The sequence below is a fragment of the Arthrobacter sp. P1_B11 genome (assembly GCF_056406715.1).
This window is the reverse complement of the sequence record NZ_JBFTZQ010000002.1, coordinates 230,687-271,547: the sequence shown is the minus strand read 5'-3', so window position 1 is coordinate 271,547 and position 40,861 is coordinate 230,687. Positions and strand designations below refer to the sequence as shown.

General features: G+C 65.8%; 38 protein-coding genes, 1 pseudogene and 1 riboswitch (1 of these 40 only partly in view). Of the genes and pseudogenes, 19 read left to right on the top strand and 20 right to left on the bottom strand.

Going from position 1 to position 40,861, the window contains the following annotated elements; translation table 11 throughout:
* The 9 genes and pseudogenes from AC1D14_RS03375 to AC1D14_RS03335 form a co-directional block, all read right to left on the bottom strand.
* Nucleotides 1–474 (bottom strand): annotated as a pseudogene (locus AC1D14_RS03375) (hypothetical protein); the annotation flags it as partial.
* 89 nt (nt 475–563) lie between these two features.
* Nucleotides 564–1,646, bottom strand: a complete 1,083-nt coding sequence (locus tag AC1D14_RS03370; protein ID WP_476968052.1) for a hypothetical protein — start codon at nt 1,644–1,646, stop codon at nt 564–566.
* 135 nt (nt 1,647–1,781) lie between these two features.
* The gene (locus AC1D14_RS03365) at nt 1,782–2,852 is read right to left on the bottom strand and encodes a Gfo/Idh/MocA family protein (RefSeq protein ID WP_476968051.1); all 1,071 of its coding nucleotides are present in this window, start codon (nt 2,850–2,852) and stop codon (nt 1,782–1,784) included.
* A 211-nt stretch (nt 2,853–3,063) separates the two neighbouring features.
* Nucleotides 3,064–3,771, bottom strand: a complete 708-nt coding sequence (locus AC1D14_RS03360; protein WP_476880980.1) for an ABC transporter ATP-binding protein — start codon at nt 3,769–3,771, stop codon at nt 3,064–3,066.
* A gap of 2 nt (nt 3,772–3,773) precedes the next feature.
* The gene (locus tag AC1D14_RS03355; RefSeq protein WP_230117094.1) at nt 3,774–5,216 is read right to left on the bottom strand and encodes an ABC transporter permease; all 1,443 of its coding nucleotides are present in this window, start codon (nt 5,214–5,216) and stop codon (nt 3,774–3,776) included.
* A gap of 294 nt (nt 5,217–5,510) precedes the next feature.
* Nucleotides 5,511–6,611, bottom strand: coding sequence for a substrate-binding domain-containing protein (locus AC1D14_RS03350; RefSeq protein ID WP_230117095.1), 1,101 nt, complete (start codon nt 6,609–6,611; stop codon nt 5,511–5,513).
* 52 nt (nt 6,612–6,663) lie between these two features.
* A complete protein-coding gene (gene mmsB / locus AC1D14_RS03345) occupies nt 6,664–7,941 on the bottom strand; it encodes a multiple monosaccharide ABC transporter permease (protein WP_230117096.1) in 1,278 nt (425 codons plus the stop codon).
* 44 nt (nt 7,942–7,985) lie between these two features.
* Complete coding sequence (gene mmsA, locus AC1D14_RS03340; RefSeq protein WP_230117097.1) at nt 7,986–9,542, bottom strand: multiple monosaccharide ABC transporter ATP-binding protein; 1,557 nt, start codon at nt 9,540–9,542, stop codon at nt 7,986–7,988.
* A 130-nt stretch (nt 9,543–9,672) separates the two neighbouring features.
* On the bottom strand, nt 9,673–10,863 hold the full coding sequence (locus AC1D14_RS03335; RefSeq protein WP_230117098.1) for an ROK family transcriptional regulator: 1,191 nt from the start codon (nt 10,861–10,863) through the stop codon (nt 9,673–9,675).
* 209 nt (nt 10,864–11,072) lie between these two features.
* Between AC1D14_RS03335 and AC1D14_RS03330 the strand changes: the two genes are divergently transcribed.
* Nucleotides 11,073–11,894, top strand: coding sequence for a nitrilase-related carbon-nitrogen hydrolase (locus AC1D14_RS03330; protein ID WP_230117186.1), 822 nt, complete (start codon nt 11,073–11,075; stop codon nt 11,892–11,894).
* On the opposite strand, the gene AC1D14_RS03325 is transcribed toward AC1D14_RS03330, so the two are convergent.
* On the bottom strand, nt 11,895–13,586 hold the full coding sequence (locus AC1D14_RS03325; protein WP_476968050.1) for a PucR family transcriptional regulator: 1,692 nt from the start codon (nt 13,584–13,586) through the stop codon (nt 11,895–11,897).
* Nucleotides 13,576–14,826: an alanine racemase gene (alr, locus tag AC1D14_RS03320; RefSeq protein WP_230117100.1), complete on the bottom strand. Its 1,251-nt coding sequence runs from the start codon at nt 14,824–14,826 to the stop codon at nt 13,576–13,578. Before alr ends, AC1D14_RS03325 begins: the two co-directional genes overlap by 11 nt.
* A 101-nt stretch (nt 14,827–14,927) precedes the next feature.
* On the opposite strand from alr, the gene AC1D14_RS03315 reads away from it, so the two are divergent.
* Together AC1D14_RS03315 and AC1D14_RS03310 are read left to right on the top strand one after the other, a co-directional pair.
* Nucleotides 14,928–16,469 carry an amino acid permease gene (locus AC1D14_RS03315; protein ID WP_230117101.1) on the top strand — a complete coding sequence of 514 codons (1,542 nt, stop codon included), beginning with the start codon at nt 14,928–14,930 and terminating at the stop codon, nt 16,467–16,469.
* Nucleotides 16,466–18,214 carry a flavin monoamine oxidase family protein gene (locus AC1D14_RS03310; RefSeq protein WP_230117102.1) on the top strand — a complete coding sequence of 583 codons (1,749 nt, stop codon included), beginning with the start codon at nt 16,466–16,468 and terminating at the stop codon, nt 18,212–18,214. Before AC1D14_RS03315 ends, AC1D14_RS03310 begins: the two co-directional genes overlap by 4 nt.
* Before the next feature lie 53 nt (nt 18,215–18,267).
* Here AC1D14_RS03310 and AC1D14_RS03305 read toward each other — a convergent pair whose 3' ends face one another.
* The 4 genes from AC1D14_RS03305 to purU form a co-directional block, all read right to left on the bottom strand.
* Nucleotides 18,268–18,789, bottom strand: coding sequence for a gamma carbonic anhydrase family protein (locus AC1D14_RS03305; RefSeq protein WP_230117103.1), 522 nt, complete (start codon nt 18,787–18,789; stop codon nt 18,268–18,270).
* Nucleotides 18,790–18,922: 133 nt separating this feature from the next.
* Nucleotides 18,923–19,750 carry a DUF1206 domain-containing protein gene (locus AC1D14_RS03300; RefSeq protein ID WP_230117104.1) on the bottom strand — a complete coding sequence of 276 codons (828 nt, stop codon included), beginning with the start codon at nt 19,748–19,750 and terminating at the stop codon, nt 18,923–18,925.
* A 94-nt stretch (nt 19,751–19,844) separates the two neighbouring features.
* A complete protein-coding gene (locus tag AC1D14_RS03295) occupies nt 19,845–20,204 on the bottom strand; it encodes a class I SAM-dependent methyltransferase (protein WP_230117105.1) in 360 nt (119 codons plus the stop codon).
* Nucleotides 20,205–20,277: 73 nt separating this feature from the next.
* A complete protein-coding gene (gene purU / locus AC1D14_RS03290; protein WP_476880978.1) occupies nt 20,278–21,138 on the bottom strand; it encodes a formyltetrahydrofolate deformylase in 861 nt (286 codons plus the stop codon).
* Between the two features lie 42 nt (nt 21,139–21,180).
* Nucleotides 21,181–21,266, top strand: a riboswitch (ZMP/ZTP riboswitch).
* Between the two features lie 173 nt (nt 21,267–21,439).
* Between purU and glyA the strand changes: the two genes are divergently transcribed.
* From glyA to AC1D14_RS03225, 13 genes are all read left to right on the top strand, one after another.
* Entirely contained in the window at nt 21,440–22,747 is a 1,308-nt protein-coding gene (gene glyA, locus AC1D14_RS03285) for a serine hydroxymethyltransferase (protein WP_476968049.1), read from the top strand.
* Between the two features lie 8 nt (nt 22,748–22,755).
* The gene (locus AC1D14_RS03280) at nt 22,756–23,667 is read left to right on the top strand and encodes a bifunctional methylenetetrahydrofolate dehydrogenase/methenyltetrahydrofolate cyclohydrolase (RefSeq protein ID WP_230117108.1); all 912 of its coding nucleotides are present in this window, start codon (nt 22,756–22,758) and stop codon (nt 23,665–23,667) included.
* Between the two features lie 106 nt (nt 23,668–23,773).
* Nucleotides 23,774–25,021: a sensor histidine kinase gene (locus AC1D14_RS03275; RefSeq protein ID WP_476968048.1), complete on the top strand. Its 1,248-nt coding sequence runs from the start codon at nt 23,774–23,776 to the stop codon at nt 25,019–25,021.
* Complete coding sequence (locus tag AC1D14_RS03270; protein ID WP_476968047.1) at nt 25,018–25,683, top strand: response regulator; 666 nt, start codon at nt 25,018–25,020, stop codon at nt 25,681–25,683. The genes AC1D14_RS03275 and AC1D14_RS03270 overlap by 4 nt, the downstream gene beginning before the upstream one ends.
* A 189-nt stretch (nt 25,684–25,872) precedes the next feature.
* Nucleotides 25,873–26,187, top strand: coding sequence for an SHOCT domain-containing protein (locus AC1D14_RS03265; RefSeq protein ID WP_230117111.1), 315 nt, complete (start codon nt 25,873–25,875; stop codon nt 26,185–26,187).
* 163 nt (nt 26,188–26,350) lie between these two features.
* Entirely contained in the window at nt 26,351–27,322 is a 972-nt protein-coding gene (locus AC1D14_RS03260; RefSeq protein WP_230117187.1) for an ABC transporter ATP-binding protein, read from the top strand.
* On the top strand, nt 27,315–28,190 hold the full coding sequence (locus AC1D14_RS03255) for an ABC transporter permease (RefSeq protein WP_230117112.1): 876 nt from the start codon (nt 27,315–27,317) through the stop codon (nt 28,188–28,190). The genes AC1D14_RS03260 and AC1D14_RS03255 overlap by 8 nt, the downstream gene beginning before the upstream one ends.
* Nucleotides 28,187–29,020 carry an ABC transporter permease gene (locus tag AC1D14_RS03250; RefSeq protein ID WP_230117113.1) on the top strand — a complete coding sequence of 278 codons (834 nt, stop codon included), beginning with the start codon at nt 28,187–28,189 and terminating at the stop codon, nt 29,018–29,020. Before AC1D14_RS03255 ends, AC1D14_RS03250 begins: the two co-directional genes overlap by 4 nt.
* An 85-nt stretch (nt 29,021–29,105) precedes the next feature.
* On the top strand, nt 29,106–29,669 hold the full coding sequence (locus AC1D14_RS03245) for a hypothetical protein (RefSeq protein ID WP_230117114.1): 564 nt from the start codon (nt 29,106–29,108) through the stop codon (nt 29,667–29,669).
* A 10-nt stretch (nt 29,670–29,679) separates the two neighbouring features.
* Nucleotides 29,680–30,513 carry an exodeoxyribonuclease III gene (locus AC1D14_RS03240; RefSeq protein WP_230117115.1) on the top strand — a complete coding sequence of 278 codons (834 nt, stop codon included), beginning with the start codon at nt 29,680–29,682 and terminating at the stop codon, nt 30,511–30,513.
* 18 nt (nt 30,514–30,531) lie between these two features.
* The gene (trpS, locus tag AC1D14_RS03235; protein ID WP_290369702.1) at nt 30,532–31,641 is read left to right on the top strand and encodes a tryptophan--tRNA ligase; all 1,110 of its coding nucleotides are present in this window, start codon (nt 30,532–30,534) and stop codon (nt 31,639–31,641) included.
* A gap of 4 nt (nt 31,642–31,645) precedes the next feature.
* Nucleotides 31,646–32,242 (top strand): 2'-5' RNA ligase family protein, encoded by a 597-nt coding sequence (locus AC1D14_RS03230; protein ID WP_230117116.1) that lies wholly within the window; start codon nt 31,646–31,648, stop codon nt 32,240–32,242.
* Nucleotides 32,169–33,344 carry a YihY/virulence factor BrkB family protein gene (locus tag AC1D14_RS03225; protein WP_476875025.1) on the top strand — a complete coding sequence of 392 codons (1,176 nt, stop codon included), beginning with the start codon at nt 32,169–32,171 and terminating at the stop codon, nt 33,342–33,344. The genes AC1D14_RS03230 and AC1D14_RS03225 overlap by 74 nt, the downstream gene beginning before the upstream one ends.
* Here AC1D14_RS03225 and AC1D14_RS03220 read toward each other — a convergent pair.
* From AC1D14_RS03220 to sdhC, 5 genes are all read right to left on the bottom strand, one after another.
* Nucleotides 33,301–34,071, bottom strand: coding sequence for an alpha/beta hydrolase family protein (locus AC1D14_RS03220; RefSeq protein WP_476874985.1), 771 nt, complete (start codon nt 34,069–34,071; stop codon nt 33,301–33,303). The genes AC1D14_RS03225 and AC1D14_RS03220 overlap by 44 nt on opposite strands.
* A gap of 116 nt (nt 34,072–34,187) precedes the next feature.
* Nucleotides 34,188–34,970 carry a succinate dehydrogenase iron-sulfur subunit gene (locus AC1D14_RS03215; protein WP_205654223.1) on the bottom strand — a complete coding sequence of 261 codons (783 nt, stop codon included), beginning with the start codon at nt 34,968–34,970 and terminating at the stop codon, nt 34,188–34,190.
* A gap of 1 nt (nt 34,971) precedes the next feature.
* The gene (gene sdhA, locus AC1D14_RS03210; protein WP_230117118.1) at nt 34,972–36,771 is read right to left on the bottom strand and encodes a succinate dehydrogenase flavoprotein subunit; all 1,800 of its coding nucleotides are present in this window, start codon (nt 36,769–36,771) and stop codon (nt 34,972–34,974) included.
* A 102-nt stretch (nt 36,772–36,873) separates the two neighbouring features.
* The gene (locus tag AC1D14_RS03205) at nt 36,874–37,365 is read right to left on the bottom strand and encodes a succinate dehydrogenase hydrophobic membrane anchor subunit (RefSeq protein WP_476968046.1); all 492 of its coding nucleotides are present in this window, start codon (nt 37,363–37,365) and stop codon (nt 36,874–36,876) included.
* 3 nt (nt 37,366–37,368) lie between these two features.
* The gene (sdhC, locus tag AC1D14_RS03200) at nt 37,369–37,749 is read right to left on the bottom strand and encodes a succinate dehydrogenase, cytochrome b556 subunit (protein WP_214973516.1); all 381 of its coding nucleotides are present in this window, start codon (nt 37,747–37,749) and stop codon (nt 37,369–37,371) included.
* Nucleotides 37,750–38,007: 258 nt separating this feature from the next.
* Between sdhC and AC1D14_RS03195 the strand changes: the two genes are divergently transcribed.
* The 3 genes from AC1D14_RS03195 to AC1D14_RS03185 all read left to right on the top strand — a co-directional run.
* The gene (locus tag AC1D14_RS03195) at nt 38,008–39,141 is read left to right on the top strand and encodes a mannose-1-phosphate guanylyltransferase (protein WP_230117120.1); all 1,134 of its coding nucleotides are present in this window, start codon (nt 38,008–38,010) and stop codon (nt 39,139–39,141) included.
* Between the two features lie 113 nt (nt 39,142–39,254).
* A complete protein-coding gene (locus tag AC1D14_RS03190) occupies nt 39,255–40,454 on the top strand; it encodes an amidohydrolase (protein ID WP_230117121.1) in 1,200 nt (399 codons plus the stop codon).
* 121 nt (nt 40,455–40,575) lie between these two features.
* Nucleotides 40,576–40,861, top strand: partial view of a MarR family winged helix-turn-helix transcriptional regulator gene (locus AC1D14_RS03185; protein WP_230117122.1) — the 5' portion only. It continues 149 nt past the right edge of the window; only the first 286 of its 435 coding nucleotides appear in the window; the start codon lies at nt 40,576–40,578; its stop codon lies beyond the right edge, outside the window.

Genomic DNA, 40,861 nt, shown 5'->3' with positions numbered 1-40,861 from the left:
GTCGACGAGGGCGTCCGCTGCSGGGATGGTTTCGGTGCCTGCGCCGGTGGTGTTGCCGAGGTTGACGTCGACGRKGGCGTYSGCTGCSGGGATGGTTTCGGTGCCTGCGCCGGTGGTGTTGCCGAGGTTGACGTCGACGGKGGCGTTSGCTGCSGGGATGGTTTCGGTGCCTGCGCCGGTGGTGTTGCCGAGGTTCACGTCCACCACGGCCGTGGCTTCGGTAGCCGGCGCCGTGTTGCTGCCAGTGATGAGGTCGATGTCAGCAGCTACAGCGACTTGAGGAGTATCCGACGGCGTTGGGCCACCCAGCAGACCCAACGACGTCGAAGCAGTGAGGTCCGCTGACGCGGATGCGGGCGCAACAGTAACAGTTCCTGTGGCCGTGGTATCCGCGTTAGCCGCGGTGGCGCCGAGGGCTAAGAGGCCGCCGGCAAAGAGGGTGCCCAGTAGGCCCCTGCGAATTTTCTGGTGCATTTTGATGTCTCCTGAAGAGTTGTTGACAGGCGCACAGAGGCAGCCCGATTGGCCGGATTTCTGCCCAAGGAAAGGCAGGAAAGGCCCAACTAGTCAGGAGAGGAGCCGGGGTCAATAGCCACCGGCGAAGGGACATGCTGAAGTGGACCGCTGGCCGGGACGATGCCGGTAAGCGGAAGGTATTCAAAGGGACTGGTCAGCCACGCGGCGGAGGTTGACGGGCCGCCCGAGGACTGGCCACTGCCCGACCCCGACGGCGTAGACGGCAGCAGGGCATCCGGGGACCGCGTGCTGTCGCCGCCGGGTGTTCCTCCGCCGGAGGGAAGTGCAGGCGACGAGCCCGAAGCGTTCTTGTGACCCGCATGGCCGGCACCGCCCAGGTGACTGGGCGCAATTCCGCTGGAGGCCACAGCGGTCACCAGGGAGGCATATCCCGGGCGGACTTGCGCGGAAAGGTCTGCGCCGTCAGTCCTGTCAGTGGCAACAGACGTAGCAACAGACGTGGCAGCAGGCGTGAGCGGGGGACCGGTGGAGGATTCGGGAACGGTGACGAGGTCCTTCACGGCCTCAACAACTGGCGTGCCCACAGGAGCATTGAGGGCCGGGGCATCAGGATGCAGATCGGGAACTTGGCCGATCACCTGGTCCACCGGGACCGTCTCGGTCACGGGCTGCACAACTGTCTCCACCACACCGCTAACCGCGGCATCCACCTGTGAGGCGACCGGCGCAACGGCCTCGGCGGGCAGTACTTCTGCCGCAGGCAGGATGCCTACCACCGTCTCCAACGGGATCGCGATCTCGTCCACGACGGGAGCGACGACGGCCGGTAGCACCGCCGTCTCGGGAGCGGGCGTTTGCGGATCGGGTTGGGGCAGCGGAGCGGCCGGCGCAGGCTCCGGAATGACAACCGCAGCAGGGTCCGGCAGCGTCTCGCCTACCGGATCGGCAACGTTCTGTGCATGGTGGATGACGTCAACAGCGTTATCGACGCCAGTGCTTAGCGACGAAACCGTCGCGGTGATTTCGCCAAGAGGAGACTCGGAGGTGGACGAGTTGGATGCGTCTGCACCCGGGGCTGAAAAGGAGAGCCAGGCCACAGCGACAGCTCCGGCGATAAGCACCGGGCGCAGGGGGCGGAGCGCGGACCATGGCAATCCGGCACCAGCCATGCGCAACACCCCCCCAAGTCACCGAATAATCGACGATCTTCTACAGCCTAAGCCCGCTTCAAAGTGAGAGTCCAGACCCGGCAGACAATATTATTTGGATTTCTGCGAAGCAAGTGCCTGCACAGGACCAGCCTGTCAGTGGGCGTCGTTCGGATAGCTGACCCCAAGCTGTGCCCGGACTCCGTCGAAAAGCCGCATGGTGTTCAGGGAATCCTCGAGCGGCATGACAGGGCTTTCCGTCAGGCGTTGCTGGATGCACCGGGTCACCTCGCGAAGCTCATAGGTGTAGCCCTGGCCCGCAACGTGGAAATGTTCCGTGCGAAGCGGTTCGCGCCCGATGCCGATGACTAGCTGCTTGGGGTTGTTGATCGAGCCGAGTGCCTGAAGATAGCCCAGGCTTCCGGCAACTGTGGCGGCCCGCGGGCCGTGGGCCAGCAGCGACGAGGTCAGCTGCGCCTGTGCTCCGTGGTGGTAACCCAGCGTCAGCGCATTCTGGGCGTCGACGCCGTCATCATTAAGGAAGCCCGTGGCGCTGACCGCCTGCGGGAATCCTAAGGTGCCCAGCGCCCACAGCAGCGGGTACACCGTCAGGTCGAGGAGCGCACCGCCGCCGTCCTTGACCGCCCACAGCCGTGCTGTGGGCGAATAGGGTGCGGGGAAGCCCAGATCCGCGGTGACCCATTGCACCGTTCCTAGTTCGCCGGAGGCGGCGATTTCGAATGCCCGCTGAATGCTGGGAAGGAAGCGGCTCCACACCGCTTCCATCAGGAACAGCTGCTTTTCGCGGGCCACGGCGATCAGCTCGGTGGCCTCGCGGGCGTTGATCGTGAAGGCTTTTTCGCACAGCACATGTTTGCCGGCATTCAGGGCGGCCAGCACCATCTGGTGGTGCTGGGCGTGAGGCGTGGCCACGTACACGACGTCGACCGAGTCGTCGGCGAGAAGGCGCTCATACCCAGGCGTCCCGCCGTCGCCACCGTACGCCCTTGAGAAGCCGAATTCGGCGGCGAAGGTGTCCGCCGCCTCCTGCCGGCGTGAACTGACCGCGTACAGCTCAGCATCTTCGAGCAGGGCCAGATCCCGGGAGACCAGCGAGGCGATCCGCCCGGTGGCGATGACACCCCACCGAATCGGAGCGCCGGTGGCGGCGAGGGGATCCTGGTTGGACTGGCTGAAAAGCCACGGCGTGGCGATGGGTGACGTCATGACGCCATCCTCTCATCCGGGTGAGAGAGCGTTGGGTCGAACGCTGCAGGAAGTGAGAGAGCGTTCGAAGATTTCCGACAGCAACTGAGAGAGCGTTCGAAGATTTCCGACGGGAAGTGAGAGAGCGTTGTGTTGAACGCTGCGGGAGCTGAGAGAGGGTTGAAACCAGCCCTCCCTCAGTTCCCCGCTGTGCCCGCACCCCTAGGGGACGTTACCCCGCCGCCGCCGCGCCCACCCGGCTGCGGGCGGGTTCCTCCGTCAGTTTGCCCTGCTGCAGCCGGAAGCGCCGGTCGGTCTTGTTGGCGAGCTGGCGGTCGTGCGTCACCACGAGGATGGTGGTGTTGTGGTCCCGGCTGAGCGAACTGAGGAGTTCGATGATGTGCTCGCCCGTCTGCTCGTCCAGGTTGCCCGTGGGCTCGTCGGCCAGGATCAGTTTGGGCTCGTTCGCCAGCGCCCGGGCGATGGCAACGCGCTGCTGCTCGCCGCCAGAGAGCCGGTTGATCCGGCGCGCGTGCTTCTCCGAGTCGAGCTGTACCTGCTCGAGCAGCTCGCGCGCCCGCTGTACCCGCCCTGACTTCCGTACGCCGGCGAACTCCATCGGAAGCATCACATTGTCCAGCGCGGACAGGTTGGGGATCAGGTTGAACTGCTGGAACACAAAGCCGATGTCCCGGCGCCGGTACTCCGTCAGCTTGCCGTCGGGCATGCTCGCCAGGCTCACGCCGTTCACGACGACGTCCCCGCTCGTGGGCTTGTCCAGCGCACCGAGGAGGGACAACAGCGTGCTCTTGCCGCTGCCGCTCTTCCCGACAATGGACGCCAGTGTGCCCTGTTCCAGCTCGAAGCTGACATCATTGACCGGCTTGATGGTCCGGTCGCCGGTCTTGAAGGTGCGGACGAGGTTCTTGACTTCAATCATGGCTATTCTCCTCGGAGGACTTCGATGGGACGGATGCGGGCCGTGAGCAGGGCGGGGACCAGCGCACCGATGATGGCGACCCCGAAGACCGCGCCGATGCCGGCGGCGATCACGCCGGGGGAGGCACTCGCGGTGACCGAGGTCAGCAGCTGCGACGCCCCGCCGAACGGACCGCCGGGAAGACCGGCCCCGCCGCCGGGGAAGCCCGCGCCGCCCGGGACGCCGGCACCGCGCCGGGCAGCCGCCGTCGTGCTCGTGCCAGAGCTGACCAGCGCACTGGCGATGCCGCCGCTGGCGAAGGACGCGATGGCGGCACCCACCACGCTTCCCAGGGCCACCAGCACCAGGGCCTCGAGCACGAACTGGAGGCCGATGGTGCCGTTGCGTGCGCCGATGGCCTTCAGGACACCGATCTCGCGGCGGCGCTCCCGGACCAGCATCACCATGATCAGCAGAATGATCAGGCCGGCGGTTCCGAGCGCGGCCAGGAAGGCCACCAGGGAGATGTTCTTGACGCTGTCCAGCGAGCTGACGGCGGTTTCCAGGTTGCGCTGGCCCTGCGTGACGTCCGCCTTGTCCGACCCGATGGCGGCCTGCAGGGCCGTCTTGGTGGAGTCCACGTTCTCCATGCTGTTGACCGTGACGATCATTGTGGAGAGTTCACCGGGCAGTTCCGCCAGCGTCTGCGCCGCCGGCAGCGTCACGTACAGGGCGTTGTTGCCGAAGGCAGTGCCGGCGTCGAACAACCCCGCGACGGTGAATTTGGTGCTGTTGATGGTGAACGTGGAGCCCACCTTGAGGTTGTTCTTCTCGGCGAGGGTGGTGCCCAGCAGCGCCTTGGTGGAGGCCGCGGTGTAATTGCCCAAACCGGCGCCTTCGGTCAGTTCAAGCGCCTTTCCGGCGCTGTCCACCTCGGCGCCGATGCCGGTGGCAGTGATAGGAAGAGTCCGCGCCGGCTGTGTGGCGGCGCCGGTGGTGCCAGTGGTTCCCGAGCTGGCCTGGTTCCGGGTGCCGAGCGTTCCGGCGTCCACCGCCGCGGTGAGGCTGGTGGTCAGCGTGGTGGTCTGTCCGCCGGGGCCCCCTTGGCCGCCGCCCGGACCTGCCTGGGTCCCGGCCGCCGCCTGCGCGGCAGCTTCCGTGGCGTTGCGCAGCCGCAGCGTTTTGGTTCCGACGACGGCGGTCACGTTGGGGACGCCGGCCGCCGTCACCGCCTGTGCCGAGGTCAGCGGCTCGCCGCCGCCCTCGAATCCCTGGCCGCCGGCCGGATTGACCGTGAGCACCGTCCCCACCGAAGCGTTCAGCTCCTGGACTTTCGCCGCCACAGCCTGGTTGGCCACGAGCATGGCCAGGGCCAGTCCGATTGCTACGGCAAGAACGGCCACAACGGCAGCCGTCCTGACCTTGTTTCTGAAGGCATTGCCTACACTGCGGGCGAGGACGCTCACGGTACTCCTTGGGATCACGTGCCGGCGGAATGGCCGGCTTCGGATCCCACACTGGCGCCCGCGGCTGTGCAGAGTCGGAGCCAAAGCTATGCGTTTGCTGTGACTGTTTCCCAGCGCCCTCCGGGAGGTGCAGGAGGGTTGAGAGTTTTGTTGCGAAAGGTGCAGGAGGGTTGAGAGTTTTGTTGCGAAAGGTGCAGGAGGGTTGGGGAGGAAAGCGACGAGCCCCGGCCCTCCCTTGCGGGGGAGCCGGGGCTCGGCGGTGCCAGTGTCTGGAACGCTGGGACGCCTGTGACCTTACTTCGTGATCGGTCCGAGTACCGGATCGCCCACGTAGGCCGTCTTGACGTTCTCCTTGGTCACGATGACCGGCTCCAGCAGGTACGCAGGAACGGTCTTGACCTTGTTGTTGTAGGACTTGTCGTCGTTGATTTCAGGCTTCTTGCCGGCCTGGATGTCCTTGACCATGACGATCGCGTGCTCAACGAGCTTGCGGGTGTCCTTGTTGATGGTGGAGTACTGCTCGCCGGCCATGATGGACTTGACGGACTCAACCTCGGAGTCCTGGCCGGTGACAACCGGAAGCGGCTTGCCGGCGGCCTTGACTGACGTCAGTACTGCACGGGCCAGGGTGTCGTTCGGGGACAGGACGCCGTCCAGCGAAGCGGAGGAGTAGCTGCCGGTCAGCAGCGTGTCGGCACGGCGCTGGGCATTTTCTGCCTTCCAGCCCTGGGTGACGGCCTGTTCGAACGACTTCTGGCCGGAAACCACCTTGAGGGTGCCGTCGTCGATCTTCGGCTGGAGCACCTTCATCGCGCCGTCGAAGAAGACCTTCGCATTGGCGTCGTCGGGGGATCCGGCAAAGAGCTCGATGTTGTACGGTCCCTGGGCCTTCTTCTTCGCCATGCCCTCGAGGAGTGCCTGGCCCTGCAGCTCGCCGACCTTGAAGTTGTCGTAGGCCACATAGTAGTCCACGTTCTCGGTGTTCAGCAGCAGACGGTCGTAGGCGATGATGGTCGCGCCGGCGTCCTTGGCCTGCTTGAGCTGGGTGCCAAGCTGGGCGCCGTCGATGGCGCCAACGATGATGACCTTGGCGCCCTTGGTGATCATGGCGCTGATCTGGTTCTGCTGTTCCGAGACGCCGCCGTTGGCGAACTGGACGTCTGCTTTGAAGCCGGCGCCGGTGAGTCCGTCGTTGAACAGCTTTTCCGCCAGGACCCAGTTCTCACTGGTCTTCTGGGGGAGCGCGACGCCAATCGAGGAGTTCTGGGGGAAAGCCTCGCCGCCAGCTGTGCCACCGCCCGTTGTACCGGAGTCGGAACGGCCGCAGGCTGTCAGCGCCAGTGCCGCAATGGCAGCGATCGCTGCCGCCTTTCCTGCTTTACCAATCATTCGCATTGTTGGTTCACTTTCTATAGGGGTGGGAAATGCTTCCGGGGAGTGGCGGTGCTCAGGCTTCCCGGGAGATGGTTTCTTTGGTGGAAGTTGTCTCGTCCGGCTGGAGCGACGTTCCGCCGCTGGGGCGGTTGAAGCTCTGGGTCAGCATGCCGATGATGGACCTCTTTCCCTGGCTCTTGTTGTAGACGTCGAACGCCACGGCGATCAGCAGGACCAGGCCCTTGATGATCTGGGTGAGGTCGGCGCCGACGCCGAGGAGCTGCAGGCCGTTGTTCAGCACTGCCATCACAAGGCCACCGACGATCGAGCCGATCACGGTGCCGACACCGCCGGTCACGGCGGCGCCGCCGATGAACACGGCCGCGATGGCGTCTAGTTCCCAGCCGACGCCGTCGAACGGTCCAGAGGCGGTGGACCGGCCCACGAAGATCATGCCGGCTAGGCCGGCCAGGATGGACATGTTCATCATGACCAGGAAGTTGACCTTCTTGGACTGGACGCCGGAGAGCTCGGCTGCATGCCGGTTGCCGCCCACCGCGTACACGTGGCGGCCGACGACGGTCTTGGCGGAGATGAACCCGTAGATCAGGACCAGGACGGCGAGGATGAGCCCGGGGATGGGGAACGAGGTGCCCGGGCGGCCCGTGGCGAACAGGTACGTGGCGTACAGGATGGCACCGCAGATCAGCACGAGCTTGGTGATGACCACCCAGGCCTCGGGGACCTCGGCGCCGAGTGCCTTGGCGGTGCGGCGGGAGCGGATTTCACTGAAGATCACGAATGCGACGCCCAGCAGGCCGAGCAGCAGGGTGAGGTTGTTGAAACCCGTGTTCGGGCCGACCTCGGGAAGGTAGCCGGAGCCGATGTACTGGAAGTCGGCGGGGACCGGGATGGTGTTGGACTTGCCGACGAACTGGTTGAAGCCGCGGAACAGCAGCATGCCGGCCAGCGTGACGATGAAGGCGGGAATCCCCACGTAGGCCGTCCAGAACCCTTGCCAGGCGCCGATCAGGGCTCCGAGCGCGAGCCCGAGGAGGATGCCCAGGTACCAGGGGATTCCCCAGTCCCTGATGGCAAGGGCCACGGTGACGCCGACAAACGCTGCCACAGAGCCGACCGACAGATCGATGTGGCCGGCGATGATGACCAGCACCATGCCGATGGCCAGGATCAGGATGTAGGAGTTGCCGTTGAAGAGATTGATGACGTTGCCGGGGGTGAGCGTGCGGCCTTCAGTGGCGAATTGGAAGAAGACGATCAGGGCAACCAGGGCGAAGATCATGCCGAATTGGCGGGTGTTGCCGCCAAAGAGCTTCTTGAGCGCGTTCATTGTGTCAGTCCTTGTTCTGGAAGGTTCTGGAGGATTCCAGAGGGTCAGGCGGTTTTTCTGGCGGAAGTCATAAGTTTCATGAGGCTTTCCTGGCTGGCTTCGTCTTTGTCCACGACGCCGGTGATGGCGCCTTCGAAGATCGTGTAAATGCGGTCGGAGAGGCCGAGCAGTTCAGGCAGTTCGGAGGAGATGACGATGACTCCCTTGCCCTGGTTGGCCAGCTGCTGGATGATGCCGTATATCTCGTACTTGGCGCCGACGTCGATGCCGCGGGTGGGCTCGTCCAGGATCAGCAGGTCGGGATCGGTAAACATCCACTTCGCAAGGACCACCTTCTGCTGGTTGCCGCCGGAGAGCTTGGCCACGCCTTCCTCCACGGATGGCGTCTTGGTGCGCAGCGATTTGCGGTATTGCTCGGCCACCGTGAACTCCTTGTTGACGTCCACCACGAAGTGCTTGCTGATCTTGTGCAGCGCCGCCGAGACGGTGGTGGTCTTGATGTCATCCAGGAGGTTCAGGCCCAGGGACTTCCGGTCCTCGGTGACGTAGCCGAGGCCGGCGTCGATGGCCTGTTTGACGTTCTTGAGGTGGAGTTCCTTGCCGTCCTTGTAGATGCTGCCGGTGATGTAGCGGCCATAGGAACGGCCGAACACCGACCGTGCCAGTTCGGTGCGGCCGGCTCCCATGAGGCCGGCGAAGCCGACGATCTCGCCCCGGCGGACGAAGAAGTTAGAGCCTTTGCAGACAATGCGGTCCTGGACCTGCGGGTGCCCGACGGTCCAGTTCTTGACCTCGAACAGGACCTCGCCGATCTTGGGCACGTGGTCCGGGAACCGGGACTCCAGCGTGCGGCCGACCATGCCCTTGATGATCCGGTCCTCGTCGACGCCGTCGGCCTTCACGTCCAGGGTCTCGATGGACTTCCCGTCGCGGATGATGGTGATGGAATCCGCGATCTGCTCGATCTCGTTGAGCTTATGGGAAATGATGATGGACGTGATGCCGCGGCCTTTCAGGCCCAGGATCAGGTCCAGCAGGTGCTGGGAATCGGATTCGTTCAGCGCCGCGGTGGGCTCGTCGAGGATGAGCAGCTTCACGGACTTGTTCAGCGCCTTGGCGATCTCCACAAGCTGCTGTTTCCCGACGCCGATTTCCTTGACAGGAGTATCCGGGTCCTCCCGCAATCCCACCCGTGCGAGCAACTCGCGGGTCCGGGTGCGGGCCTCGGCCCAGTCGATAACGCCGCGCTTGACGGGCTCGTTGCCCAGGAAGATGTTCTCCGCGATGGAGAGCTCCGGGATCAGCGCGAGCTCCTGGTGGATGATCACGATTCCGGCGTGCTCGCTGGCACGGATGTCCTTGAACTGCTGGACCTGTGCCTGGTAAACGATGTCGCCGGTATACGTGCCGTGGGGGTACACCCCCGAGAGGACCTTCATCAGCGTGGACTTGCCGGCGCCGTTCTCACCGCAGATCGCGTGGATCTCTCCGGCCTTCACCAACAGGCTTACCTCGGCCAAAGCTTTAACGCCGGGGAATTCCTTGGTGATGGAGCGCATCTCGAGGATTACGGGATCGCTATGCGTGTCGAGGGACGTCATTTGCCCTTACGCCTCCAATGCGTGACTTCGTTGTCCGCCCTGCAAAACGCAGGGCCGTCTGATGAAAAAGTAAACTGGATCACAACCCTTGTCGTCAAGTCTTTAACGCAACGGGCAGGTAACGAAAACCTTACGAACGCCGGATTCCGGCGTGTTGGAAGACCAGGGCCGCCGCGCCCAGAGCCTCGGCGCGGTCGCCCAAAGAGGACATTGTCAGGGTCGTCGTTTCTCCGATAACAGGGACTGCGTGCCGCACCAGACCCCTGCGGACGGGGTCCAGCAGGAGCTCGCCGAGCCCGGCCAGCGGGCCGCCCACCACTATCACCTCCGGGTTGATCAGGTTGGCCACGTTGCCCAGCGCACGCCCGACTGCCAAGCCGGCGTCGTCCACCACGCGAAGGGTGGCCGAGTCCCTTGCCAGCGCTTTGCGGACAATGTCCTCGGGTGTCAGCGGCTTTTCCTCCCCCCGGCTCAGCAGCTCGATCATGGTGGTGGTGGAGGCGATGGTCTCGAGGCAGCCCCTGTTGCCGCACCGGCAGATCAGTCCGTGTTCGTGGATCGTGGCATGGCCGATTTCACCCGTGATGCCTACGTTGCCGTAGTACGGGTTGCCGTTGAGAATCAGCCCGGCGCCAATGCCCGAACCGATCTTCATAAACATGAGGTTGCTGATGCCGCTGTGCGGTCCCCACGTGACCTCGGACAATGCCCCAAGATTGGCGTCGTTGTCGATGAATATGGGGAACTGCAGGGTGTTTTCGAGGTGTTCCAGGATGTTGATACCCACCCATTCGGGGAGGATGGCGCCTTGGGCCACCGTGCCCGTCCGGCGGTCTATGGGGCCGGGGATGCCGACGCCGGCACCCACTATGGCGCTGCGCTCCACTCCGCTGTCGGTGAGCAATTTGGACAGCAGCGTGACGGCGGCCAGGATGCCCTGATCGGCGTGGTGCCCGAGGGGAAGCAGGACGGATTCCTCGGCGATGATGTGGTAGCTCAGGGAGGCAAGCACCACGCGCAAGTGCCGGCGGCCGAAGTCGATGCCCACAGCCACCGCGCCGTTGCTGTTCAGCCGCACGTTGAGCGCCCGCCGCCCGGAACTGGTAATCGGCTCGGTGGAGGCCAGGCCGGAATCCTGCATGATTTTCACGATGTTGGACACGGTCGCGGTTGACAGGCCCGTTTGCCGGGCGAGTTCCGCCTGGGTTGAGGGTCCGTTCAGCAGGCATTCGATGATCCGCTGCTGGTTCAGATGCCGGAGAGCGGACTGCGACCCTGGGTTTTTAGTTCGGCTCCTCGTTGAGCGCGATGTTGAGGGCATGCTTAGAAGAGTGCACCATCGCAGCCTTGCAGTCAAGAAGTTAACGCAAGGGAGGGGTTCTCATTGCCCGGGTGCAGGCGGACAATACGTCCCGCAGGCCGACTTCGACGGTGCAAATGGCCCGGGTTAAGGACTTACGGCCGGGGCTACGCTGAAGACAAAGGCGGTCCGGTCCAGGCGGACATTCGCAAAAGACTCTTGAGGTGATCATGGTGTTGCTGGCGCTGATGCAGGCAAACTCCACTGTTTTGGATGTGGAACACAACTGCCGTGCGGTTGATGAGGCGGCGCAGAACGCGGCGGCGGCAGGTGCGCGCGTGTTGCTGACCCCCGAACTGTTTCCGGTGGGCTACGCGCCGCTGCGGGTCCGCACGGAACTGGACCCTGCCGGCCTCTCCGCGATCCGCAGTACCTTGGCGGACATCGCCCGGCGCCGCAGCATCGCGATCGTCTACAGCCTTCCTGCCATCGCGGCCGACGGGCAATGGCAGATCTCGGCGACCCTGGTCAGCAACCACGGTGAGGAACTGCTCAGCTACTCCAAAGTCCACCTGTTCGGGCCCGAGGAGCGCAAGGCGTTCAGCCCCGCCGAAGCAGCCCCCGCCGTCGTGGATCTAGACGGGATCAAGACGTCACTGGCGATCTGCTACGACGTGGAATTTCCCGAGACCGCGCGTGCCGCGGCCGCCCGCGGCGCCGACCTGCTCCTCGTTCCCACCGCGCTTGCCCACGGATTCGACGAGGTTCCCCAGATCCTCCTGCGTGCCCGTGCGCTGGAAAGCCAACTGACGGTGGCCTACGCCAACCACTCGGGCACGGAAGATGGCTGCGAATTCCTCGGCGGAAGCGTGATTGCCGCTCCGGACGGTTCCCTGCTGGCCGCGGCCGGGTCCGGCCCGGAACTGCTGTTCGCTGACGTCAGCGCCGAGGCGGCCCGGCAGGCAAGGGAGACCGTGCCGTACCTGGCCGAACGCCGTCCGCGCGTCTACCGCGCGTGGGAAGACGGCCTGGATGTGGACGGCCCGGGTTAATTACGTCACGGGACCGGCCGTCGCGGCGCCGGCGGCCGGCAACAGCTCGTCCACGTACTGCAGGGCGATCCACAGCTCGGCCCGTACCTGCGCCTGGTTGAGGTCGCTGTCCAGCAGTTCCGCCACGGCGTTGATCTGCCGCCGGACGCTGTTGCGGTGCAGTCCGAGCACCTTGGCCGTGGCATCCCAGCTTCCGTTTTCGCCCAGCCACGAGCGCAGGACCGCGAGCTGCGCGTCCCGGCGTTCGGGCTCCTGGCTGAGCAGAGGCTCCAGCAGGCGGCCCGCCAGCATGGTGCCGGCTTCGCGGCCCAGCAGGCCGGCCACCGTCCACGAGACGTCATCCACCCGCGCGCTCTTTCCGGTGTTCCTGACCCGAGACCGGAGTGACGTCACGCGCTGGTACGCGCCTGCCAGCCCCGCCAGTTCGGTGGCGTCCCCGATGACCAGGCGCCAGCCGAGTTTTTCGACTTCGCCCACCAGGGCGTCGTCGACCTTCAGCCGCGTGACGGCCGCGAAGCCGTAGTCCGTGATCTCCACGAGCTTCGTGTCGAACAGCCGCCGCCACTGCAGCAGTTCCCGCACCGGGCTGTCGCCCGCCGGCCATGCGGCATGCTCCGCCTTGATGCCCTGCACCACCCGCAGCGGGGCCGATCGGGTGGAGGACGTGCTTTGGGCCAGCAGGTCCCTGAGGCCGTTGACATGCTTCGTTCCTCCGCTTGCCAGGCTGTCCGGGTGCAGCAGCAGCGCGGTGGCCAGTTGGCTGGGGGCGAGGGACCCGCTGGTCCGCTGCCGGACCAGCAGTTCCAAGAGTCCGACGGCGGATGACACCACGCTGTTCTGCGACGGCGTCAGCGGGGCGTCAGTGCCCAGGATCAGAGCGCCAAGGTTGGCGTCGCGGGTGCTGCGCAGCGGATGCCCGAACACCAGCGCGGAGCCGGGAACGTCGAAGGAATCCATCTCCACCCGGGGCCCGCTGCCGCCCAGGAGCCGTTCCAGGATCTGCTGCAGTGCGGGAAGCTCGACGCCAGCGCCCGCCCGGGCGCGGACCCTTCCGTCCGCGCCGACCAGCACCGCCCACACCGGGACCCGTTGGGTCAGCGCGGCCAGGAGTTCGTGCTCGGGGCGGGCGGAAAGGACCGCGCGCATCAGCTGCCGGTTGGTGTCCGCCAGTTGCCTGAACAGTTTGGCGTTGTCCGATTCGAGCAGCTGTGAGAACTCCAGCCCGATGGCCGCGAACGGCACCGTGCTGGGCACTTCCACCAGTGTCAGGTTGTGCCGGACGCAGGCGTCGACCAGTGCCTCCGGCGCAGCGTTGAAGTAGGGCTCAAGGCCGAAACCCAGGGCACCTACGCGGGCTCCCACCAGGCGCCGCACGTAGGCATCAACCCTGGCTTCGTGGCCTGCCTCGCCCACAAAAGGCAGCCCCGCGGTGAGGAGGAACTCGCCGTCGAGCAGATACGGGGTGGGATCCTCAAGCTCACTGGGCTCGACCCACCGGAGCAGGCCGGTGCCGTTGCCGCCGTCGTGAAGGATCTTCAACTCAGGCGGCAACTTGTCCAGGAACTGCTGGAGCGTGACAACGCTCAGCCGTTCGGTCCCGGTCCCGGCGCCGGCGCCGGCTCCGGCCCCGGCCCCGGCCGCGGTCCCGGAGCCCGTTCCGGTTCCGGTTCCGGCGGCAGCCTCAGGCGACATGGTTCGCACCGTCTTCGGGGTCCTGGTAGTCGGGGCACTCGTAAGCCCTGGGCAGGCCGCTATTAAGGGGCGGGCCGTAGGTCCGGGGGAGGCGGGGCGCGATTCTGTTGATGATTTCGTCGCCGTGGCTGCCGATGGCCGAGCCCCAGTCGTCAGCGCTCGCCGCTCCGGTGTCCGGATCACCAAACAGCACGGCGGTGTCGCCGACGGACACGCCGCCGGTTTCCGGGCCGAGATCCACCATGAACTGGTCCATGCACACCTTGCCGATCACGGGCACCCGCCTGCCGCCCAGCTGGACCATGCTGCGGCCGGAAATGCCTTTGGGAATGCCGTCCGCATAGCCCAGCGGAATCAGCCCCAGGAACCGCGCCTCATGCGTGATGGCCTGGTGTTCGTAGCTCACGCCGGTGCCCGCAGGCACCCTCTTGACCAGCACCACGGGAGCCGTCACGGTGAGGGCAGGACGCAGCCCGAAATCCGCCGGATCCAGGTGGTCGGCAGGCGCCAGGCCGTAGACGGCCAGTCCGGCCCGCACCATGTCGAAGGCGAACTCGGGGCGGTCCAGAATGTTGGCGGAACTGGAAACGTGCCTGAGTTCCGGATCCAGCCCGCCTTCCCGGGCCAGCCGCACGGCGTCCTCGAAGGCGTTTACCGCGGCGGCGTTGCTGGGGTGCGCGGGCACGTCGGCCCAGGCCAGGTGGGTCCAGATTCCCCTGACGGTGAGCGTTCCCTCAAGCTCGGCGCTGCGTGCGGCGGCCACAAGGTCCGGCCAGTCCTCGGTGCGGGCGCCGCCTCGGCTCAGCCCGCTGTCCAGCTCCAGATGGACCGCCGCCGGCTTTCCGAGCGCGCGGGCGATGCCCGCCACCACATCCAGCTGGGCGGCGCTGCCCAGGGACATGTCGACGTCGTTTTCCAGGGCCTCGCGAATGATGTCGCTGGACGCCGTGGCCAGGTACAGCCAGGACAGAACCGGGGCGGTGATGCCGGCCCGTCGCAGCGCGAGGGCTTCGGTGAGCTGCGCGGTCCCGAGCCAGTCGGCCCCGGCGGCAAGGGCTGCCTGGGCCACGTCCACCAGCCCGTGGCCGTAGGCGTTGCCCTTGACCACCGCCATGAAATGCGGCGCAGAAGTGAGCGCCCGGAGGGCCCGGACATTGTCGGAAATGGCAGTCAGGTCAACGCTGACCTGGCCGGAAAACACGGCAGAGGGCGTGGTTTTCTTTTGTGCATTACGTCTCATGCCAGAACACTATAGGTCATTTTGCACAACAGTGAGAGGTGCCTCACACGTCTAGGCTAGGGCGAGGGGAATCGACAACTACTCACGAACGGACGTCAACGATGACTGTGCCCACCTACACAGAACAGCGGCCGGCGGCGCCGGCCGGCCGGCCCGGCCTGGCAGCCCAGCTGCTGCGCCGCAAGCCGATCGGACAGATGGTCACTGAAGCCGAAACAGGCCACGGCGGACCCCGCCTGGTCCGCAGCTTCGGCGTCCTGCAGCTGACCATGATCAGCGTGGGTGCCACCCTCGGAACCGGCATCCTGGTGATTCTGGGTGAGTCGGTACCGCTGGCCGGGCCAGCCATCTGGATCTCTTTCGCCATCGCCGGCGTGGCCGCCCTGCTGTCCGCCGTGTCGTACGCCGAAATGGCCGGCCTGGTGCCGGTGGCCGGCTCCAGCTATTCCTACAGCTACGCCACCCTGGGTGAGGGCATGGCGTGGATCTGCGGCTGGTGCCTCGTGCTGGAATACGCCGTCTCGGTGGCCGCCGTCGCAGTGGGCGCCGGCCAGTACGTGAACGAGGCCCTGGCGGTCTTCGGCATGGTCATGCCGGACGCGATCTCCCAGCCGCCCGGTGACGGCGGCGTCATGAACATCCCGGCCATGATCATTGTTCTCCTGGCCATGATCCTGCTTGTACGGGGTGCCAAGGAAAGCGCCTGGATCAACACGGCCATAGTGGCTATCAAGGTGGTCATCCTGCTCTTCTTCTGCGCGGTTGCCTTCACAGCCTTCAACGCCGGCAACTTCGAGCCTCTTATGCCCATGGGTGCCGCCGGGGTGTCCGCCGCAGCCTCCAGCGTTTTCTTCTCCTACATCGGCTTCGACGCCGCATCCACCGCCGGCGAGGAAGCCCGCAACCCCAAGCGCGACCTGCCGCGGGCCATCATGCTCTCCATGTTGATCGTCACCACCATCTACGTCCTGGTTGCCGTGGCCGCCATCGGCGCCCGGCCCTGGGGCTGGTTCGACGGTAACGAAGCCGCGCTCGTCAAGATCCTTGAGGAGACCACCGGTCAGCCGTGGATCGCCCTCGTCTTCGCCGTGGGTGCCGTCCTGGCCATCGCCAGCATCGTGCTGACCGTCCTCTACGGACAAACCCGCATCCTGCTCTCCATGGCCCGCGACGGACTCATGCCCAAGGTCTTCGGCCGGGTCTCGCCGAAGACCGGCACTCCGGTTGCCGGCACGCTGATCGTGGGCATCCTCGTCGCCCTCACTGCCGGGCTGGTTCCGCTCGGTGCCCTGGCCGACGCCACCAGCATCGGCACCCTCTTCGCCTTCGCGCTGGTAAACGTCGCCGTCATCTACCTGCGCCGCACCCGGCCAGAGCTCAAACGGACCTTCCGGGTCCCTTTCTTCCCGCTCACCCCGATCCTCGGTGCGCTCATGTGCGCCTACCTGATGGCTAACCTGGGCGTCGATACCTGGGTGACCTTCGGGATCTGGATGCTGGTAGGCCTGGCCGCCTACTTCGGCTACGGCCGCCGCAACTCAAGGGTGGCTTCCCTGAGTCACGAGGAATACCGTGAATTGTCCAGCCGCGAACTTTCGAGCACCACGTCAACCCCCGAAACCATGAAGGCAGAGCTTCCATGACCATCGCCACCGAACTGCCCGCCTCGGATCCGTCCAGCGTCGGCACCTCCGCCGGCACCCTGACCGGCACCGCAGCGGCCGCTTCCGACAAGCTGGACCAGGCCCCTATCACCATGCTGAACCCGGACTTCCCGTTCAGCTACGACCACTACCTCGCCCACCCGGACGGACTGGGCTCCGTGCCGGCCGAGCTATACGGCACAGAAGTGGCTGTGGTGGGTGCGGGATTGTCTGGACTTGTCACCGCCTACGAACTCATGAAGCTCGGGCTGCGCCCGGTAGTCTATGAAGCCGACCAGATCGGCGGCCGCCTGCGCACGGCCAGCTTCCCCTCCGCTCCGGGAGTGGTTGCGGATCTGGGCGGCATGCGTTTCCCGGTGTCAGGCAAGGCGTTCTACCACTACGTTGACTTGTTGGGCATCGAGACCCAGGACTTCCCCAACCCGCTGGCCCCCGCAACCTCCAGCACTGTGATCGAACTCGCCGGGCAGAAGCACTACGCAAGCACCGCGGCGGACCTGCCGCCGTTCTTCCGCGAAGTGGCCGAGGCCTGGAAGGCGGCCGTGAACGACGGCGCCAAGTTCAGTGAGATGCAGGACGCCATCCGGGCTCGCGACACAGCGCGGATCAAGGAGCTCTGGAACGAGCTGCTGCCGCTGCTGGACGAACAGACCTTCTACGGCTTCATTGCCGGAAGCGACTCGTTCAAGGAGGCGGGCTTCGCGCACCGCGAGGCCTTCGGCCAGGTGGGCTTCGGCACCGGCGGCTGGGACACGGACTTCCCCAACTCCATCCTGGAGATCCTGCGCGTCGTGTACACGGACGCCGACGACCAGCACCGTCTCATCGCCGGGGGAGCGCAAAGGCTCCCCGAGGCACTGTGGCACCACGCGCCGTCGGGCATGGCCCATTGGCCGGAGGGGACGTCACTGGCGTCGCTGCACTCGGGCTCCCCGCGGGGAGCCGTTGACCGGATCAGCCGCGATGCCAGCGGCGACCTGCGCATCCGCGAGCGGTGGGGCCGCGAGTCCGCGTACCCGGCCGTGGTCACCACATGCCAGTCGTGGCTGCTGTCCACGCGCATCCACACCGAGGAGGCGCTGTTCCCGGCGGAGCTCTGGACGGCGATTGAGCGTTCCCACTACATGCAGTCGTCCAAGACCTTCGTGATGGTGGACCGGCCTTTCTGGAAGGACATCGACCCCGCCACCGGCCGCGAGGTCCTGTCCATGACGCTGACAGACCGCCTTAACCGCGCCACGTACCTGTTGGACAACGGACCGGACAAGCCGGCAGTGATCCTGCTGTCCTACACCTGGAACGACGACGCCCTGAAGTGGCTCGCGCTCGACGCCGACCAGAGGGTCGAGCTGATGCTGCACTCGCTGGAGCAGATCTACCCGGGCGTGGACATCGCGAGCCACATCGTGGGCCAGCCCATCACCGTCTCCTGGGAAGCTGACCCCAACTTCATGGGTGCATTCAAGGCAAACCTGCCGGGGCACTACCGCTACCAGCAGCGGCTCTTCAGCCACTTTAAGCAGGACAAGCTGCCGGAAGCGCAGCGCGGGCTCTTCCTGGCCGGCGACGACATCTCGTTCACCGCCGGCTGGGCCGAGGGCGCCGTGACCACCGGGCTGAACGCCGTGTGGGGCGTGGTAAACCACCTCGGCGGTTCGTCGTCCGCTGCGAACCCGGGCCCCGGCGACCTGCTCGACGCGCTGGGACCCATCAGCCTGGACTAGCCGCTGGTTGAGCTCGTCAAAACCGTGATCTCGACGAGCTCGGTCAGCCGCTGCTAGCTGGCGTGCAGTTCGCGGTGTGCCTGCGCGAGTTCACGGTAGTGGGCGGCGTTGCGCTTCACGCCGTCGAACTCCTCATCCGAGAGTTCGCGGCGCACCTTGGCCGGTACACCGGCCACCAGGGAGCGCGGCGGAACCACGGTTCCTTCGAGGACCACGGCGCCGGCGGCCACGAGCGAGCCGGCGCCGATCACTGCGCCGTTGAGTATGGTGGCGCTCATGCCGATGAGGCAGTCATCCTCAACGGTGCAGCCGTGGACCACGGCGCTGTGCCCGACGCTGACACGTGCCCCGACGCTGCAGGGGAAGCCGGGGTCGGCGTGCAGCACTACGTTGTCCTGCAGGTTGCTGCCGGCGCCGACGCTGATCGTCGCGGTGTCCGCCCGCACGGAAACGCCGTAGAAGGCGCTGGCGTCCTCCGCGAGCGTAGCCCGGCCGATGATCGACGCTGTCGGCGCCACGAATACCGAGGGGTGGATGTCCGGGGTGTCGCCGGCGAAAGAATATATGGGAGCCATGCCACCAGCCTAAGACACCCGTTCGGCCCAGTTGCGTAGCAGCTCGCGCCGGCCTCAGGCTGAGCGAAAAATTGGCCGAACGGGGGATCGCCTCATGTCCGGGAATATTTCCGTATATGCGCCGGCGGGGAGCTTACATCCGTGCGAATTTGGCCTTCACCATCAGGTAGAGCCCGTAGCAGATCAGGCCGGCGCCGACGGCGGTGAGCATGTACACCCCGTACGGCTGCTCGCGCAGTGCCTTCAACCCGCCATCCAGGCCAGTGGACTCCTGGGGGCGGGCGTTGGCGGTGGCGATGATGAACAGCAATCCCACCAGAAACAGTGCGACGCCCTCGGCCACGTAGCCGACGACGCCCAGCCCGGTCACGACGGAACGGGCGGTGCCCGAGGACGGCAGCCGGAGCTCCTTCTTGAACGATCCCTTGACTCCGAGGACCACGAAGACAAGGCCGCCGATGGCGATCGCGGCCCCGATGGCGATCAGCAGGACCGCACCTCCGGGCGCTTTGATGATTGAGAGGGTGAAATCGCTGGTGGTCTTTCCGCTGTTCTTGCTGTTGCCGCTTGCGGAGGCGGCGAACGTCAGCGCGATGACTGCGAACACCACCGCCTTGCCGGCTGCGGAAATCTTCTTGCCCACCTTCTTCTTGGCCTCCAGCTGACCGTAATCGAACACGGAGTTACTGATTTGCCAGAGAGTCAGAGCTACGCAGGCGGCGAATCCGGCCCAGAGCAGCAGCAGACCCTGCGGCTGGGCGGCGAGTTGGGCGACTGCACCGGCTTGGTCGGCCGGTCCCGCCTTTCCCGCCGTGCCTAATGCCAACTGGATGGCGACGAACCCGATAAGCAGGTGCAACAGGCCGCTGACGGCAAAACCTGCTCTGGCGGCAATCACGAGAGCCCTGGAGTTCGATGCGTCCTCGACCGCGTTCGCGGCGTCCTTCAGCTCTTTCTTCATTGCCGATCCTTAGCGCAAGCGCAAATGCAGATGCGGTGGCGGGTAATACACCCTATTTTGTCACGTGAGTGCACGCTCAGACACGGTTGGGTGGTCAGGGGAGGACGACGGCGATCGGCGCGCCTGGTGCCGCCACCCGCTCGAGTTCCCGTACGACGTCGTCCGCCTCCTCAGCGGTGAGCCCCGCCAGAGCCTGCACTGCCCACACCGCTGGGAAGCTGTGGTCCGCGAAAGGCAGGCGGGCGGGTTCCGCGACGGAAACGCTGAGGCGGCGGGAGAGGGCGTACCGGACGTTCCCGTCGAACGGGTCCACCCCGGTGTAGTGGATGCCGGCCCGAACGAACCTGAGGCCGTCCTCGCCGGGGCCGCAGCAGACGTCCAGCACTGCGTGGCGCCCCTGGGCTTTGAGCAGCGCGATGAAGGTTTCCAGCGAAGTTTCGGTCAGCAGGGTCATGGCGTTAACCAGTCTGAGTTAAAACCCGCCTGCTGGGAACAAGCCCGCGGTGACCAGGTCAGCTAAGGACGGGTCAGTTGAAAACCACTGTCCGGTTGCCGTCGAGGAGCACCCGGTGCTCGGCGTGCCACTGCACGGCCTGGGCGAGGGTCCGGCCTTCAACGTCGCGGCCCATCTGCACGAACTGCTCCGGAGTGCGCGCGTGGTCCACCCGGATCACCTCCTGCTCGATGATGGGGCCCTCGTCCAGCGCGGCGGTGACGTAGTGGGCGGTGGCGCCGATCAGCTTCACGCCGCGTGCGTGGGCCTGGTGGTACGGCTTGGCGCCCTTGAAGGACGGCAGGAAGGAATGGTGGATGTTGATGGCCTTGCCGGTCAGCTCGGTGCACAGTTCGTCGGAGATGATCTGCATGTAGCGCGCCAGCACCGTCAGTTCGACATCGTTCTCCGCCATGATGGCACGAAGCTTGTCCTCGGCCTGCGCTTTGGTGTCGGGTGTGACCGGAATGTGGTGAAACGGGATCCCGTAGAACTCCGCGAGCCCGGCCAGATCGTTGTGGTTGGAGACGATGGCCGGAACCTCGATCGGCAGCGTGCCGGAGCGCTGCAGGAACAGGAGGTCGTTGAGGCAGTGGGCGGACTTGCTCGCCATGAGCAACGTGCGGACCTTCTGGCCCACCGGGTGGAGGCTCCACTGCATGCCGAACGCCCCGGCCACGGGCTCGAGTGCCGCGTGGACGTCGGCCCGGGAGGCGGCGGTCGTTGCTTCAACGCGCATGAAGAAGGTGCCGGTGGACTGGCTGCCGTACTGCTGGGAGTCCGTAATGTTGCAGCCTGCCACGAGCAGGGCGCCGGCGACGGCGTGGACGATCCCGGGGCGGTCGGGGCAGGAAAGGGTTACTACGTACGCTTTGGCGAACTGGTCTTCAATCACGAAGAACAGCCTACCCGCGCGGAGGCCTGCCTTTTGGTAGTCTGGTGGGGTCGCAACTGGCGTTGGGTGGCTAACCACCAGGGAGCGGCAATCACGAAGACCACGGATCGTACGCCTGGGCCGAGGGTCATGTTTTGCCGGCAGGGTGCTGCGCTTCTCGAAGAGCGGTCACCCGGTTCGCTGCGGTGCCCTGAACGGACAAGCGTCCGGGACAGTCCTGTGACTTGTCATCAAGGGGCGGAGCAACGTCCCAGCCGGTAGCCTGACCTTAGCAGTGCCCATCCCTAGCCAGGAGTTCTTCGTGACTACTTCACCGACTTCCGTCAGCACTTCCTTCACCGTCAGCAACCAGCCGCTGGCTGAACTCGATCCCGAGATCGCCGCAGTACTGGACCAGGAACTCGGCCGCCAGCGCGGCACCCTGGAAATGATCGCCTCCGAAAACTTTGCACCGCGCGCTGTTATGGAAGCCCAGGGCTCCGTCCTGACCAACAAGTACGCCGAGGGCTACCCGGGCCGCCGCTACTACGGCGGCTGCGAGTACGTCGACATCGCCGAGCAGCTGGCAATCGACCGCGTCAAGGAACTGTTCGGCGCCGAATACGCCAACGTCCAGCCGCACTCCGGCGCGCAGGCCAACGCCGCCGCCCTGTCCGCCATGATCACTCCGGGCGACAAGATCCTGGGCCTCTCCCTGGCGCACGGCGGCCACCTCACCCACGGCATGAAGCTCAACTTCTCCGGCAAGCTGTACAACGTGGCGGCCTACCAGGTTGAGCAGGACAACTTCCGGGTCGACATGGACAAGCTGCGCGAGCAGGCCATCGCCGAGAAGCCGCAGGTCATCATCGCCGGCTGGTCCGCCTACCCGCGCCACCTCGACTTCGCAGCCTTCCGCTCCATCGCCGATGAAGTGGGCGCCCTCCTCTGGACCGACATGGCGCACTTCGCCGGCCTCGTGGCGGCCGGACTGCACCCGAGCCCGGTGCCGCACTCCGACGTCGTCACCTCCACCGTGCACAAGACCCTGGCGGGTCCCCGCTCCGGTGTGATCCTGGCAAAGCAGGCGTGGGCCAAGAAGCTCAACTCCAACGTCTTCCCGGGCCAGCAGGGCGGCCCGCTCATGCACGTCATCGCCGCCAAGGCTGTGGCCTTCAAGATCGCCGGCACCGCAGAGTTCAAGGAGCGCCAGGAACGCGTCCTCGAGGGCGCCAAGATCATCGCGGACCGCCTCAACCAGTCCGACGTCGCCGAAGCCGGCGTCTCGGTCCTCACCGGCGGCACCGACGTGCACCTGGTCCTGGTTGACCTGCGCAACTCGCAGCTGGACGGCCAGCAGGCCGAAGACCTCCTGCACTCCGTGGGCATCACCGTCAACCGCAACGCCGTGCCGTTCGACCCCCGCCCGCCGATGGTCACCTCCGGTCTGCGCATCGGCACCCCGGCGCTGGCAACCCGCGGTTTCGGCGCCCAGGAGTTCACCGAGGTTGCAGAGATCATCGCCTCCGCACTGAAGGCAGGGTCCAGCACCGATGTGGAGGCACTGCAGGCCCGCGTGGACAAGCTGGCCGCCGACTTCCCGCTGTACCCGCAGCACGAGCAGTGGTGAACCCCTCTATGGCGCAGACCGCGAAGGTCCTTGACGGTAGGGCAGCCGCTGCCGCCATTAAATCCGAGCTGGCTGAGCGCGTGGCGGTCCTGAAGGCCCGCGGCGTCACTCCGGGCATTGCCACCGTACTCGTGGGCGCGGACCCTGCCTCGCAGCTGTACGTGTCCATGAAGCACAAGCAGTCTGTGGAGATCGGGATGAACTCGATCCAGCGTGAGCTTCCGGCGGATGCCACCCAGGCCCAGGTTGAGGCCCTCATTGACGAACTCAATGCGGATCCTGCGTGCCACGGCTACATTGTGCAGCTGCCGCTGCCCAAGCACCTGGATACCGACGCGATTCTTGAGCGGGTTGACCCCGCCAAGGATGCCGACGGCCTGCACCCGACCAACCTTGGCCGGCTGGTGCTCAATGTCAACGGCGAGATCACCTCGCCGCTGCCGTGCACGCCCCGCGGCGTCATCGAGTTGCTGGAGCGCAACGGCTACAGCCTCGCGGGCAAGCACGTCGTGGTGGTCGGCCGCGGCGTCACGATCGGCCGCTCGATCGGCCTGCTGCTCACCCGGCGGGCCGTGAACGCCACCGTGACGCTGACGCACACCGGCACCAAGAACCTCTCGGAGCTGCTGCGGCAGGCGGACGTCATTGTGGGGGCGGCGGGTGCCAAGCACATCGTCAAGGCTGCGGACATTAAGCCGGGCGCGGCCGTGCTCGACGTCGGTGTCACCCGTGAAACCGATCCCGAGACGGGCAAGAGCAAGGTCCATGGCGACATCGATCCTGCCGCTGCCGAGGTAGCCGGGTGGATTTCGCCGAACCCCGGCGGCGTCGGTCCCATGACCGTGGCGCTGCTCATGACCAACGTGGTCGAAGCCGCGGAACGCCAACTGGCAGCGGGAAGCACCTCCGGCGTCGGCTGATTTCGCTCTCCACTGCCCGGACCGTAGGGCGCCTACTCCTGCCGGAGTAGGCGCCCTACGCCGTTAAGCAGACGACGACCAGCGCGCCCGCGGCTAGGCTCGGACTATGCAGCGCCGTTTCCGGGGACCGCCCACCGCCGTCATCGTGACCGCTGTGGCGGTTTTCCAGATTGTCGGCACCTTCTTCGCCTCCGCCCGGCAGCCGGACCACCGGCCCCTGGATGTACTCGCCTTCGTCCTGCTGCTGCTGGGGCCGGCCTCGTTATCGTTGCGGCGGCGCGCTCCGCTGGTCATGCTGCCGGTTGCGGCAGCGGCCGTCACGGCCTATTTGGCGCTCGGCTATGCGTGGGGCCCGGTGTTCCTGTCGCTGGCCCTCGCCATCGTGTTCTCCGCGGCGGCCGGCAAACGCTGGCAGACCTGGGCGTTGGCAGGCGCGTGCGCTGCCGTGCTGGTGGCTGTGTCACTGCTGGCCGGCGATGACGCATCCCTGATCCGGGCCTTCGCTGGAACATCGTGGCTGGGCATCCTCGTCCTGTTCGGGGAAGGTGCCAGGCTGCGCGGCGAGCGGGTTGCCGAACGCCGCCGCCAACGTGAAGCCCGGGAGCAGGCCGCGCGCGACGAGTACCGGCTTGCGCTCGCCCGGGACATCCACGACGTCGTGGCGCACTCACTCTCGCTGATCAACGTCCGCGCCTCAGTGGCGCTGCACCTGGGGGAGAAGGATCCGGGCCAGTTCCGCCCGGCACTGGAGGCGATCAAGACAGCGAGCAAGGAATCGCTGGCGGAGATCCGCCAGCTTCTGGGAGTCCTCCGCGACGACGCCCCGCTGGGCCCGGCCCCGCTGGGCCCAGCCCCGCTGGGCCCGGCCCGGTTGGACCCGGCCCGGTTGGACCCTGCCCCGCTCAGCCCGGTGCCGCCGCCACAGCTGCAGCGCGTCGCCTGGCTCGCGGAAGGCGCCCGCAACGCCGGTCTGGAGGTGGTGCTGACCCAGCCGGACCCGGACGTTTCGAGCCGCCTTCCAGAGGCGGTGCAGGAGGTGGCCTACCGGATCGTCCAGGAGTCCCTGACGAATGTGGTGCGGCACGCCGGAGCGCGGAAGGCCGGCGTCGTCCTCGCCCTGGAAGATCCGGAATCACCGGCAGAGTCCGGCGGCGGCCGGCTCACCGTGACAATCGACGACGACGGCGCTGGCGCCGCCGGAGTTCCCGAAGGGAACGGCGTGACCGGAATGCGGGAGCGGGCGGCCGCCCTGGGTGGCACGCTTGAGCTCGCTGCACTCGAGCCGGGCTGGCGGGTCCGGGCCATTCTGCCGGTCCCCGCCCCGCCGCTGCAGGAGATGGACGGCAGGACATGATCCGCATCCTGCTGGCCGACGACCAGAACCTCATCCGGGCTGGTTTCCGCGCACTGCTGAACGCCGAACCGGACATGGCCGTGGTGGCCGAGTGCGGGACCGGCCGCGACGCCGTGCGCCTGGCGGCCCGCGAGCATCCGGACGTGGTGCTCATGGACATTCGCATGCCCGGCGGCGACGGGCTTGAGGCCACACGGCAGATCATGGCCGCCGAGGACCTGGCAGGCACGCGGATCATAATCCTGACCACCTTTGAACTGGACGAATACATCGCGGAGGCGGTGCGGGCCGGGGCGGCCGGATTCCTGGTCAAGGACACGGAACCGGAGGAGCTGCTCCGCGCGGTGCGCGTGGTCCACGACGGCGACGCCCTCCTGTCGCCCTCAGTGACCCGCCGCATCATGGCCCTGCTGGCCGTGCAGTCGCGTGCGTCCCGGCCCCCGGCCTCGCTGGACCAGATTACGGAGCGCGAACGCGAGGTCCTGCGGTTGGTGGGTGAAGGCCTGAACAACGCAGAGATCGCTGAACGGCTGTTCATCACGCCGCTCACGGCCAAGACGCACGTCTCCCGGATCATGACCAAGCTGCTGATCAGGGACCGGGCACAGCTGGTGGTGCTCGCCTACGAATCGGGGCTGGTGCGCCCGGGCTGGGCCGGCTGACGGCGCTGGGCTGACTCAAGGGGCTGGGCAGCTTAAAGGTGTAGGCCAAAGGCGTAGGTGCACGCCTCCTGCCGGAGTAGGCGGGCATCCCAAGGTGACTCCCGGCGGCGGACGCCCCCCCGCCGTCGAACGGCAAGACTCGGAACAGAGCCGAAAGACGGCCCTCCACCGAGAGTTTGGATGACTGAAATGCTTACTTCACTTGCCACCACCCTGGCTGCGGCGGCCTCGCAGCTGCCGGCGGACACTGTTGTATACGGGGGCCCTTGGAATGGCGGCGGCTTCTCACCGTGGTTCCTGCTGTTCCCGCTGTTCTGGATCCTGGTCATCGGGCTGTTCATTTTCGTGGCGAGGCGCACCTGGCGCCGGAACCACGAGTGGGCAACGGCCCGCGGCGGTGAAAGCGTTTTGCGGGAGCGCTATGCACGCGGCGAAATCGATGAATCGGAGTACCGCCAGCGGCTGCGGGTCCTCCGCGGCGACGCCACGACCGGCGGAAAATAGGCCCACGAAGATCGGCGCCTGCTGGGGCCGGGACCGTCAAGAGGCGGGGTCGGCCGCGGCGGCGCCGATCTTTTGAGACCGGGCTATTCCTTTGGCAGGGCCCGAGTACTAGCGTGGTGGAGTGCCTGAACTCCATTCCGCCGAAGAAACGTCTGAAAAACCTGTGTCCACCGAAGAAGCCGGGTCCGCCCACGAATCCGGGTCAGCCGCACGGCCGTACGTCATCACCGCGGAAAACCTAACCAAGACCTATGGCGACGTCACCGCCGTCGACGGCATTTCCTTCAGCGTTCCGGCGGGGGAGTCCTTCGGACTGCTGGGGCCCAACGGTGCAGGGAAATCCACCACCATGAAGATGATCGGCGGGGTGGCCCAGCGCACCTCCGGAAGCCTGACAATCATGGGCCTGGACCCGGAACAGCACGGGCCGGAGGTCCGCGCGCACCTGGGCGTCGTGCCGCAGCAGGACAACCTGGATGAGGAACTCAGGGTCCGTGACAACCTGCTGGTCTACGGCCGCTATTTTGGGCTGCCGATTAGCTACCTTAGGCCCAAAGCGGACGAGCTCCTCGAATTCGCCCAGCTGACGGACAAGGCCAAGTCCAAGGTGGACGCGCTGTCCGGCGGCATGAAGCGGCGGCTGACGATTGCACGTTCGCTCATCAACGAGCCCCGCATCCTGCTCCTTGACGAACCCACCACGGGCCTTGACCCGCAGGCCCGGCACATCCTCTGGGACCGGCTGTTCCGGCTCAAGGAACAGGGCGTCACCCTGATCCTCACCACCCACTACATGGACGAAGCGGAGCAGCTCTGCGACCGGCTCATCGTGGTGGACAAAGGCCGGATCATGGCCGAGGGGTCGCCCGCCAGCCTGATCCGGGACTACTCCACCCGCGAGGTCCTGGAACTGCGGTTCGGCTCCGAGCGCAACGCCAGCGTCGGCGCGGAACTGGAGGGAATCGGCGAACGGCTGGAGACCCTCCCGGACCGCGTCCTCATCTACACCCACGACGGTGAAGCGGCCCTCGAGGAAGTCTCCGCCCGCGGCCTCCGCCCGCTCACCTCGCTGGTGCGCAGGTCCTCGCTGGAGGACGTTTTCCTCCGGCTGACGGGCAGGAGCCTCGTTGACTGAGCCGTCGTTCGCAGACGAAGTCAAGGAGCGCCCGACGTCGGTACCTCCTTTGCGGGCCCACTCACCGGAGGTTTCGGCCGCCAAAGCAAGGCGCTGGGGCGCGTTCTACTACGCCGAGCAGGTCCTGCGGGTGATGAAGGGCTACGGCTGGTCTATCTTCCTGTACAGCGTGGGGCAGCCCGCGGCCTACCTGTTCGCCATGGGCGTCGGCCTGGCCACACTCGTGGACACCGGCGGCGCTGCGGCGTTCGGCGGCGTGAGCTACATAACCTTCATCGCGCCGGCGCTCCTCATCTCGGCCGCCGTCATGACCGCCGCCACCGAATTCACGTTCCCTGTGATGGACGGCTTCAAATGGCGGCGGGTCTACTTCGGGCCCCACGCCTCGCCGCTCACCCCCGAGCAGATCGCGGGCGGGCAGATCATCGCCGTGACCGTGCGCTTCTTCCTCCAGTCCGCCATTTACTTCGTGATCGTGGCGCTCTTCGGCGCCTCGCCGAGCGGCTGGGGCTGGGTCTCCATCCTCGTGGCCACGCTTGCGGGCCTGGCCTTCGGGCTCCCGCTGATGGCCTACGCCGCCACCATCAAGGAAGACAAAGGCCAGTTTGCCATGGTCATGAGGTTCATCGTGATGCCGTTGTTCCTGTTCTCCGGGACGTTCTTTCCGCTGGACACGCTGCCCGTTGCGGTCCGCTGGGTCGGTTGGATTTCGCCCATCTGGCACGGGACGGAGCTTGGCCGGGTCGTGAGCTACGGCTATGAGGAATCGCCCGTGCTCACCATCATCCACATTGCCTTCCTGCTCGGACTCGCCTGGCTTGGCTGGGTCCTCACCAAGCGCCAATTCGCCAGGAGGATGGGGCAGTGACAATCCTGACCCAGGGCCACGGCGTCACCGAAGAAGCGCGTAACAGGCGCTTCGGGCCGCTGTATTCACGCAACGCCAAGGCGGTGATCGGACGCGGCCTGATGGCCACCAAAAGCAGCAACTGGATGGTCATGCTGTCCGGGTTCTTCGAGCCCGTGCTGTTCCTGCTCTCCATGGGCGTCGGCATGGGCGCCGTGGTGGGAACCGTCCAGGGCCCGGGTGGCCAGGAAATCAGCTACGCGGCGTACATCGCGCCTGCCCTCCTGGCAGTCTCGGCCATGAACGGGGCCGTGTACGACTCCACCTGGAACGTCTTTTTCAAGATGAACTTCGCCAAGCTCTACCAGGGGATGCTCTACACGTCGCTGGGGCCGCTGGATGTTGCCATGGGGGAGATTTTCCTGGCGCTGCTGCGCGGACTGCTGTACGCCACGGGGTTCACCGCAGTGATGGGCGTCATGGGCCTCATCACCACGCCATGGGCCCTCCTGATGATCCCCGCCTCGGTTCTCGTCGCCTTCGGCTTCGCCAGCTTCGGCATGGGCATCACGAGCTTCATGAAGACCTTCCAGCAGATGGACTGGATCAACTTCATCATGCTTCCCATGTTCCTGTTCAGCGCCACGTTCTATCCGCTCAGCGTCTACCCGCAGTACATCCAGTGGCTGATCCAGGCCATGCCTCTCTGGCACGGCGTTGAGCTGCTGCGGCAGATCAGCGCGGGGGCTTTCACGCCCGCGACGGCCGTCCACATCGGCTACTACCTGGTGATGATCGTGCTCGGGCTCGCGCTGACCACCGGCAGGCTCAGGAGCCTGTTCCTCAAGTAGCCGTCCGCCGGTGCTGCCAGCCGGTGCTGTTCGCCCGGGGTGGAAGCGTTGCTGGCAGGGTCCGCGGGTTTGAGACAATAACTGCATGCAATCACTGGGCAGCTCCAAGTCTTCCTCCCACCCGACCAAGGGCGGATTTTCCATGTTCCGCATCAGCGGTCCCGGCCTGCTGGTTCTGATCACGGCCTTCCTGGTGGCCGTCATTTTCGCGGCCAACCAGAACGACGTCGTGGGCTGGATCGTGGCTGTCATCGCGCTGTTCTGGCTACTGCTTGCCTCATTCGTGGTTTTCAGCATCCAGAGGGCGGCCAAGAAGGCCGGAGCGAAGTTCAGCGAAGCGCAGAACGCCTTCAACGCGGCCGCCGGCCGGGCTCCGTCACGGGTATCCACGGACCAGGGCGGCACCCGCCTGGTGGGTGAACGCGGCGAAGCCGAAGAAATCCGGGACATGAAGCTGGATCACTCCTTCAAGATTGTGCAGGTGCAGGTGCGCGTTGTGGAGCAGGAGCGGGCCAAGGGCGCCGCCGCGGACCAGGACACCATCCGCCGCGCCCTGGAAACCATCGAGATCACTGCCACCAACGCCCGCGACATGATCAAGTCCTCCGGCGGCCCCGGTGAGCCGGTTACCGGAACCATCATCGACTAGAGTGGAACGGGTGAGCTCGGCATTGAAGAAGGACCACCTTCGCATCGCAACAGTCAACGTCAACGGCCTTCGTGCTGCCTACAAGAAGGGCATGGCGGAGTGGCTGGCGGAGCGCGAGGTGGACATCCTGACCCTGCAGGAAGTCCGTGCCCCGGACGCCATAGTCCACAAGCTGCTGGGCGAGGGCTGGCACATTCTGCACGCCGAAGCCGAGGCTAAGGGACGCGCGGGCGTTGCGATCGCTTCGCGTGACGAACCGCTCGCCACCCGCACGCACATCGGTGACGACTACTTCGCGCTGGCCGGCCGCTGGGTGGAAGCCGACTTCCGCGTCACTGACACTGCGGGCAAACCCGCCCAGCTGACCGTGGCGAGTGCATACGTCCACTCCGGTGAGGCGGACACGCCAAAGCAGGTGGACAAGTACCGTTTCCTGGACGTCATGTCCACCCGTTTGCCCGAGCTCTCCAAGCACAGCGACCACGCCCTGGTCACGGGCGACCTCAACGTTGGCCACACGGAACTGGACATCAAAAACTGGAAGGGCAATGTCAAACGTGCCGGCTTCCTTCCGCAGGAGCGTGCCTACTTTGACCGCTTCTTCGGCGAGGAAATCGGCTGGAAGGATGTTCACAGGGGCCTGGCGGGTACCGTCAACGGCCCCTACACCTGGTGGTCCCAACGTGGCCAGGCCTTTGACAACGACTCAGGCTGGCGCATCGATTACCACATGGCCACCCCCACCCTCGCCGCCGCAGCTGTCTCGGCGGTCGTGGACCGGGCGCCCTCGTGGGACACACGTTTCTCTGACCATGCACCGCTGGTAGTGGACTACCGGCTCTAGTTTTAAGGCCTCCGACGAATGACCTCCACCCCAATCGTGACCGACGCCGCAGCATCAGGGCAGCCAGCTGCCATCCCCGTCCTCCAACAGGATGCCGGGACCGTGCCCGGCACCGGACTCCGGCACCGCATCCTGTCCGGAATGCAGCCCTCCGCCGACTCGCTGCACCTCGGTAACTACCTCGGCGCCCTCGTGAACTGGGTGCGGATGCAGGATGAGTACGATGCCATTTTCTTCATCCCGGACCTGCACGCCATCACCGTCCCGCAGGATCCTGCCGAACTGGCCCGCCGCACGCGCGTGACTGCCGCCCAGTACATCGCCGGCGGAGTGGACGTTGAAAAGTGCACTCTGTTCGTCCAGTCGCAGGTGCCGGAACACGCGCAGCTCGGATGGGTCCTGAACTGCATTACAGGCTTCGGTGAGGCGTCCCGCATGACGCAGTTCAAGGACAAGGCGCAGAAGCAGGGCTCGGACCATGCCAGCGTGGGGCTGTTCACCTACCCCATCCTCCAGGCCGCGGACATCCTGCTCTACCAGCCTCACGGCGTGCCTGTGGGCGAGGACCAGCGCCAGCACGTGGAACTCAGCCGCGACCTCGCCGCCCGGTTCAACACCCGCTTTGGCGAGACGTTCACAGTACCCAAGCCCTTCATCCAGAAGGATTCTGCCAAGATCTACGATCTACAGCATCCCACCGCCAAGATGTCCAAGTCCGCCGAGTCGCCTGCCGGCTTGATCAACCTGCTCGACGATCCCAAGGTCACCGCCAAGCGGATCAAGTCGGCCGTGACGGACGCCGAGACCGAGATCCGTTTCGACCGCGAAACCAAGCCGGGCATCTCCAACCTGCTGACCATCTACTCGGTGATCACCGGCCAGAGCGTTGAGCAGCTGGTCGCGGCGTACGAGGGCAAGATGTACGGTCACCTCAAGGTGGACCTTGCCGAGGTGGTGACGGAGCACCTCACGCCGATCCGCAGCCGCGCCAACGAACTGCTGGCCGATCCCGCCGAGCTGGACCGGCTCCTCGCCCACGGGGCGGACAAGGCGCGTGAAATCGCCGCAGCCACCCTGCAGGACGTCTATGCCAAGGTCGGCTTCCTTCCGTACGCCGGAGCCCGCTAAACCGATGCCTGCCAACAGGAGAGTCGGCGATGGAATGAGCCTCGGGGTCATTCTGGGCTTCCCGCCTGGAATCGCCGAGGAACTGCAGCGATGGCGGGCATCCTTCGGGGACCCCATGGCCACGGTCATTCCGGCGCACATCACGCTCGTCACCACCACGCCCACCCATGACTGGGAGGCCGCGCGGGAACATGTCCGCAAGATCGCCCGTACCCAGGCGCCGTTCATGGTCACGATCGCCGGCACAGGGTCCTTCCGCCCGGTTTCCCCGGTGGTCTTCATCAACGTGGAAGAGGGTTTCGGGGAGTGCGTCGAACTGCACGAAAAACTGCAGACGGGCCCTCTGGCACGCGACCTGCCTTTCGGCTACCACCCCCATGTGACCATTGCCCACGATGTGGCGCCGGAAAGCCTGGACGAGGCCGAAACGGTACTGAAGAACTACAGGGCGACCTTCCCCGTGGTTAGCATGGGACTTTACGAGCACGATGCCGACGGTATTTGGCAGCTACGGGAAGAGCTTGACTTTGGCACCGAACCTGACGACGAACGAGAGCAACTCCGAGCCGCAGACGCCGGCGGAGCAGCCGCTTCCCACTGAACGTGCCCGCCTAAAGCTGGAGGTCATCCGCAAAAAGGTTGAGTGGGGCAAGGTGCGCCGGTCGGGCAAGGGAACTGTGCCCCAGCTCTTGGCCATGATCCAGTGGCTGATGGCCCGGCTGAACGCCTTGCGGCCCATGCGCGCCTTCCAGCACTACAACCTTCAGCACGGTCCGCTCATGAGCGCCGGCATCGGCTTCAACATGTTCTTCTCCATTACGGGCCTGCTGACCACCGGGTTCTCCGTTGCGGGCCTTGCGCTCCGGGGCCAGCCGGCCCTGCTTGACCGCATCATCGCCAGCGTGGCAGAAAGCGCGCCGGGCCTCCTGAAGGTCAATGGCGGCGAGGGCCTGGTGGACCCCAAGGATCTCCTCAACCCTGACGGGCTGGGCTGGACCGCGGTCATCGCAGCCGTCGTTACGGTCATCACCTCGCTGGGCTGGATCGCCGGCCTGCGCGAGGGCCTGCGCGGCGTTATGATGCTGCGTCCGCTGAAGCTCAACCCCGTGGTCCTGAAACTGCACGACGCCGGCACGCTGCTCCTGCTCGGCCTGGCCCTGGTGATCAGCTCGGGTGCGTCGCTGGTCTTTGGCACCGCGGCCGGCTGGGTGATCGGGCTGCTCAAGCTGGACCGCGCCGTGGCCGTCCCGCTCGCAACCGTGATAAAAATCGCCGTGCCGCTGGTGCTCAGCTGGATCACGGCGCTCATCATGTTCCGCCTGGCCGGCGGCCTGAAGCTGTCCCGGCGGGCCTTGCTGGAAGGGACCATCCTCGCCGGTGTGGGCACCGCCATCCTGCAGGTCTTCAGCACCGAACTCCTGGCCGGCGCCGGGCGCAATCCCATCCTGGCGCCCTTTGCGATCATCGTGGGGCTGCTCATCTGGTTCAACCTGGTCAGCCGGGTCTACCTCGTGGCCGCTTCCTGGTCAGCGATCCGCGAAGAGGACCTGAAGGCCGCGCCGGCGGCCAGGCAGACGGGCTGGGGGTCACGGCAGGTGCAACCTGGGAAAACCCCCGTGGAGCGGCACCACGCGGCCGAGCACCCGCGCCCGGTGGCAGTCAGTGCCCGGCGTCGAGGTACTGATCGGCCCACGCCGCGATAATCTTCGCTGCCCGGGCCGCCTGTCCCTTGCCCGTCAGCAGGTGATCGCTGCCCTCAAGGGAGACAAAGTTCCTAGGATGGCGTGCCGTCTGGAAGATTGTGCTGGCGTTTTCAATGCCCACGGTGTTGTCCGTGGGGGAGTGCAGGACCATCAGGGGCCTGTGCAGCCGCTTGATGCAGTCGGTAAGGTCGGCGTTTTCGAGGTCCTCCACGAAGTGCCTGCGGATCTCCACGCGCTTGCCGCCGAGGTCCACCTCCGCACTGCCTTCGCTGAGGATCTTGTCCAGGGCGGCGTCGAAGACATGGGCCACGTGCTTGGGTGAAAACGGCGCCCCAACAGTGGCCACAGCGTCGAGCTCCGGAATTTCGGAGGCGGCGGCAAGGACGGCGGCGCCGCCAAACGAGTGGCCCACCAGGAGGGAGACCGGCCGGCCTTCGGCGCGCATGTACTCTGCAGCTCGGACAGTGTCGGCCACCTTGTGGCTGAAGGATCCCTCGGACCACAAGCCGGCCGAGTCGCCCAGGCCCAGGTTGTCGAAGCGGAGCATGCCGATCCCGTTGTCCGCCAGCGCCTTACACATCCGCGACGCCGCGGGACTGTCCTTGCCCAGTGTGAAGCCGTGCGAAAACACCCCCCAGCCCTTGACGGGCCCTTCGGGCAGGTCGACGATCCCGGAGAGCATCTCGCCGGTGGACCCTTCAAAGGTGATTTTCTCGGAACGTGACATGAGGCCCCTTGGTGACGGCGGAGAGGTTGCGGTGGTTGTCGTTAAACGACGACGGCGCCACTCACCGCACGCTTGCCGCGCATGGTGAGAGACGCCGTCGTCCGCGTTGACCTTGACTAGATCTTGCGGGAAAGAATTGCCTGCTTGACTTCGGCAATCGCCTGCGTGACCTGGATGCCTCGCGGGCATGCTTCCGAGCAGTTGAAGGTGGTGCGGCAGCGCCACACGCCTTCCTTGTCGTTCAGGATTTCCAGGCGCATGTCTCCGGCATCATCGCGGGAATCGAAGATGAAGCGGTGGGCGTTGACGATTGCCGCGGGGCCGAAGTACTGGCCGTCCGTCCAGAACACGGGGCAGGACGAGGTGCAAGCGGCGCACAGAATGCACTTGGTGGTGTCGTCGAAGCGCTCACGGTCCTCGGCGGACTGCAGGCGTTCCTTGGTGGGCTCGTGGCCCTTGTTGATCAGGAACGGCATGACTTCGCGGAAGGACTGGAAGAACGGCTCCATGTCCACGATCAGGTCCTTCTCCACCGGCAGGCCCTTGATGGGTTCAACCGTGATGGGCTTGGACGTATCCAGGTCCTTCAGGAGCGTCTTGCAGGCAAGACGGTTGCGGCCGTTGATGCGCATGGCATCGGAACCGCAGACGCCGTGCGCGCAGGAGCGGCGGAAGGAGACGCTGCCGTCCACTTCCCACTTGATCTTGTGCAGGGCATCCAGCACGCGGTCCGTGCCGTACATGGTCAGCTTGAAGTCGTCCCAGCGGGCTTCCTCGGAAACCTCGGGGTTGTAGCGGCGCACGCGCAGCGTGATGTCGAACGTGGGGATTTCCCCGCCGCCGCCAACGCCGGCGGGCAGTTCAATCTTTGAGGCTGGCTCAGCAAGTTCAGCGGACATATTAGTACTTCCTCACCATCGGCTCGTAGCGCGTAAATACAACCGGCTTGGTGCCAAGCCGAATTCCGGCGATGCTCTCGGCGGAACCGTCCGCGGGAGCGTGCTCGTCCTTGTACGCCATGGAGTGCTTCATGAATTTTTCGTCGTCACGCTCGGGGAAGTCCTCGCGGAAGTGGCCGCCGCGGGATTCCTCGCGGTGCAGGGCAGCAACCGTCATGACCTTGGCCAGCTCCAGCAGGAAGCCGAGTTCAACGGCCTCCAGGAGGTCCAGGTTGAAGCGCTTGCCCTTGTCCTGGACGTTGATGCGCGTGTAGCGCTCTTCGAAGGACGCGATGTCCTTCAGGACCTGGTTGAGGGTGTCGGCCGTGCGGAACACCTGCATGTTGGCGTCCATGGTGTCCTGGAGTTCCTTGCGGATCACGGCCACCTTTTCGTCGCCGGTGCCGTTGCGGGCGATGTCGAGGAGCTGCAGGGTGTAGGCCTCCGGGTCCTCCGGGAGCTCCACGAAGTCGGCCGTCTTGGCGTATTCCGCAGCGGCGATGCCTGCCCGCTTGCCGAACACGTTGATGTCCAGCAGGGAGTTGGTGCCGAGGCGGTTGGAGCCGTGGACCGAAACGCAGGCCACCTCGCCGGCGGCGTACAGGCCCGGAACCACGGTGTCGTTGTCCTGGAGGACCTCGGTGGTGATGTTCGTGGGGATGCCGCCCATGGCGTAGTGGGCCGTGGGGAAGACGGGGACCGGCTCCGTGTAGGGCTCCACACCAAGGTATGTGCGGGCGAACTCGGTGATGTCCGGCAGCTTGGCGTCGATGTGGGCGGGCTCAAGGTGCGTCAGGTCCAGGAGGACGTAGTCCTTGTTCGGTCCGCAGCCGCGGCCTTCACGGACTTCGTTGGCCATGGAGCGGGCCACGATGTCGCGGGGTGCAAGGTCCTTGATGGTGGGGGCGTAGCGCTCCATGAAGCGCTCACCTTCGGAGTTACGCAGGATGGCGCCCTCGCCACGTGCGGCCTCGGAAAGCAGGATGCCCAGGCCGGCAAGGCCGGTCGGGTGGAACTGGAAGAACTCCATGTCCTCCAGGGGGATGCCGCGGCGGAACGCGATGCCCATGCCGTCGCCGGTAAGGGTGTGGGCGTTGGACGTGGTCTTGAAGACCTTGCCGGCGCCGCCGGAGGCGAACACCACGGACTTGGCCTGGAACACGTGCAGCTCACCGGACGCGAGGTCGTAGGACACGACGCCGGCAACACGCTTCTGCTTGAACGGCGTGCCGTCCTCGCGCACGGCGTCTTCCTCAACGGTGAGGAGGTCCAGGACGTAGTACTCGTTGTAGAACTCGACGTTGTGCTTGACGCAGTTTTGGTACAGCGTCTGCAGGATCATGTGGCCCGTGCGGTCGGCTGCGTAGCAGGCGCGGCGGACGGGAGCCTTGCCGTGGTCGCGGGTGTGGCCGCCGAAGCGGCGCTGGTCGATCCGGCCCTCGGGCGTGCGGTTGAACGGCAGACCCATCTTTTCCAGGTCCAGCACGGCGTCGATGGCTTCCTTGGCCATGACTTCGGCGGCGTCCTGGTCAACCAGGTAGTCGCCGCCCTTGATGGTGTCGAACGTGTGCCATTCCCAGTTGTCTTCTTCGACGTTGGCCAATGCCGCACACATGCCGCCCTGCGCCGCACCCGTGTGGGAGCGGGTGGGGTAGAGCTTGGTCAGTACTGCTGTTCGCGCGCGCTGACCGGATTCGATCGCGGCGCGCATGCCAGCGCCACCGGCACCGACGATGACGACGTCGTACTTATGGACCTGCATACCAGACGCTCTTTCTCTCAAAATTCGCAATAAAACAACGGGCGGGCTGAGGCCTGCTCCGCAAAGTGATGCCCGCCGGTCGGGGCGGGCAGCCGCAGCTCGCTACGCCGGGCAGAAACCACCGGGGAGCTGGACGCCGTCCACCACCGGGCACGGGTTGAAGGTGAAGATGACCAGCGTGCCAAGGATGATGATGACCGTGGTGGCCGCGTAGAGGACGATCTTCAGCCAGAGGCGGGTGGAGTTGTTCTCGGCGTAGTCGTTGATGATGGTCCGCACACCGTTGGTGCCGTGCAACATGGCGAGCCAGAGCATTGCGAGGTCCCAGACCTGCCAGAACGGGTCTGCCCACTTTCCGGCCACGAAGCCGAAGTCGATGGCGTGGATGCCTTCGCCCACCAGCAGGTTCACGGTGAGGTGGCCGAAAATCAGGACAACCAGCACCACGCCGGAGAGCCGCATGAACAGCCACCCCAGCATTTCGAAGTTGCCGCGGGAGCTGCCGCTGCGGCGGTACTGCGGGCCAATCTTGCCGCTGCTGTCTTTGCCGCTGTTATTTCCGCTGCGCGGGGACTGGATCTGCGTTGCAGTCATGGCTTAGTGACCTCCGAGTGCGAGGGACAGGTGGCGGATGGCGAAGGCGACCATGGTGACGATCCAGAGGCCCAGCACAACCCAGAGCATCTGGCGCTGGTACTTGGCACCCTTCTTCCAGAAGTCGACGGCGATGATCCGCAGGCCGTTAAAGGCGTGGAATACGATCGCTGCGACGAGGCCCGTTTCACCCAGGGCCATCAGCGGGTTCTTGTAGGCACCGATCACTGCGGTGTAGGCCTCCGGCGACACCCTCACAAGGGAGGTGTCCAGCACATGGACCAACAAGAAGAAAAAGATCACAACACCGGTAATGCGGTGTCCAACCCAGGACCACATGCCTTCACGGCCGCGGTACAAGGTGCCAGCTGGTTTCGTCGGCACTGAATAAACCTCCCTGCAACACAGCGGCGCTGGCGTGGGATCCACGCGGGGGGAACGCCTGCTGCGAGAGCACTCGTAGCTCAGGCCTAAATCTAGGCTTCGCTCACAGCTTATTCAATTCAGGGCGTCCTTGGCGCCCACGTACTGTACGGTTTTTGGCGTTTTATGAGACGAACGCCACATCCGGTTCCAAGTGTGTCCGCCCCGCCGGTGCCGCCGCAAGGGCCACTTTGGGGTCGTCGGCTAAAGTAGAGCGTGATGAGTAAAGACAAAGTGACAAGCCAGGATTCACCCATCAGCCGCTTTATAGCTGTGATTCCTGCAGGCGGTGTGGGGACCCGCCTCTGGCCTCTGTCACGTGCAGCAGCTCCCAAATTTCTTCACGACCTCACCGGCTCGGGGAGCACGCTCCTGCGTGCAACCTACGACCGGCTCGAGCCCCTTGCGGGCAACCGGGTCCTGGTCGTCACCGGAAACGCTCACCGGGCGGCTGTGTGCCGTCAGCTGCCTGAGGTCGAGGACGGTGACCTCGTGCTCGAAAGCGAGCCCAAAGACTCCGGTGCCGCCATCGGCCTGGCGGCGGCCATCCTGCACCAGCGGGACCCGGACATCATCATGGGCTCTTTCGCCGCGGACCACGTGATCAGCCCGGACGACCTCTTCCAGGACACAGTTCGGGAAGCGATCCACACCGCCGCGGCCGGCAAGATCGTCACGATCGGCATCAAGCCCACGCACCCGTCCACAGGCTTTGGCTACATCCGCTCCGGCGTATCCCTGCACATCCCCGGCGCGCCCAGCGCGCGGGCGGTGGTGGAGTTCGTTGAAAAACCGGATGAGGAAGTCGCCCAGCAGTACGTCGACAGCGGCGAGTACGTCTGGAACGCCGGCATGTTCGTGGCGCCCGTCTCCCTCATGCTCAAGCACCTGGAAGCGAACCAGCCGGAACTGTTCAACGGTTTGCAGGAAATCGCCGAGGCGTGGGACACACCCAACCGCGACGAAGTCACTGCCCGCGTCTGGCCCACCCTGCCCAAGATCGCCATCGACTACGCGGTCGCCGAGCCTGCGGCGGCAGCCGGGGACGTCGCCGTCGTGCCCGGAACCTTCCGCTGGGACGACGTCGGTGACTTCGCCTCGGTGGGACGGCTCAACAGCGCCAAGGAAGTGGACGAGGTCACGGTCATCGGCGAGGGCGCGCGCGTCTTCACCGAAAACGCCAGCGGCGTGGTGGTCTCGGACACCAAGCGCGTCATTGCGCTGATCGGGATCAAGGACGTGGTCATCGTGGATACGCCGGATGCGCTGCTGGTTACCACCAAGCAGCATGCCCAGCGGGTGAAGCAGGCTGTGAACGCCCTTAAGGCCAGCGGCGACTTCGACGTCCTCTAGTTTTCCGGTCCTTTCAGGACTTCGACGTCCCCTGGAACTTCGACATGGTCGGGATATCCGTAACGCGGCGAAGGCGATGCCGCTATTCTTTCGGCCCTCGCTAGAGTTGTGGTGTGCGCAATTACACTACTGAAGCTGAGCCCACCGCACTGGTGGGGCCGTGGCTCGAGCCGCTGCTGCCGGAACTGATCGATTTCCGGCGGGACCTGCATGCGCACCCCGAGCTGTCGTTCAAGGAGTTCCGGACAACGGACAAGCTCGTGGAACGTCTCGAAGAGGCCGGGCTGGAGCCGCGCCGCCTCGACGGCACAGGCCTAACCGTGGACGTCGGCGAGGGCCCCATCGCCACCGCGCTGCGCGGCGACATCGACGCGCTGCCGATCATCGAGGAAACCGGCCTGCCGTTCGCCTCGAAGAACCACGGTGTGACACACGCCTGCGGACACGACATCCACACCACCACCATGCTGGGCATCGCCTTGGTGCTGCACCGCATGCACCTGGAATCGCCGCTGGGCGGCACGGTCCGGATCATCTTCCAGCCCGCCGAGGAGACGATGCCGGGTGGCGCCCACTCCTGCATCGAGCAGGGTGTCCTGGAGGGCGTGCCGCGCATCCTGGCGCTGCACTGTGACCCGCGCATCAACGTCGGCAAGATCGGCACGCGCATCGGTGCCATCACGTCCGCCTCGGACACCATCAAGATCGAGCTGAGCGGCCGCGGCGGCCACACCTCGCGCCCGCATCTGACGGAGGACCTCGTTTTCGCGCTGGCCCAGATCGCCGTGAACGTTCCGGCCGTCCTTTCGCGCCGGGTGGACGTCCGCAGCGGCGTGTCGGTTGTTTGGGGCCAGATCAACGCGGGCTCGGCGCCTAACGCCATTCCGGGCACCGGCTACATGGCCGGCACCATGCGCTGCCTCGACAGGGACGCCTGGCACAGCGCCGGCGAGCTGCTCGACGAAGTGGTGCAGCAGGTTGCTGCGCCCTACGGCGTGGAAGTGCACCTGGAACACACCCGCGGTGTGCCGCCGGTGGTGAACTCGGAGCACGAGACTGCGCTCATTGAAGCTGCGGCGCGGGCGGAGATCGGCGAAGGCGCCGTGGTCCTGACCCCTCAGTCCATGGGAGGTGAGGACTTCGCCTGGTTCCTCGCCGAGCTGCCCGGTGCCATGATGCGCCTGGGTACCAAGACCCCCGGCGGCGAGGAGTACGACCTCCACCGCGGCGACTACATCCTCGACGAGCGGGCCCTCGGCTACGGCATCCAGGTCCTGACCGCGGCAGCCCTCCGCACCATCCGCGACCTCTAACACCGTCGGACGAGCGCGAACGAACACTTCAGCCCCTTTGCGAGGGCCCCGAATGTTCGTTCGCGCTCTTCCTGGCCTAGGTAAGTTGTGCACAATTGAATTGTGGGCTAACGTTGTGTCCATGACCAACGCCCCCCGCCTTGACCGCCAGGTGTGCTTTGCGCTCTACTCGGCGTCCCGTGCCGCCACCGCCGTCTACCGTCCCCTGCTGGACGAGCTGGGCCTGACCTACCCGCAGTACCTCGTGATGCTGGTGCTGTGGGAAAACGAACCGCGCGGCGTGCGGGAACTGGGGGAGGAGCTGGGCCTGGACTCCGGCACGCTCTCACCCCTGCTCAAGCGGCTCGAAGCCCTCGGGCTCGTGGAACGGCGGCGCTCTGCCGAGGATGAGCGCCGTGTCGCCGTCC

Coding starts and splice junctions, on each gene's coding strand:
- mmsB (WP_230117096.1), bottom strand. CDS start 7,941: ATGAACGCGCTCAAGAAGCTCTTTGGCGGCAACACCCGCCAATTCGGC.
- AC1D14_RS03220 (WP_476874985.1), bottom strand. CDS start 34,071: ATGTCACGTTCCGAGAAAATCACCTTTGAAGGGTCCACCGGCGAGATG.
- AC1D14_RS03195 (WP_230117120.1), top strand. CDS start 38,008: ATGAGTAAAGACAAAGTGACAAGCCAGGATTCACCCATCAGCCGCTTT.
- mmsA (WP_230117097.1), bottom strand. CDS start 9,542: ATGACGTCCCTCGACACGCATAGCGATCCCGTAATCCTCGAGATGCGC.
- AC1D14_RS03310 (WP_230117102.1), top strand. CDS start 16,466: ATGACCATCGCCACCGAACTGCCCGCCTCGGATCCGTCCAGCGTCGGC.
- AC1D14_RS03300 (WP_230117104.1), bottom strand. CDS start 19,750: ATGAAGAAAGAGCTGAAGGACGCCGCGAACGCGGTCGAGGACGCATCG.
- AC1D14_RS03205 (WP_476968046.1), bottom strand. CDS start 37,365: ATGACTGCAACGCAGATCCAGTCCCCGCGCAGCGGAAATAACAGCGGC.
- sdhA (WP_230117118.1), bottom strand. CDS start 36,771: ATGCAGGTCCATAAGTACGACGTCGTCATCGTCGGTGCCGGTGGCGCT.
- AC1D14_RS03275 (WP_476968048.1), top strand. CDS start 23,774: ATGCAGCGCCGTTTCCGGGGACCGCCCACCGCCGTCATCGTGACCGCT.
- AC1D14_RS03305 (WP_230117103.1), bottom strand. CDS start 18,789: ATGGCTCCCATATATTCTTTCGCCGGCGACACCCCGGACATCCACCCC.
- AC1D14_RS03335 (WP_230117098.1), bottom strand. CDS start 10,863: ATGCCCTCAACATCGCGCTCAACGAGGAGCCGAACTAAAAACCCAGGG.
- AC1D14_RS03365 (WP_476968051.1), bottom strand. CDS start 2,852: ATGACGTCACCCATCGCCACGCCGTGGCTTTTCAGCCAGTCCAACCAG.
- AC1D14_RS03215 (WP_205654223.1), bottom strand. CDS start 34,970: ATGTCCGCTGAACTTGCTGAGCCAGCCTCAAAGATTGAACTGCCCGCC.
- AC1D14_RS03350 (WP_230117095.1), bottom strand. CDS start 6,611: ATGCGAATGATTGGTAAAGCAGGAAAGGCGGCAGCGATCGCTGCCATT.
- AC1D14_RS03370 (WP_476968052.1), bottom strand. CDS start 1,646: ATGGCTGGTGCCGGATTGCCATGGTCCGCGCTCCGCCCCCTGCGCCCG.
- AC1D14_RS03360 (WP_476880980.1), bottom strand. CDS start 3,771: ATGATTGAAGTCAAGAACCTCGTCCGCACCTTCAAGACCGGCGACCGG.
- trpS (WP_290369702.1), top strand. CDS start 30,532: ATGACCTCCACCCCAATCGTGACCGACGCCGCAGCATCAGGGCAGCCA.
- AC1D14_RS03230 (WP_230117116.1), top strand. CDS start 31,646: ATGCCTGCCAACAGGAGAGTCGGCGATGGAATGAGCCTCGGGGTCATT.
- AC1D14_RS03265 (WP_230117111.1), top strand. CDS start 25,873: ATGCTTACTTCACTTGCCACCACCCTGGCTGCGGCGGCCTCGCAGCTG.
- AC1D14_RS03280 (WP_230117108.1), top strand. CDS start 22,756: ATGGCGCAGACCGCGAAGGTCCTTGACGGTAGGGCAGCCGCTGCCGCC.
- AC1D14_RS03270 (WP_476968047.1), top strand. CDS start 25,018: ATGATCCGCATCCTGCTGGCCGACGACCAGAACCTCATCCGGGCTGGT.
- alr (WP_230117100.1), bottom strand. CDS start 14,826: ATGAGACGTAATGCACAAAAGAAAACCACGCCCTCTGCCGTGTTTTCC.
- AC1D14_RS03295 (WP_230117105.1), bottom strand. CDS start 20,204: ATGACCCTGCTGACCGAAACTTCGCTGGAAACCTTCATCGCGCTGCTC.
- AC1D14_RS03330 (WP_230117186.1), top strand. CDS start 11,073: ATGGTGTTGCTGGCGCTGATGCAGGCAAACTCCACTGTTTTGGATGTG.
- AC1D14_RS03325 (WP_476968050.1), bottom strand. CDS start 13,586: ATGTCGCCTGAGGCTGCCGCCGGAACCGGAACCGGAACGGGCTCCGGG.
- AC1D14_RS03245 (WP_230117114.1), top strand. CDS start 29,106: ATGCAATCACTGGGCAGCTCCAAGTCTTCCTCCCACCCGACCAAGGGC.
- AC1D14_RS03315 (WP_230117101.1), top strand. CDS start 14,928: ATGACTGTGCCCACCTACACAGAACAGCGGCCGGCGGCGCCGGCCGGC.